The organism is Actinophytocola sp. NPDC049390 (assembly GCF_044466355.1).
Classification (GTDB): domain Bacteria; phylum Actinomycetota; class Actinomycetes; order Mycobacteriales; family Pseudonocardiaceae; genus Actinophytocola.
This window is the reverse complement of the sequence record NZ_JBITMQ010000002.1, coordinates 860,540-916,442: the sequence shown is the minus strand read 5'-3', so window position 1 is coordinate 916,442 and position 55,903 is coordinate 860,540. Positions and strand designations below refer to the sequence as shown.

Genomic DNA, 55,903 nt, shown 5'->3' with positions numbered 1-55,903 from the left:
CCAGCGGGCGAGGAAGGGTCCTTGTGTCTGGCCGGTCGCGGCGAGATAGGTGCCTTCGCCCTGGCGGATGATGCCGGGCAGGAACAGGAGCAGCAGCAGTTCTGACGCAAGGGCCGGGACCCTGACGTGGTTCACCAGTGGTACCTGCGTGCGCCGGGTGGCGCGTTGGAGGGCGTGGTCTGCGGCGCTGTAGAGCGGGAACAGCACCAGGTCGTGGCCGATGACAGCGGCAGCGAACCACACGGCCATCGTGATCAGTGCGGGTAACTCTATCGACGTATGTCGACCGCCCACCGAGGAGAACCTTGATCGCGAACTAACAAGACCTCATAGAGCGGTGCGGAGACGGAGTGCACGCGGCGAGCAGCCGTACCACCGGTGTACGGCGTGGGTGAGGGTCGACTGCTCGCCGAAGCCGACGACGAACGCGACCTGGCCTACGGGGAGGTCCGTGGTGGTCAGGTAGCGGTGCACCGCCTCCCGGCGGACTTCGTCCAGGAGGGCGGTGAAGGAAGTGCCCGCTGCCGCCAGCCGGCGCTGCAGCGTCCGCGGGTGCAGGGAGACGAGCCGGGCGATGCCGGAGATCGTAGGCGTCGATGCGGGCAGCGTCTCCGCGATACTGAGCCGGACCTGGGTTGCGAGGTCCAGCCCGGGGTCGGGGAACTGGCTCGCGAGGTGTTCGACGGCGACAGCCCGGATGGCGTCGTCGCGGCTGGCGAAACTCTCGTCCAGGATCTGCCGCTGCACACACAGGGCGGCGACGGCACCGCCGAATCGGACTTCGGCTCCGAAGTAGTCGAGGTAGCGACGGACCGGTGAGACCGGCTGGTGTGGCAGGTGTACAGACCACAGGAAGCGCGCGCCTCCGATGAGCGAGGCCGCCATCCGGTGGAAGACCCCGAGCCCGAGTTCTGTCCCCTGCGGGGAGTAGGTCGACTCCCGAAGGTCCTTGCCGTAGGTCAGCGCCACCACTCCTCGCCTGCCCAGCGGATCCTCCTCTATTCGCACCCACAGTGCCGGGCTGTGCACGAAAAGGAACCGGGATGCGCAGTTCACTGCCTCCGCGACGGTCGACGACGCCTCGATCGCCACCGCCAGTGGCCCCAGGATCGAGAGGTCCTGGGCGGTGGCGAGTCGCAGACCAAAGTCGGGGCAGCGTAGGTCGCGCGCGGCCGCGTCCAGCATCAGGTCGTGCGTGGTGATCGGGATGAGCCCCTCGTCGTCATTCAGCACCGCCGGGTCGATCCCGAAGCTGCTGAGCAGGTCGGCCGGGTCGCCGCCAAGGTCCGCCACGAGTGCTGTGAAACCGCGCAGGCTCGCGGCACGAATCATCGGGCCCATGGACCCGATTGTCGCCCAGAAACAAGTTCTGCGGTCGCGCCGCGCCCAGAATCGAGGGGACTGCGACAGGAGGCGAGGTCCGATGTCGAAAACCACCGCGAACGCCCTGACCGGCATCGGGGCGCGTGCGATCCCTGAGTTCGACGGCGTGCACGACGTATGGCCCAGAGGCGAGAGGCTGCGCGCGGTCCGCGCGGCAGCCGCGGCGTACAAGGCGCGTTTCACAGAGCAGGGCCGGGTGCGGGCGGTGAAGTCCGTCGACATCGCGGCGGCGCCGTACCCGGTCAAGTACGCGTTCCACGACGCGGTCTCCGTGCGAGCCCTGCCGTTGATCTCGATGATCAACCGGATGATTGTCGTGCAGTACGACGACTGGGCCGGCATCCCGCGAACTTTGGTGTTCGAGCCGACCGTGCCTGATGGGTCGGCCGAAGCTCCGTTCTACCGCAACCTGCGGAAGCTGATCGACAAGGTACCGGGCGGTCACCTGGTCGAGAAGCTCGTGCTGAAGTACTTCAACGAGCCAGGCGACGTCCTGACCCAGCTCGGCCTGGCTCCCGAGGACATCGACTTCTGCACCTTTGACCACCTGCATGTGCAGGACCCGCGCATGATCCTGGGCTCCGCCGAGGTCATCGACGGTGAGTTCGCGCCCCGGCAGCCGCTGTTCGGCCACGCGAGGATGCTCGTGCACAGCCGCGAGTTGGCCACCCTGCAATCCCTGCATCCCATGCAGTGGGCCTGGTACGTCGATGGTGGGCTCGGCGGCGTGGACCCGGCGAAGTTCGTCACCTTCGACGGTGACATCGAGCTCGGTCCCGGCATCGCACTGCTGTGGACGCCGGGGCACACCGACGGCAATCACTCGCTGGTCATCAACACCTCCGACGGGGTGTGGGTATCGTCGGAGAATGGCATCTGCCTGGACAACTGGCAGCCCGAACTGTCGAAGATCCCAGGCGTGCGCAGGTATCACGAGGTCTTCGGCCGGGAGATCTGCCCGAACGCGAACACTCTCGAGGACTCTCTCGACCAGTACGACTCGATGGTCAAAGAGAAGACCCTCGCCGACCCGTGCCAGGCCGACCCACGGTGGCTGCAGATCCTGCCCTCGACCGAACTCGCCCCATGGAAGCGGTTCTGGCCCGTGGTGCCCACCTACGTCCACGGCGGTATCGAATATGGCGAGATCAAGGCAGTTGCCCGATGACCGGCACCCACGCCGGTGCCGTGGTGACCGGAGCGGGGCGCGGGCTCGGCAAGGAGATCGCCCGGCTGCTCGCCGGCCGCGGCTACCAGGTCCTCCTGACCGACCTCGACATCACCACGGCTTCGAACGCCGCCGCCGAGATCGGTGGCGATGCCACCGCGATGGCTGTCGACGTCCGTGACGCGACCCAGGTCGAGGCAGCCCGGGACGCCATCGTACGCACGGCGGGCCGGCTCGACGTCTGGGTCAACAACGCGGGTGTCCTGCTCACCGGACCAGCGTGGACGCAGAGCGCCGCCCAGCACAAGTTGATGCTGGATGTCAATGCTCTCGGCACCATCCACGGCACTGTGGCCGCCATCGAGGCCATGCGCGGTCACCGGGGGCACATCGTGAACGTGGTCTCACTGGCCGGCCTGACCGCCGTCCCCGGCGAAGCCGTGTACGCCGCTTCCAAACACGCCGCGATCGGTTTCAGCCTCAGCGCCCTCGCCGACCTCCGCCTCGCCGGCATCACCGACATCGCCATCTCCTGCCTCTGCCCGGACGGCATCTGGACACCGATGCTCCACGACAAGCTTGACGACCCCGGCTCCGCGCTCTCCTTCTCCGGCAAACTGCTGGAGCCCGGCGAGGTTGTCGCCGCCGTCGGCAAGGTGCTCGACAAACCGCGGCCCGTCACCACCATCCCGCTCTGGCGGGGCCTGCTAGCCAGGCTCGCCGACGGGATCCCCGCACTCGGCCTGCGCGCCGCGCCGCTCACCGTGGCGCACGGACGCCGGATACAGCGCAAACTCAAACGGAACGCGGCCCGACGCACCCCGCCGGACTGACGCCGTGCCGCTGTTGCCCGACGGCGCGACAGGCGCCAGCACGTTGCGTCAGCAGCACCCCAGCGAACCCGGCCGTCGCGTTGCTGACATCGCTTGCCGTCTATGGTTCGTGGTGCTGTCCCTGCGGGACACCGGTGTTCGGCATCGTTCTCCTCCTCGGTTTCGGTGCCGTGTACCGAGTAGACGATCGACGTCGCCAGAATGAAAACGCCAAGGTCAACAAAGCTGTGGTAGGCGAGCGATGGCTACCGCAGGCGCAGCTCGACTAGGCCGTGTTTAAGAAGTGGGTTGGGCGAGTGCGCGGAGCCAGATGTTGATCGTGGCGATGTGGAGGGTGGCTTCGTAGCGCAGGGCGAGTTTGTCGTAGCGGGTGGCGACTGCTCGTTGTTGTTTGAGCAGGTTGATGCCGCATTCGACGGCGTGACGCAGCTTGTAGGCCTCTGGGTCGAACGCGGGAGCCCGGCCGCCGTGTGAACCTTTCGCGCGGCGGTGAGCTACTTGGTCGCGGGGCTGGGCGATAGTCGCTTTGATCCTTCTGCGACGCAGATGGGCGCGGTTGGCGCGGGAGCTGTAGGCCTTGTCCGCCAGTACCCGGTCTGGTGTGGTGCGAGGTCGTCCCGGCCCGAGCCGGTCGACCCGGATGCTCTCCAGGACCGGGATGAACTGCGGGCTGTCTCCACGCTGGCCCGCGGTGACCAGGACCGACAGCGGCTTGCGGCCTTGTTCACATGCCAGGTGGATCTTGGTGGTCCAGCCGCCGCGGGACCGGCCCAAGGCGTGATCCGCCGGTTCCGGACCAGGCGGCTCGACCTGGCCTTCCGGGGCACGCCGGGCGCCCGCCGCGTGCTGATGGGCCCGGTTGATGGTCGAGTCCACCGACACCGTCCACACGATCAACCCCGCGACGCTGGCGAACGCCAGCAGCTTCGACCAGATCAACGGCCACACCCGAGCACGTTGCCACCGCCGGAACAACCCATAGACCGACTGCCAATGCCCGTACTGCTCCGGCACGTCCCGCCACGGACAACCAACCCGCACCCGCCACCGAATCCCGTCCATCAACTGCCGACGAGACCACTTCGGCGGCCGCCCCACCCGCTTGGCCCGCGGCAGCAACGGCTCCAGAACCCGCCACTGCGCATCGGTCAGATCATGTCGTGCACAACTCGATAAGCTCGCCACCGAGGTCTCCGGTACTGATGATCTTCTTGGTCGACGACCATCTACCGGAGACCTCACCCATCACACCAGTACCGACACACCCCACCCAGCCACCAAGCCTTCTTAAACACGGCCTAGCTTGAGTTTTAACGTGCTGGGCCTGATGACTGACCCCTGTTGATCATGAACGAAGCCCTTGGTTGATCATTCCTCTTGCGACAGAAGGACGACTACAACCAAGGGCTTCAGTTGATCAGTGTGCACGATACCGGCTCTGCCGGTGTGTCCGGGGACCTCACCCGCTTCCGCCAAGAGCTCTACCAGTCCCTGTCGAAGCGGCCAGACGCGTTGTTCGAGCTGGTCGAAGCGGTGTTATGCGCGGATGGGCCGGTGCGGTCGCTGCCAGAGTTATCCCTGGTGGGTGAGCACCGCCGTGGCCATGGCGGGCTGTATGCCGGTCTGGCGCATGGTCGGCTGGATACTGACCGACTGCGACGCGCTCTGGTCACGGGACCGTTGCCGCGGGCAGCTGATGGCCGTCTGGTGTTGGCGGTGGACATCACCTGCTGGCTGCGTCCGGAAGCGCATACCTCGCCGCAGCGGATCCTGTGTCACACCTACGGACGCGGCAAGGACACCCACGTCATGGTGCCCGGCTGGCCCTACTCGGTGATCGTCGCACTGGAGACCGGCCGCAGTTCGTGGACCGCACCCCTGGACGCGGTGCGGCTGGCACCAGGCGACGATGCCGCGACCGTGACCGCGCAGCAAGTGCGCCAGGTCGTGACTCTTCTGCTTGAGGCCGGACACTGGCAGCCCGGCGATCCAGAGATCCTGCTCGTGGCCGACGCCGGCTACGACGGCCCTCGACTCGCGTTCTTGCTGGCGGATATGCCGGTGGTCGTGCTGGTTCGGATGCGCTCGGACCGAGTGCTCCGTCGCCCGGCTCCAGTGCACCTGCCAGGCACCATGGGGCGGCCTCGCCGCCACGGCGACGAGTTCGTCTTCGGTGACCCCGCCACCTGGGGCGAACCTGACATCACCACCCGCACCGATACCCGTCTCTACGGCCCAGCCCTGGCTCGCGCCTGGAACCGGCTGCATCCACGCCTGACCCGCCGCACAGCCTGGGCAACCCACATCGAGAAACTGCCGATCATCGAAGGAACCGTGATCCGGCTGGAAGTCACACGCCTTCCGTCTGGAGCGATCCCGAAACCAGTCTGGCTCTGGCACTCCGACATCGATCTCGACCCAGCCATGATCGACCTGCTCTGGCAAGCGTTCCTACGTCGGTTCGACATCGAGCACACCTTCCGCATGCTCAAACAAACCCTGGGCTGGACATGCCCAAAACTACGCACCCCCGAGCAGGGCGACCGCTGGACCTGGCTTGTCCTCGCCGCCTACACCCAACTCCGCCTCACCCGCAGTCTCGCCGCTGATCTGCGTCGTCCGTGGGAGAAGCCCACCCGCCCCGACCGGCTGACCCCCGCTCGGGTCCGTCGCGGGTTTCGGCACATCCGCACCACAATCGGCTCACCAGCCAGCGCACCGAAACCCAACCGGCCAGGCCCAGGACGCCCTACCGGTCACCCCAACCAACGACCAGCACCACGCCACGACGTCCACATCGTCACCAGCACAGACCAACGAAAACCACGCAATGGCAACGCTGCCAAGACCAGCACCCCACGACCCCGCCGAACAGGTTAAAACTCAAGCTAGTCCCGGCAGCGGACTGAGCCAGCACAGCTGCTGGCCTCACGCACGAGCCGGTGGGTAGTCGCGTGTGGTTGTCCCCAGTCCTAGGGGGTTGGCTCAGAGCCTCAGTTCCGAAGCGTGCATCTGGGCAAGCAGGTTGGGGTTGGCATCGTCGCGGTTGTTGATCTTGATCTCCGCCCAGTCCCCGCCGCCGAGCACCCATGGAGCACCCATCAGGCGACGGTGGACGGTCGGAGCCAGCGAGGAAGCGACCCATAAACGACAAAACCGCAGGTCAGCGGTGATGCTGACCTGCGGTCCCGTGGTACGCCGCCAGGGACTCGAACCCCGAACCCGCTGGTTAAGAGCCAGCGAGACATCCGAGCATCATGACCTGCGTCGCGACGGCTGGTGAGTGATTAACGGTGGGCGATATCCGGCGCCTCGCCAACCGAACGGGGGCGTTCAGGGCATCTGGTCTGGGAAATCTCGGCTGGTTGTGTCCCCGGAGGACCCGTTTTTCGGAGTTAAGGGGTGTCCGGTTGGAGGGCGTTGGGAGGAGTTGTGGTGGGTGAGGTGTTGTTGTTGACGCCGGCGCAGGCGGCTGAGGTGTTGCAGGTGCGGGAGTCGTGGTTGCGGCGTCGGGCTGCGGAGCGTCGGGTGCCGTGTTGTTTTGTGGGTAAGCATTTGCGGTTTTCGCGGGCGGATCTTGAGGCGATCGTGGCTGACGGCGCTCGCCCGGCCGGGGAAGCGGTGACGCGGCGTGGCCGCGGATCTTGGGATGGCGGCTGATCGGGTGGTTCACCCGATGGGCGGGTGACTACATACGGGCTTGCTCTCTGGGGTGTACGGAGCGTCCATGGTGCCGTGCCCCGTGATTGGTCCGGGGCAGTCATTGTCGAAGGGAAGAGTGGTGCTGGATGGCGTGGGTGGAGAAGCACGGGTCGGGGTTTCGGGTTCGGTATCGGTTGCCTGATGGGAGTGTGCCGTCTGAGACCGGGTTTACCTCGTATCGTGCGGCGTCGGATCGGGCGGCTGATGTGGAGTCTGAGCAGCGGACCGGGGTGTTTGTGGATCCGCGGTTGGCGCAGACGTGTGTGGGGGAGTGGGTTCGGCGGTGGTCGGACGCGCACGATGTCGGTATGGGGACGTGGGCGAAGTACGACTCGCATCTGCGGAACCACATCCTGCCCCGCTTCGGCGAGACCGAGCTGGGCGAGATCGGGCGGATGACGGTGAAGGCGTGGGTCAAGTCGCTGCGCCGGTCGCTGGCGGAACCGACCGTGCAGGACGTGGTGTCGCTGTTCTCGACGATCATGAACGAAGCCGTCGACGAGGGGCTGATCGCGGCGAATCCGTGCCGTCGGTTGCGGATCAACACCGGCGCAGGGGATGAGCGACCTGTCGCGACACCTGCCCAGGTGGCATTGATCGCGGGGCGGGCGCGGTTGATGGATCGTGTGATGATGATCATGGCCGCGTACGGTGGGATGCGGTGGGGCGAACTCGCTGGCTTGCAGTGGCGTCGGGTTGACCTGGACCGCGGGCAGCTGAGCATCGACGCGAAGGATGGGGCTCTGCACGAGGTCGGCGCGACGTTGGCGTTGGGGCCGCCGAAGACCAAGGCCAGCGTCCGCACCGTGCACCTGCCACCGTTCCTGGTCGACCTGCTCGCTGAACTGCGAGCGATACATCCCGGGGCGCGGTATGTGTTCACGGCTGTGGAGGGTGGGTGGCATCGGCGGGCGAACTTCCGGAGGCGGGTCTGGCTGCCCGCTGTCGCCGGAGACACCCAGCGCGGCTGGGACCCGATCGCCTCCGACGTGCACTTTCATGACCTGCGTCACACGCATAACACGTGGTTGATCGAGGACCACGTGCCGGACGTGCTGCGCCATCGCCGGATGGGGCACCGGCAGAAGGGTGTGTCCGGGATCTACTCCCACGTCACCCCGCCCATGATCGCCGCGATGCTCGACGGGCTGCAGCGGCGGTGGGAGCAATATGGGAGCACGGATGTGGGTGACCACTACCTGGGCGCAAGTGTGGTCAAGATCAGTTGCTCCCAATCTGCTCCCACAACGCAGAAACGGCCTGTCGGTGATGATCACCAACAGGCCGTCTGACCAGCGTGTATAACTGGTGGGCGATACTGGGATTGAACCAGTGACCCCTACCGTGTCAAGGTAGTGCTCTCCCACTGAGCTAATCGCCCGAGGCGGCGGCGGGAATCGAACCCGCGTACAGGGCTTTGCAGGCCCTTGCCTAAGCCACTCGGCCACGCCGCCGTGGCTACCGCGTGGAGTTGGGGTAATGGGATGCCCCTTCTCGAGCGGACGACGGGATTCGAACCCGCGACCCTCACCTTGGCAAGGTGATGCGCTACCAGCTGCGCTACGTCCGCGAAACCTGGGGCTGTGGAACGGATTCCGTGTTCCCCGTGGTGTGAGCGGAACTCTATCCGATGCCCAAATCGACGATCACAGGGGGGTCCCTGTCACGTCAGATCTGTGGAAATGAGGTGCGTGAGGGCCTCGTCGACGTCCACCCAGAGGTGCTCGTTGCCGGGTACGACGACGTCGTACGTGCGGTCCAGGAAGTCCGCCAGCTCCTGCGCGGACGCCTCGAACACGGCGTGGCCGGACGGCGAGCTGAGCTCGATGACGACGACCTCGGGATCGTCGACCGCGGGGCGGATCCGGACGTCGCCGTTGCCGGCCTCTGCGATGAGCCCGTCGGCGAGCAGGTCGCGGGCGAACACCCACTCGACCCACCCGGCCCGGCCGGTACGGAAGGCCGCGACAACGGCATAGGGATCACGCGTGTCGTAGCGCAGCTCGACCTTCACGGGGACCGCCGGGGTCCTCGGTGCCAGTAGGTCGAACACCGCTGTTGAGCGGAGCGTCACGTGGTCGTTGCGCATCGTCGCTACCCCTTCTCTCCCTTCCCAGCCTGCAAACGACTGAGTCCCTTCCCCTGTGACGGCTGGGGGAGCCCTTTCGATCGCACATCCCCTGCAGTTCACTCGTCCGGGCCAAGCAGTTTGGCGGAGCGCACTCGGTTCGCGACGCTCCGTGACGTGGTCCGTTCCGTCATTCGCCGTGGTGGCGAGGAACGGCCGTGATCCGGTCGCGCCGTGGCCCGAATGTCGCTCGTGCCATCCGGCAACTTACCTCAGGGTAGGGCCATACAACCCGCAGCGAAGCAGAATTTCCCCTAACAGGACACCAACTTGAGTCGGGAAAGAACCTGCCCCGTCACCAGGGTGAACAACCGGGTGAGGGCGGCTGATCCATCCGGGTGATCGATAGTCCAAGAAGGACGATATGCGTCCAGTTGATGATCAACCTCGACCTGGCGTGACGGGTCTGGAAGTTGGCTGTGACCACTCAATTAGGGACTAAAGCCGCGCCGAATGGGTGAATTTCGGCCTGGGTTGGCAACGGTAAGTGTCGCTCTGACTACTCGCTTCAGGCGCTGTGCTCGCCTGATGTGCCGCTGACCAGGCAAGAAACGCTCGTTCTGTGCTAGGTCGCTGCCGGTCAAGCGGCGGCCATTGCCGCTCGAACCGCTGGACACGGCACATGAGTGACGTGTGTCACATCAAGCCCTGGGCAAATGTCGAGCCGGCCGGACGCTGTCATGACCTGGAGCAGGACCTTGTATACGGAGCGTGTCCAAGATGTGGGCCCGGTCTCTGCTGGAAACGTACGCGAGACCTTCGTCACTGCGAGCCCGCAACCAGGCGCCGAGCTGACCCGGGAAACAGAACGGCCGACCCAAGCGCGCGGAACACGCGATCATGGGTCGGCCGTCTGGTGTGGGCGATACTGGGATCGAACCAGTGACCTTTCCGGTGTGAGCGGAACGCTCTCCCGCTGAGCTAATCGCCCTCGGTGATGTCGGAAGACTACCCGATGCCTCCCAGCGGGGTTCGCGGAGGGTCGCCATATGATCAGCTTGTGCGTCTACCTGCGGTTCTTGCCGCTGTCTTCGGGGCTGTCGTCGGGGTTGCCGTTGCCGGGTGCGGCGCGGAGGAGCCGTCGTCTCCAACGCCTGTGAACGGGTTGATGGGGGCGTTGGGACAGGTCCGGGCGACCGCCGACACCCGGATCGCCGTCGAGTACGGGGCGCCGGCCACCGTCCGGGGGCTTGGCGAGCGGTTCCGGACCGTCGAGGGGTACGGGTTCGGCATGATCGCGAACACCGCGAAGCTCGTCGACGAGGCGATCGGGGTGGATCCCCGTGCCTTCGACGACGCGATCGTGGCTGGGCAGTCGCCTCGGTGGGGAGGTGTGCTCCTGGGGGACTACGACGTGGACACCGCGAACGACCGCCTTGCCGACAGGGGGATCGAGCGGGCCGAGGCGGAGGACGGGAGCACCCGCTGGACGAGCGGGGCGGACTTCGAGGTCGACCTCGAGGGCCCGTTCGTCGGGGTGGTGCAGATCAACCAGTTCAACTCCATCCGGACGGCTGACGGGTCCTTCGCCTACGCGCCGTCGGCCGCGGGGGTGGACTGGGTCACCGACCCCGGCGCGGAGACGCTTGCCGGCGACGACCGCATCGGTGGGCTCGCCCGGTGCCTCGGGGACGTCGTGGCCGCCCGGATCGAGAAGGTGGCGGCCGGGGTGCTCGAGGACGGGACCGAGGTCGTCTGCCTGGACGGGGAGAAGGCCGCGGTCGAGGAGGCGCTCGGCGGGGACGTGACCTCCGCGCGGCGCCCGTGGGACGAAATCCTTCCGGGGTGGCGGGTCGAGCAGGCCGGGGACCTCGTGCGGGTGACCGCGCCGGCCGACCAGGACCTGCCCGTCGGGCGGGGGCTGCAGGCCATGGCGGCAGGGGACCTGCGGGAACTGACATGAGAAAGGCCCCGCCGGTGCGCGACCGGCGGGGCCCCTCCTGTGTGTCACACCGCTCAGCGGCCGTAGCTGCTCTGGGTCTGCACGTTCAGCTCGTGCATCCGCACGTACTTCGCCGGGTCCGTGCGCGGGTCGCTGATGCTGATCACATCAAAGCCCTTGCCCAGGTCCGACGAGAAGATGTAGCCGTTGTAGTAGTACGCCGACCAGCTGCCGCCGCCGGTGTCCGGGTCCGCCGCCGGGCCGCGCTCGATGAAGCCGATCTTCTTCGGCTTCGACGAGTCGGTGAAGTCCCACACCTGGATGCCGCCCATGTACCAGGCCTGGACCATGATGTCCTTGCCCTTGATCGGAAGCAGCGAACCGTTGTGCGCGACGCAGTTCTCGTCGTCGGTCTGGTGGCGATCGATCTTGAAGTAGCTTTTGAACACCAACCTGCGGTCGTCACCACGGCCGACGATGTCGTAGATGCCGTCCGCGCCGCGCTCCGGGCCGATCTCGGCGTTGCACGTCGCCGCGCCGCCGCCACCCAGCTCGTCGGTGAAGACGACCTTGGTGCCCGCGTTGTTGAACGTGGCCGAGTGCCAGAACGCGAAGTGCTCGTCGTCCTGGACGCGGTGGATCTCGCGCGGGTTGAGGCGGTCGGAGATGTCGAACAGGACGCCGTCACCCATGCAGGCGCCCGCCGCGAGGTCCTTCTCCGGGTACGCGGTGATGTCGTGGCAGCCCGTGGTGGCCGACACGTAACCGTCCTCGACGTTGCCGGGGATGCCGGGGTTGCCGCCGTCCGGGAACAGCACCGGGGTGGCCGCGACGTGCGCCGCGGTCGGCCGGCGCATCGGCACCTCGACGATCGAGATCAGGTCGTGCGGCGGCTGGCACTTCGACAGCGACGCCGACGGGCTGTACGACGAGACGTACAGGTACGCCGTCCTCCGGTCCTTCGACGGCACCAGCGTGTGCGTGTGCGAGCCACACGCGGTCTCCACGGACTTGATGTACCGCGGCGCCCGCTTGTCGCTCACGTCGAAGATCTTGATGCCCTCCCAGTACGCCTTCGTCCCGTCGTTCTGGCTCGTGGAGGCGCACGAGTCGTCGCTGCGGCGGGAGTCGGTGGACAGGAACACCAGGTTGCCGTAGATCGAGATGTCGTTCTGCGAGCCTGGGCAGAGCACCTGGCTCACGATCCTGGTCTTCTTCGGGTTCTTGATGTCGTAGATGGTGAAGCCCAGGTAGTTGCCGACGAACGCGTAACGCCCCTGGAACGCGATGTCGGTACCTGTCGAGCCTTGGCCGGCGAGCGGCGCTGTCTGCGGGATGTTCAGCTCGTGCTTCATGTTCGGACTGCTGACGATCTCGTCCGGTGCCGGGAAGTCCTGTGCGGACGCCCCGGGAGCGGAGAGCACGCTGATCGCCAGGGTTGCCGCGCCGATCGCGGCGACTGACACTCTTCGATGCCAGCCGCGCAGGGTGGAGCTCACGACGGTCCCCTCTCGTGCCGTTGGGATGACACATTATGAACAGTTGGGTCGGTAATAAACTAGATCCAATCTTCGGTGTTCGGCAGATGGGAAACCGTTTTCCTGTGAACGCGACTAACTGGACGAACCGCCTGGTCAAGATCGGTGTCGGCGGGCTGGTCGCTCTCGGCGCGCTGGCCGGCTGCACCAGTGAGCCACCGCCGCCGCCGACCAATTCGGCGCCCGTGATCGTGCCCGGCAAGCCGGGGGAGGAGGCCAGCACGATCGCGCCAGGAGAGGCCAGCGTCGCCGAGCAACCCGGCCCCAACGACGCGGACAAGCAGTTCGTGCGGGACATGATCGTGCACCACCAGCAGGCGGTCCACATGTCTGGACTGGCCCCCCAGCGGGCCGCATCGTCCGACGTCAAGGGCCTGGCGGACCGCATCCACGACGTCCAGGGGCCCGAGATCGACATGATGAACCGCTGGCTGTCGCAGCACGCGGTGCCGACGGTGAGCCCGAACGCGCCGCACGGTCACGGCGGCGGCGCGATGCCGGGGATGGCCACGGCCGAGCAGTTGGACGCGCTGAAGAACGCGAAGGGGGAGAGCTTCGACCGGCTCTTCCTGCAACTGATGATCACCCACCACGAGGGCGCGCTCGCGATGGCCGACGAGGTGCGGAAGAACGGCGTCGACGTCCGGGTCCAGGAGATCGCCGACGACGTCACCGCGGAGCAGGCCGACGAGATCCGGCGCATGCGGAAGTGGCTGAACGGCTGAGGTGGAAACCCGCAGGCCAACACGCGGGGCGGCTCGATAGCATCGTCAGGGTATGTAGAGGCGCCTCTCGATGCGCCCATTCAAGTCGAGCTACCAGGAGTAACCGTGTCCGAACCGCGTCCGCCAGCCGCTGAACCCACCCCGCACGTGGTGGTGCCGGCGGGTACTACGGCGGGCGCAGCGGTCCGCGAGGCAGGTCTGCCCGGCAAGGGCCCCGACGCGATCGTCGTGGTCCGCGACGTCGACGGCCGCCTGCGTGACCTGTCCTGGACCCCGGAGGCCGACGCCCAGGTCGAGCCGGTCGCCGCGAACACCGACGACGGCCGCTCGGTCATCCGGCACTCGGCCGCGCACGTGCTCGCGCAGGCCGTGCAGCAGCAGTTCCCCGAGGCCAAGCTCGGCATCGGCCCGCCGGTCCGCGACGGCTTCTACTACGACTTCGCGGTCGACAGGCCGTTCACCCCGGAGGACCTGCAGGCGCTCGAGAAGCGCATGAAGCAGATCGTCAAGGGTTCCCAGCGCTTCTCCCGCCGCAAGCTGGACTCGGTCGAGGCGGCCAGGGAGGAGCTGGCGAACGAGCCGTTCAAGCTGGAGCTGGTCGACCTCAAGAGCGACGTCGACACCGACGAGGTCATGGAGGTCGGCGGCGGCGAGCTGACCATCTACGACAACCTCGACCCGCGGTCGGGCGAGCAGGTGTGGGGTGACCTGTGCCGCGGCCCGCACGTGCCGACCACCAAGCACATCCCGGCGTTCAAGCTGACCCGCGTCGCCGCCGCGTACTGGCGGGGCGACGAGAAGAACCCGCAGCTCCAGCGCATCTACGGCACCGCGTGGGAGTCGCAGGAGGCGCAGGACACCTACCTGGAGCGGCTCGCCGAGGCCGAGCGGCGCGACCACCGCAAGCTGGGTGCCGAGCTGGACCTGTTCTCCTTCCCGGAGGAGATCGGGTCTGGCCTGCCGGTGTTCCACCCCAAGGGCGGCATCATCCGCCGCGAGCTGGAGAACTACTCGCGCCGGCGCCACGAGGAGTCGGGGTACGAGTTCGTCAACACCCCGCACATCACCAAGGAACAGCTGTTCCTGACCTCGGGCCACCTGCCCTACTACGCGGACACCATGTTCCCCCCGTTGAAGTTCGACGAGGAGAACTACTACCTCAAGGCCATGAACTGCCCGATGCACCACCTGATCTTCCGGTCGCGCGGGCGGTCGTACCGGGAGCTGCCGCTGCGGCTGTTCGAGTTCGGCACGGTCTACCGGTACGAGAAGTCCGGCGTGGTCCACGGCCTGACCCGCGTCCGCGGCCTGACCATGGACGACTCGCACATCTACTGCACCAAGGAGCAGATGCCGGGCGAGCTGCGGTCACTGCTGCGGTTCGTGCTGGACCTGCTGGCCGACTACGGGCTGTCGGACTTCTACCTGGAGCTGTCCACCAAGGGTGACACCGGCAAGTTCATCGGCTCGGACGAGGAGTGGGCGGAGGCCACCGAGACGCTGCGGCAGGCCGCCGTCGACTCCGGTCTCGAGCTGGTGCCGGACCCGGGCGGCGCCGCCTACTACGGGCCGAAGATCTCCGTGCAGGCGAAGGACGCGATCGGCCGCTCGTGGCAGATGTCCACCATCCAGGTCGACTTCAACCACCCGAAGCGGTTCGAGCTGGCCTACACCGCGCCGGACGGGTCCCGCCAGATGCCGGTGGTGCTGCACCGCGCCCTGTTCGGGTCGATCGAGCGGTTCTTCGGCGTGCTGACCGAGCACTACGCGGGCGCGTTCCCCGCCTGGCTCGCGCCGGTGCAGGTGGTGGGCATCCCGATCGCGGACGAGCACGCGCCGCACCTGGCGACGGTGGCGGAGAAGCTGCGGGCCGCGGGCATCCGCGTGGACGTGGACACCTCCGACGACCGCATGCAGAAGAAGATCCGCAACCACACCACTCAGAAGGTGCCGTTCATGCTGCTCGCCGGCGGCAAGGACGTGGAGGCGGGCGCGGTGTCGTTCCGGTTCCGCGACGGCAGCCAGATCAACGGCGTGCCCGTCGACGAGGCCGTCCGGACCGTGGTCGAGTGGGTCGAGCGCCGCGAGAACGCGTCGCCGTCCGCCGAGACGGTGAAGGTCGAACACTAGGATCACTGCATGAACGGTGCGGAGTTCGTCGAGCAGGAGGGCGTCGGGATTCCCGACGCGTTGCAGCGCCTCTGGACTCCGCACCGCATGGCCTACATCAAGGGCGAGGGCAAGCCCGTCGGTGCGGAGGCCGACGGGTGCCCGTTCTGCCGCCTGCCCGCGCTCGAGGACGCCGACGCGCTGATCATCGCGCGCGGCGAGCTGGTGTACGGGGTGCTGAACCTGTACCCGTACAACCCCGGGCACCTGATGGTGGTGCCGTACCGGCACGTCGCCGACTACACGGACCTGACGCCGGAGGAGACCACCGAGCTGGCGCGGTTCACGCAGAAGGCGATGACCGTCACCCGTGCGGTGTCGGCGCCGCACGGGTTCAACGTGGGGATGAACCAGGGCGTGATCGCGGGCGCCGGGATCGCCGCGCACCTGCACCAGCACGTGGTGCCCAGGTGGGGCGGGGACGCGAACTTCATGCCGGTGATCGGGCACACGAAGGTGCTGCCGCAGCTGCTCGGCGAGACCCGCTCGATGCTGGCGAAGGCCTGGGCCGAGATGCGGTGAAGGCCCCGTCGCGCACGCGCGAGGGGGCCTTCACGGGACACCGGGTGGGGCTCAGGCCTCCGGCTGGCGGAGGTTGGCCTCGGCCTCGATGTGGATCTCGATCTTGTCGCTGACGATGGCGATGCCGTTCTGCACGCCCTCGAAGTTGACGTTGAAGTCCTTGCGGTTGATCGTCGCGGTGGCCGAGAACCCGGCGACGGTGCCGCCCGCGAGGGGGTTCTCGCCGATGCCGTTCAGCTCGAAGGTCAGCGGCACGACCTTGGTCACGCCCTTGAGGGTCAGTTCGCCGTCGAGGACGAACTTGTCGCCGTCCTGACGGGCGCCGGACGCCTTGTAGGTCATCGTCGGGTAGGTCTCGACCTCGAAGAAGTCGGCCGAGCGCAGGTGACCGTCGCGCTGCTCCTGGTTCGTGGTGATCGAGTTCAGGTCGATCTCGACGTCGACGCTCGACTCGAGCGGGTTCTCGGCGGTCACGATCGTGCCACTGAAGTTGGCGAAGCGGCCGCGGACCTTCGTGACCACCAGGTGGCGGACGACGAAGCCCACTTCGGAGTGCGCCTGGTCGATGTCCCAGGTACCGGCAACGTAGCCCGGGATGTCGATGCTGGTGGCACTGCTCATCGGGAAGGTCCTCCTGTGAAAAATGGTTGAGCGATCAATCGGAACTGTACACCTACATGATTGAGAGTTCAACAAGTACACTGGTGTCATGTCCGAGATCCGATGGTTGTCCGAACGCGAGCAGGACATCTGGCGTTCGTTTCTGTCGGCGACCCTTGGGCTGACCGACGCTCTCGCCCGGCAGCTCCAGCGGGACGCCGGGATGCCGCACGCGTACTACGAGATCCTCGTCGCGCTGTCCGAAGCCCCCGACCGCACGATGCGCATGAGCGAGCTGGCGGGTGTCCGCAACTCCTCCCGTAGCCGGCTGTCGCACGCCGTCGCCCGCCTCGAGGAGGCAGGCTGGGTACGCCGTCGCGACTGCCCGACCGACAAGCGCGGCTCGTTCGCGATGTTGACGGACCGGGGCTACGCGGCACTGGAGGCCGCGGCGCCCGGGCACGTGACCGAGGTCCGGGCGCGGTTGTTCGACCAGCTCACGCCGGAGCAGGTGGAGCAGCTCGGGGAGATCAGCAGGGCCATTCAGCGAGGCCTCGGCACGCCGCCCGAGGTGACGTGCCCGAGCCTGACGGCGGAGGGCCGCGCGTCCTGACGACCTGATTCAACCCAGTAGGCTGCCAGGGCCACCCGTTACCGCCATCCGTGAGGCCAGCCGCGCCCATGCTGAACATCTTCGCCAGAGCCTCGGTCTCGCGCGTCACCGATCCGATCGGTGCGGCCCTCGTGCGGGTGGGGCTCACGCCGAACGGGATGACGCTCATCGGCACCGCGGGCGCGGTCGGGTTCGCGCTGTGGCTCTTCCCGACGGGACAGCTGCTGGCGGGCACGTTCGTCGTGTGGGGCTTCGTCATGCTCGACCTGCTCGACGGCGCGATGGCACGCGCACAGGGTGGCGGCACGAAGTTCGGCGGCGTGCTCGACTCGGTGTGCGACCGGATCGCGGACGGTGCGTTGATGGCGGGCATCGCGTGGTACTCCTTCGAGGTGGCGGACAGCAGGCCGCTCGGTGCGGCCGCGTTGACCTGCCTGGTGCTCGGTCAGGTCATCTCCTACGTCAAGGCGCGGGCCGAGGCCGCCGGGCTGTCGGCGAACGTCGGCTTGGTCGAGCGGGCCGAGCGGCTCATCATCGCGCTGGTCGGCACCGGCCTGACGGGGCTCGGGGTGCCCTACGCGGTCGACGTGGCACTGTGGCTGCTCGTCGTCGGCTCGGTGATCACGGTGGGACAGCGGCTGGTCGCGGTGCGGCAGTCGGCGGCGGCAGCGGAGGCTACATGAGTGTCACGCAACGGTTGTCCGATCTCGCCTACGCCACCGGCTGGGCCGTGGTGCGCGGCATGCCGGAGCCGATGGCGAACGGGGTGTTCCGGGCGGCTGCCGACCTCGGCGCGCGCCGCAACGGGCCGGGCACCCGGCAGATGCGCCGCAACTACGCGCGCGTGGTGCCCCAGGCCGGGCCCGCCGAGCTGGACGAACTGGTCCGCGCGGGTCTGCGGTCGTACGCCAGGTACTGGAAGGAGACCTTCCGCCTGCCCGGCATGGACCACAAGGCGATTTACCGCCAGGTCGACGACCTCGTGGTCGGCAAGCCGCTGGTCGACGCGGCCCTGGAACGCGGCAAGGGCGTGATCCTCGCGCTGCCGCACACCGGCAACTTCGACGTGTCCGGCATCTGGCTGGTCGGCCACTGCGGCCCCTTCACCACGGTCAACGAACGGCTCAAGCCCGAGTCGCTCTACCAGCGGTTCGTGTCCTACCGCGAGTCGCTCGGGTTCGAGATCCTGCCCAGCGAGGGCGGCGCGTACCGGGTGCTGATGGAACGCCTGCGCGCCAACAAGGTCGTGTGCCTGGTCGCCGACCGGGACCTGTCGAAGCGCGGCGTCCCGGTCACCTTCTTCGGCGAGGAGACCAGGATGCCCGTCGGTCCCGCGCGGCTCGCCGCGTCCACCGGTGCGGAGCTGCTGATCGTGGACAACACGTTCACCGAGGACGGCTGGAGCCTGCGGATCCACACACCGGTCCACGTGCACGGCCGCGAGGACGTGGCCCCGGCGACACAGCGGATGGCCGACGCGTTCGCCGCCGACATCGCCACCAGCCCGGCCGACTGGCACATGATGCAGAAGCTCTGGCTCGCCGACCTCGACGACGACCGACGGAAGGCACTGCAGGGATCGCGATGAAGATCGGCATCGTGTGCCCGTACTCCTTCGAGGTACCCGGAGGGGTGCAGTCCCACGTGCTCGACCTCGCGAAGGCGCTGCGCAAGCGGGGCCACGAGGTCGACGTGCTCGCCCCGGCCGACGAGGACACGCCGCTGCCCGACTTCGTGCGTCCCGCCGGCCGCTCCGTCGGCATCCCCTACAACGGTTCGGTGGCGCGGCTGTCGTTCGGGCCGGTGTCCTACCGGCGGGTGCGCCGCTGGATCCGTGAACACGACTTCGACGTGCTGCACCTGCACGAGCCGACGACGCCGAGCCTGTCGCTGCTGGCGTTGATGATCGCCGACGGCCCGATCGTCGCCACCTTCCACACGTCCACCTCGCGGTCGCGCACGCTGGCGGCGTTCCAGCCGGTGCTGCGGCCGTTCCTGGAGAAGATCACCGCGCGGATCGCCGTGTCCGCGCTCGCCCGCCGCGTGCAGGTCGAACACCTCGGCGGCGACGCGGTGGAGATCCCCAACGGGGTGGACGTCTCGTTCTTCTCCGCCGCCGAACCGCTGCCCGGCTACCCGCGCGAGGGCGGCACGATCGGCTTCGTCGGCCGGTTCACCGAGCCGCGCAAGGGCATGCCGGTCCTGTTGGCCGCCATGAGGATCCTGGCCCCGGAGCTCCCCGGGCTGCGGTTGCTGGTCGTGGGCGGTGGCGACCAGGACGAACTGCGCCGCCAGGCCGGGCCGGAGCTGGCGGACCGGCTCGTGCTGCTCGGGCAGGCCGACGACGTGGTGAAGGCGCGGGCGCTGCGCAGTGTCGACGTCTACTGCGCGCCCAACACCGGCGGCGAGAGCTTCGGCATGATCCTCACCGAGGCCATGTCGGCCGGTGCGGCGGTGGTCGGCAGCGACCTCGACGCGTTCCGGCGCGTCCTCGGCGCCAATGACGCGGCCGGGTCCGCGGGCGTCCTCTTCCCGGTCGGCGACCCGGTCGGGCTCGCCGACGCGCTGCGCGGGATGCTTGTCTCCCCGCAGCGGCGTGCGTCGCTCGTGGCGACCGCACGCAGGCGCGTGACGGCGTTCGACTGGACGGTGCTGTCCGGCCAGGTGCTGCGGGTCTACGAGCAGGCGATCGCCGCCGACCCACGGCGGATCGTCGAGTCAGGTGCCGGTCTCGAGTCTGGTGAGGTGTCGTGACAGCGTTGGTCGTCACGCTTGTCGTCGTTGTTCTCGTCGTCGCTCTGCTCCTGGGGTTGTGGCTCGCCGCGACCGCGAACCGGCTCGACCGGTTGCACGTGCGCACCGACGCGGCATGGGCGGCGCTCGACGCGGCGCTGGCACGGCGAGCGGTCGTGGCGCGTGCGGTGGCGGCGGCGATCCGGCTCGACGACGTGGGCGCGGACCGGCTGCGTGCCGAGGCCGAACGCGCCGAGGGCACCCCGCGCGACGAGCGCGAGGAGGCCGAGAACCGGCTGTCGCTCCAGCTCGCGGCCGTGGACCGGGCGAAGCTGCCGCTCGCGCTGGCCGCCGAGCTGCTGGACGCGGAACACCGTGTGGTGATCGCGCGGCGGGTGCACAACGACGCCGTCCGCGACACGCTCACGCAACGGCGCCGCAGGCCGGTGCGGTGGCTGAAGCTCGCGGGCACGGCGCCGCGGCCCGAGTACTTCGAGATCGTCGAGCCGACCCTGTCCGGAGAGTCGGACGCCGGGCCGCTGCCGCGCCCGTCCGCGCGCGTGCTGCTGATCGACGCCGAGCGCAGGGTGCTGCTGTTCAACGGCCACGACCCGATCCGCCCGGACACGCGGTTCTGGTTCACCGTCGGCGGTGGCGTCGAGCCGGGGGAGGACCTGCGCACGGCCGCGTTGCGTGAGCTGGCCGAGGAGACCGGCGTGAAGCTCTCCGACGACGCGCTCGTCGGCCCGGTGTGGCGGCGGCGCGTCGCGTTCAGCTTCGACGGCCGCACCTACGACGGCGAGGAGTGGTTCTTCGTCGCCGACCTCGCGCAGGAGGTGCACGTCGACACGTCCGGGTTCACCGAGCTGGAGAACGACACGGTCGACGGACACAAGTGGTGGACGGCCGAGGAACTGCGCGCCACCGAGGCGACCGTGTACCCGGTGCAGCTGTCGACCCTGCTGCCCGAGGTCCTGTCGAACCCGTGGAACGGCACGGTCCGCACGGTCCGCTGACTGCCCTGAAAAACGCTTCCGGGACGTTGAGTGTCCCGAAGCGTCTGTCAGGGCAGTCTTTCAGAGCAGTGGCCTTACGTGATCTGGGCGGCCAGTGACTCCGGTAGCGGGTCGTACCGCGCGAACGTGCGGGTGAACGTCGCAGAGCCGGACGTCATGGCACGCAGGTCGATCGCGTACCGCAGCAGCGCCGTCGCCGGGACCTCGGCGCGGACCACGCTGTAGCCCGGTGACGCGTCGGCCTCCGTGCCGAGCACGCGGCCGCGCCGGGACGACAGGTCGCCCAGCACCGTGCCGAGGTGGTCGTCCGGCAGCCGCACGGCCACCTCGTCGACCGGTTCCAACAGCGAGATCCGGCCGTTCGCGGCGGCGTCCTTCAACGCGAGCGAACCCGCCATCTGGAACGCCGCGTCGGAGGAGTCGACGCTGTGGGCCTTGCCGTCGAACAGGGTCACGCGCAGGTCGACCACCGGGTGGCCCGCATGCAGTCCCTTCTCCAGCTGCGCGCGGACGCCCTTCTCGACCGAGCCGATGAACTGTGACGGCACGGCCCCGCCGACGACCTTGTCCGCGAACTCGAACCCGGAACCCACCGGCAGCGGCTCCACCTCGATGTCGCACACGGCGTACTGGCCGTGCCCGCCGGACTGCTTGACGTGCCTGCCGTGCCCGCGTGCCTTGCCCGCGAACGTCTCCCGCAGCGCGACCTTCACCGGTTCGGTGTCGACGTCCGCGCCACCGGCACGCAGCCGCGCCAGCACGACGTCGGCGTGCGCCTCACCCATGCACCACAGCACGAGCTGGTGGGTCTCGGCGTTGCGTTCCAGTCGCAGCGTCGGGTCGCCCGCGACGAGCCGGGACAGGTTGCGGGACAGGCTGTCCTCGTCGCTGCGGGTCTTCGCGACGATCGCCACCGGCAGCAGCGGTTCCGGCATCGTCCACGGCCGCATCAACAGCGGCTTGTCCGGGCTGGACACGGTGTCGCCGGTCTCCGCGGAACCGAGCTTGGTCAGCGCGCAGATGTCGCCGGCGACGCAGTGGGAGACCTCGCGCAGGTTCGACCCGAGCGGCGAGTAGATGTGCGCCACGCGTTCGTCGACGTCGTGGTCCTCGTGGCCGCGGTCGGCCATGCCGTGCCCGGAGATGTGCACCGGCCGCTCCGGCCGCAACGTCCCGGAGAACACCCGGACGAGTGACACGCGGCCGACGTAGGAGTCGATGGCCGTGCGCACGACCTCGGCCACGAGCGGGCCGTTCGGGTCCGCGGAGATCCGGTTGCCGTTCCTGCCGTGGACGTCGGTCACGTCCGGCACGGTGTGTTCGAGGGGTGACGGGAACGCGCCGGTCAACGCTTCGAGCAGCTCGGCGAGACCGACACCGCTGGTCGCGCACACCGGGATGACGGGGTGGAAGGAACCGCGCGCGACGGCGGTCTCGAGGTCCGAGATCAGGGTCTCGGTCTCGATGTCCTCGCCCTCGAGGTAGCGGTCCATGAGGGTCTCGTCCTCGCTCTCGGCGATGATCCCCTCGATCAGCTCGTTGCGTGCCTCGTCGATCCGCGCGAGGTCGGCCTCGTCCGGTTCGCTCACCGTGGGCGGGTAGCCGTTCGAGTAGTCGAAGAACCGGCGCGTGATCAGCCCCAGCAGGCCCGGCTTGCCCGTCGACGGGAGGTAGAGCGGCAGCACGCCCGCGCCGAAGGCCTCCTGACAGGCCCGGATCTCGGCGTCGGCGTCCGCGCGCTGGTGGTCCAGCCGCGCGACCACCACGGCGCGCGGCATGTGCACCGCGGCGCACTCCTCCCAGAGCGCGATGGTCGCCGGGTCGACGCCCTCGGCCGCGCACACGACGAACAGCGCGGCGTCCGCGGCGCGCAGGCCGGCGCGCACCTCGCCGACGAAGTCGGCGTAGCCCGGGGTGTCGATCAGGTTGATCTTGACGTCGTTGTGCACCAGCGGCGCGACGGACAACCCGACCGACCGCTGCTGCCGCTGCGCCGCCGGGTCGTGGTCGCAGACCGTGGTGCCGTCGGTGACCGTGCCCGCCCTGCTGATCACGCCTGCGGCGGTGAGCAGGGCTTCCGTGAGGGTGGTCTTCCCGGAACCGGAAGGCCCGACGAGAACGATGTTCCGCACTTTGGCCGGGTCGTCTACAGCGACCGCGGCTCCGCCACCACCGCCGTTGTCGGAATTCTTGGCCATGCATCTCACCCTTTCCAACTGACTGCGTTGTCAGCCCGGATGCTTGGTGTCCGCTATGTGCTCGATCTCACACCTGTTTACCAGGTAGGACAACCCCAAGCAGAAAAGTGGCCTGGCGAGATACCTCGGAATTGGCACGCTGGCGGGGGCCACATCACACCTACACTGGCCAGGGAATCCATATAGGAAGGACAGTCAGGTGACCGAGGTTTCGACCACTCCGGAGACGGGCACGGCGCGTGTCAAGCGGGGCATGGCGGAGATGCTCAAGGGCGGCGTGATCATGGACGTGGTCACCGCCGAGCAGGCGAAGATCGCCGAGGACGCCGGCGCGGTCGCCGTGATGGCGCTCGAGCGGGTGCCCGCGGACATCCGCGCGCAGGGCGGTGTGGCCCGCATGAGCGACCCGGACCTGATCGACGGGATCATCAACGCGGTCTCCATCCCGGTGATGGCCAAGGCCCGCATCGGCCACTTCGTCGAGGCGCGGGTCCTGCAGGCGCTGGGCGTGGACTACGTCGACGAGTCCGAGGTGCTGACCCCGGCCGACTACGCCAACCACATCGACAAGTGGCAGTTCACCGTGCCGTTCGTGTGCGGTGCGACGAACCTGGGCGAGGCGCTGCGCCGGATCACCGAGGGCGCGGCCATGATCCGCTCGAAGGGCGAGGCGGGCACGGGTGACGTGTCCAACGCGACCACGCACATGCGGAAGATCCGTGCCGAGATCAAGCGGCTGACCTCGCTGCCCGAGGACGAGCTGTTCGTCGCCGCCAAGGAGCTGCAGGCGCCGTACGAGCTGGTCAAGGAGGTGGCGCAGCTCGGCAAGCTGCCGGTGGTGCTGTTCACCGCGGGCGGCATCGCGACCCCGGCCGACGCGGCGATGATGATGCAGCTCGGCGCCGAGGGCGTGTTCGTCGGCTCCGGCATCTTCAAGTCGGGTGACCCGGCCAAGCGCGCCGACGCGATCGTGAAGGCGACCGCGTTCCACGACGACCCCGACGTGCTCGCGAAGGTATCGCGCGGCCTCGGCGAGGCCATGGTCGGCATCAACGTCGCGGACGTGCCCGAGCCGCACCGGCTCGCCGAGCGCGGCTGGTAGTCACACGTGCTCGGACACCATCACCGAGAAGGTGCCGGGTTCGAGCGCTTCGAAGACGTGGGGGAGGTCGCCCGGGTAGGCCACGTAGTCGCCCGGGCCGACCTCCACCGGTTCGTCGGTGAGACCGAGCCGTGCCCGGCCGGCGCACAGCACGACGTGTTCGACCACGCCGGGCATGTGCGGTTCGGACTCGCGGGCGGAACCCGGCTCGGCGGTGATCAGGTAGATGTCGCGGCGGGCGTTGGGCGGACAGGACGCCAGCAGCGTGGCCACGTAGTCGGCGCGCTCGGAGTAGACCGCGGGGCCCTCGCCGGCGCGGATGATCTGCACCTTCGGGCGCGCGGGTTCGACGAGCCTGCTGAACGGCACGTCCAGCGCGACGCCGAGTGCCCACAGCGTCTCGACGCTCGGGTTGCCCGCGGCGGACTCCAGCTGTGACAGCGTCGACTTGGCGATGCCCGCCTTCTTGGCCAGTTCGGACAGCGACAGGCCGGCGCGTTCCCGCTCGCGGCGCAGCGAGAAGGCGATGACGTCGAGCGGCGCCTGCGCCATGCGCGACCTCCCATGTTCGGTGTGTGAGACCGATCGTTCGCCTTGACGAACGGCTTGGCTGGTGTTCATTGTAGGAGACATGCGTTCGATCTGGCGAACACTCACCCCTTCCCTGCAACGTGACACCCTGGCCATGGCAGGCGCGATCGCGGTCGTCGGCGTGTCGTTCGGCGCGATCGCCGTGGCGAGCGGGCTCGACTGGTGGATGCCGTCGGCCCTGTCGGTGCTGGTCTTCGCGGGCGGGTCGCAGTTCATGGTGGTCGGCGTCGTCGCCGCGGGCGGCGGGCTGGTCGCGGCGGTGGCCGGTGCGCTGCTGCTCAACGCGCGGCACCTGCCGTTCGGGCTGGCGCTCGGCGACATCATGGGCCGCCGCCCGCTCGCGCGGATCGTCGGCTCGCACCTGCTCATCGACGAGTCGGTCGCGTTCGCGCTGGCGCAGCGGAACGACCCCGCCCGCGCACGGGCGGTGTTCTGGTTCCTCGGCACGACGGCGTTCGTGGTGTGGAACCTCGGCACGATCGTCGGCGCGGCGGCCGGTCAGGTCATCGGCGACACCGACGCGTTCGGCCTCGACGCCGCGTTCCCGGCCGCGCTGCTCGCGCTGGTGCTGCCCGCGCTGAAGAACGCGCGGACCCGCAACGCCGCGCTGCTCGGCGCCGCGGTCGCGCTGGTCACCACGCCGTTCCTGCCCGCCGGGGTGCCGGTGCTGCTGTCGCTCGCCGGGCTGGTCGTGCTCATCCCCGCGCCGAGGAAGGAGGAGGTGGCGGCATGACGATCACCGCGATCCTCGTCCTCGCGGCCGGTACGTACGCGTTCCGGCTGGCCGGTCCGTTGCTGCGGGCCCGGCTGGCCAGAGCGCACGGTGGCGCGGCCGAACTGCCGCCCCGGCTCGCCGAACTCCTGTCGGTCGCGGCCACGGTCCTGCTGGTCGCGCTCATCGCCACCGCGGCGCTCACCGACGGTGGCTCCTTCGCCGGGTTCGCGCTCCCCGCGGGGGTGCTCGCGGGCGGGGTGCTGGCGTGGCGCAAAGCGCCGTTCGTCGTCGTGGTGGTCGTGGCCGCCGTGGTCGCGGCCGGTCTGCGGGCGCTCGGCGTGCCCTAAGTAAGCTGAACGAATCACAGGAGGTCAACAGGTGTCCGCTGGTCCGCTGATCGGTGTGCTCGCGCTGCAGGGTGACGTGCGCGAGCACCTCGCCGCGCTCGAGAGCAGTGGCGCGCGCGCCACCGCCGTCCGCAGGCTGACCGAGCTGTCCGAAGTGGACGGTCTGGTGCTGCCGGGTGGCGAGTCGACGACCATGTCGCGGCTGCTCGACATCTTCGAACTCCTGGTCCCGCTGCGTGAGCGCATCGCGGACGGCCTGCCGGTCTACGGCTCCTGCGCCGGGATGATCCTGCTCGCCACCAAGGTGCTCGACGGTCGATCCGACCAGCACCAGCTCGGCGGGCTGGACATGATCGTCCGCCGGAACGCGTTCGGGCGGCAGGTCGACTCGTTCGAGGAGGACCTCGAGTTCGCCGGTGTCAGCGACGTCGGAGGCGGCGGCCCGGTGCACGCGGTGTTCATCCGCGCACCCTGGGTAGAGTCGGCGTCGCCGCGGGTCGAGGTGCTGGCACGGGTGAGTGATGACCCGGACGTCCCGGGCGGTGAGGCGGCCGCCGGTAGGATCGTCGCGGTCCGGCAGGGATCCGTGCTGGCCACGGCGTTCCACCCGGAGCTCACTGGGGACACGCGCGTACACAGACTGTTTGTCGAAATGGTGGAGGGTAGATCGTGAGCGGCCACTCAAAATGGGCCACAACCAAGCACAAGAAGGCCGCACTCGATGCCAAGCGGGGCAAGCTCTTCGCCAAGCTGATCAAGAACATCGAGGTCGCGGCCCGTACCGGTGGCGGTGACCCGGACGGCAACCCGACGCTGTTCGACGCCATCCAGAAGGCGAAGAAGAACTCGGTCCCGCAGGACAACATCGAGCGCGCCCGCAAGCGCGGTGGTGGCGAGGAGGCGGGCGGCGCCGACTGGCAGACGATCATGTATGAGGGCTACGGCCCCAACGGCGTCGCCGTGCTGATCGAGTGCCTCACCGACAACCGCAACCGCGCCGCGAGCGAGGTCCGCACCGCCATGACCCGCAACGGCGGCTCCATGGCCGACCCGGGTTCGGTGTCGTACCTGTTCAACCGCAAGGGCGTCGTGCTCCTGCCGAAGAACGGGCTGTCCGAGGACGACGTGCTGATGGCCGTCCTCGAAGCCGGTGCCGAGGAGGTCAACGACCTCGGCGAGAGCTTCGAGGTGGTCTCCGAGGCCACCGACCTGGTCGCGGTGCGCACGGCGCTGCAGGACGCCGGCTACGACTACGAGTCGGCCGAGGCGAGCTTCCTGCCGTCGGTCAGCGTCCCCCTCGACGCCGACGCCGCCCGCAAGGTGTTCCGGCTGATCGACGCGCTCGAGGACAGCGACGACGTGCAGAACGTGTACGCCAACTTCGACGTGTCCGACGACGTCATGGCCGAGGTTGATGCATAACCCGCACTTACCGCCGCCACCACGCCTGCCCGTCGGTGTGCTCACCGGCGTCGTCGCGTGGCGGCTGGTGGTGGCGGCGTGCGCGTTCACGGGGTTCTTCGCCGCGGTCGCGTTCATGTCCGACCCGTGGCCCGCCCTGTCCCAGCAGGCGAGCCTGCTCACCGGTGTGGTGTACCTCGGGCTGGCGGCCTACCCGCTGTTCACCGGCGGCCGCGCGCACGAGCCCGCGTCACCGTGGCTGCGTGGCGCCGTGTGCGTCGTGCTGCTGCTCGTCGCCGGGACGTACCAGGCGCTGATGAGCGGGGACGTCGACGACACGTACTCGCTGTTCGAGCACGTGATCACGCCGGTGGTCGTGCTCGCCGACTGGGTGCTGGTCGGCCGCGGCCAGGCACGGGTGCGCTGGTGGCACCCGTTCTCGTGGCTGCTGTTCCCGCTCGCCTACCTCGTGTACTTCATGATGGCCAGGCCGTCGCTGTACGGCGGTTTCCTCGACCCCGACAGCAGCACGTTCGCCGGTGCGGTCCTGTCCTTCATGCTGGCCGTGCTCGTCGCGGGGTACGTGCTGTACGCCATCGGCAAGGTGAAGGCCATGTCGTGGCAGGTCGCCCAGGTCGCACCGGAGGTGTCGCGATGACTACCGGACTCGGTGAGGAGGAGCGGCGCCTGCGGGACCAGTTCATCGCCGAGTCCAACGCGCACGGCGCCGCTGTCGTCGAGGTCGTCGGCGACGAGCAGCACCCGCCGTACACGTTCACGGTCGGCGCGTGGCGGCGGTTCGGGGTGCCCGAGGCCGTGACGATCGGCCTGCCGCGCGGCGCGGGCGAGTTCCTCGTGCGCAACTACGTGCGGCGGGCGGGCGAGGGCGAGGAGTTCCCGCCCGGTTCGGTGTGGGACGACCTCATCGAGGGTGTGCTGGTCACGGTCGAGTACGTCAGCAAGGGGCACTACTTCACGTACTTCGGCAGCGTCTTCCTCCTCCACCCCGACGGCGACTTCGACGCGGTGCAGCTGATCACCGCCACCCCGGACGACATGTGGCCGTGGGAGCCGGAGGCCCCGGCCGGGTTCGACCGGTGGCAGCCGATCCTGACCGCCACACACGCACCGGAGAGCTGGACCCCCGGCGTCGACGGACCCTGAGCAAGCGCGAGCAAAGCGGCAGGAAAGTGGGACCGGACAAGCTCCGGCCATGAAGATCTTCTTCCTGGTCATGGGGTTCGTCTTCCTCGGCGCCTCGTTCGCGTGGACGATGGGCACCGAGGACGAGCTGCGGGTCGCGGGCAGCGTGACCTGGGTGTGCGAACCGCCGACGGCCGCCGACCAGAACACCGAGTGCTACACCAGGCAGCCGAGCGACACGTTCATGCGGCTCGACATCGGCGAGCTGCCGATCACGGTGTGCCTCGGCCTCACCGGCATCGGGTTCATGACGGCCGCGGCGGCGGTCGGCAACCGTGCGCCGCGGCCGGTCCAGCAGCAGCACCCGAGCCCGATGCAGTACCAGCAGCGCTGACTGTGGTGCACTAGCCCCGTGACCATCCACATCGGACCACTCACGGTGGCGCACGCGGGGGAGGCGCTGACCGTGCAGCGCGCCGCGTACGTGACCGAGGCACAGCACTACGACGCGCCCCGCATCCCGCCGCTGGTCGAGACACTCGACGAACTGCGCGCGGACCTGGCGTCCGGGGTGCTGGCGTTCGGCGCGTGGGACGGCTCGCGACTGGCCGGGTCGGTCCGCGGCCGGGTCGACGGCGACCGGATGGAGGTCGCGCGGTTCTCGGTGGCACCGGACCTGCAGGGCCGGGGGATCGGGCGCGCGCTGCTGGCCGCGGTCGAGGCGGCGGCCCCGGTCGAGGTCGGCACGTTCTGGCTGATCACCGGTGTCGACAGTGCGGGCAGTCTTCGCCTCTACCGCACCGCGGGTTACGAGGTCGTCGGCGAGACCACCGACACCGCCGGAGTCGCGTTGGTGGTGTTGGAGAAACCCAGACGAACCACGGCGAAGTCCCGTTAGGGAGTCGCGTAGTCTCGGCCCCTCGCTGCCCTTCGACGAAGGCGACCCGGATGATCATCTATGGCTGGAAGACGTACGTCCAGGTGCTGGCCGTGCTGCACCTGGTGTGCTCCCAGTGCGGCAACAACGCGGAACACGTGCTGCGCAAGCTGACGACGAAGTTCACGTTGTTCTGGATCCCGCTCTTCCCGATCAACAAGAAGCACACGCTGTTCTGCACCGCGTGCGAGAGCGAGCAGCGGGTGCCGGGTGAGCAGGCGCGGCACATGGCCGCGACCGGTGGCATGGGCGACCCGGGAACGGCCGGGATGCCGGGACCGGCACCTGCCATGGCGGGACCCGGGCCGATGGGTGCACCGGGAATGCCGGGTTCTGGGATGCCAGGGCCGGGCATGCAGCAGCCGGGGATGCCGCCGGGAGTGCCGCAGCCGGGGATGCCGCCGGGAGTGCCGCAGCCGGGGATGCCGCAGTCGGGTGTGCCGCAGTCGGGAGTGCCGCAGTCGGGAGTGTCGCAACCGGCGATGGCCGCGCCTTCGATGGCCGCACCGGGGATGTCGCAGTCGGGTGTGCCGCAGCCTGTGTTGGCCGCGCCTTCGATGGCCGCGCCGGGGATGCCGCAGCCGGGGGTGCCGCAGCCGGGGATGCCGCAACCGGGGATGCCGCAGTCGGGAGTGTCGCAACCGGCGATGGCCGCGCCTTCGATGGCCGCACCGGGGATGTCGCAGTCGGGAGTGCCGCAGCCTGTGTTGGCCGCGCCTCCGATGGCCGCGCCAGGAATGCCGCAGCCAGGAATGCCGCAGCCGGGGATGCCGCAACCGGCGATGGCCGCGCCGGGAATGCCTGGCCCGGCAACGGGTCCGGGGACGCCGCCGCCCGGCATGCCCGGTCCCGGGCCGGGGATGTTCGGGCCGGGAACGCCCGGTCCCGCGATGGGTCCGGGGACACCGCCGCCCGGCCAGTGGATGGGCCCCGGCATGCCCGGTCCCACGGGACATGGCACCCCGCAGGGAATGCCCGGCCCGGCGATGGGCCCCGGTGGGCCGTACCCGCCGCAGGGTTACCCGCCGCCCGGCCACGGCCCGCGCTGACCGTCGGTCAGCGTCGCTCCACCTTGGTGATCTGGGCGTTGAACTCCTCCGGGTCGAGTCCCGGGTTGCAGGTGTGGACCATGTCCCGGACGCTCGCCCCGGGCATCAGGTCCTCCGCGTACGCCTGGGCCTCGCACGCGCCTTCGTCGTCGTTGACGTCGAACGTCACCACGTAGGAGGCGAAGTCGGACCCCTTGTTGTAGATCGTGACCGACATGGACACGATGCCGGTCGCGGGGTTCTGCTGCAGTTCGCCGAGGTGCACGTCGATCTCGTCGCGCAGCAGCTCCTCGGTGTCGTCGCCGGGGGCGCCCGGGTTGCCCCAGAACTTGGTGAGCGCGACCGTCGACAGCCCGATCGCGATCGTGCACAGGATCGCGCCGACGATCGCCAGCATGTTGCCGCGGTTGCGGCTGGTGCACCCGTAGAGCCCGAAGACGATGCCGGGCACCGCGAACACCAACGGGATCCAGTCCCGCGCGTCGCTGAACGCGAACGGTGTCAGCGGCAGCAGGCAACCGAGGCCACCGAGGACGACGGCGACGGCGCCGAGTCCCGTGCCCGGAGCCGCCCGTGGCGGAACCGGCGCGGGCGCCGCGACCGGGGTGGACTCGTTCTCGTCAGGTGGTTGCGGCGTGCCGCTCGTCATGGAGGTCCCCAACTTTCCGGACTGCAGTGTCGGCACGGGAAAGTAGCAGTGCCGTGGCCGGGACCGTGGACATACGGACGATCTTGCACCACCCTGAACGAATGGCACGACCGCGCCCACTCGACATGTCCGAGGAGCAGCTCGGTTTCCGGCCCCGCGAGGCGGTGCGCTGGCTCGCGCCGAAAGTCCTGATCAGCACCGGTCTGCAGTCGATGCTCGCCGGGATCTTCGGTTCCTACGCGGACAAACGCGAGCTGCAGGGCAGCCTGCCCGCGCAGGTGTACGACCACGGCGGCGACGACGAGCTGTGGTTCGACTTCGTCGCCGACCTCGGGGACGGCTTCGACGCCACCTACTCGATCGCGTCGCTGCTCGCCGCGCCGCAGCTGGAGCTCGACGGCCCGACACCACGCGGCCGCCTCCTCGTCATGGGCGGCGACCAGGTCTACCCGGCGGCGTCCACCAACGCCTACGAGGACCGCAGCAAAGGCGTCTACCGCGCCGCGTTACCCGAGTCGCCGGAGGACGCGCCGACGCTGTTCGCCTTGCCCGGCAACCACGACTGGTACGACGGGCTCACGTCGTTCCTCCGCGTCTTCGCGCAGCGGCGGCCCTTCGGCGGCTGGCAGACCGAGCAGACCCGCAGCTACTTCGCGATCCGGTTGCCGCACGGCTGGTGGCTCTACGCCATCGACACCCAGTTCGACGACTACGTGGACGCACCGCAGCTCGAGTACTTCCGCGGCGCCTCCGCCGAGCTGCGGGAGGGCGACTCGATCATCCTGTGCACGTCGACGCCCGCGTGGGTGGAGGCCGGGTGCGGTGGCCGTGCGAAGGGGTACGACACCATCGAGTTCTTCCAGCGCGAGGTGGTCCGCCCGCGCGGCGCGAAGGTCCGCGTCATGCTGACCGGCGACAAGCACCACTATGTGCGCTACGCCGAGGAAGGCGGCACCGGCCAGAAGATCACGGCCGGGCTCGGCGGCGCGTACCTCGCGTCGACCGACCGGATGCCGCCCACGCTCGACCTGCCCGGCGCGAAGTCGCGGGTGCGGGAACCGTCGCCGCCGTCCCGTTACCAGCTGACGGCCCGCTACCCGAGCCGCACCGGCCGGCTCGCGGCGGGGATCTTCCGGTTGCCGTGGCGCAACCCCAGTTTCTGGGGACTGACCGGCGTCGTCCAGCTCCTCGCGACGATGGCGATGCTGTACGGCCTCGGCGAGTCCGCGACGCGGTCCGGTGTGTTCGGTCTGCTCGCCGCGTGGTCGCCCGCGGTGTTCGCGACGGTCGTGCTCGTGTTGGCCGGGGTGGCGTTCGCGCGGATCGACCTACCCGAGACGAACCGGGTCAACGTCCTCGCCGGGGTGCTGCACGCCGTGGCACACCTGTCGTTGAGCGTCGGCTGGGCGGTGGTGATCCGCTGGCTCTACCACGACGTCCTGCCCGGCGGCACGACCGCGGACTGGGTGATCTTCGGCATCGGCACGGCCGGCACGCTGGTGGTGATCGGCTTCGTCGACGCGGAGGTGGTCGCGCTGTACCTGCTGATCGCGAGCCGGTTCGGCATCAACCTCAACGAGGTGATGGCGGGCCAGAGCATCGAGGACCACAAAGGCTTCCTGCGTCTGCACATCGGTCGCGACGGCGTGTTGACGATCCACCCGGTGAAGGTGGACCGCGTGTGCCGTGAGTGGCGGCCCAACCCGGACGGCGCGCCGACCGACCCGTGGCTGCTGCCGCTGCAGCCGCTCACCCCGGCTCTCATCGAGCCACCGATCAAGGTGCCGCCGTCCGACTCGCGAGGAGTGGGGACGCCGGGGCGGACGGGTGAGGGGGTTGCCCCATCCGCCCCGGCCCCCCGACGGGTCACTGGCGGCGGGGGAGGTTGAACTCCTCCATCGCCATGACCGGGCGCAGGTGTTCCTCCGCGCCACCCTTGGTGAACGCGTCCCGCAGGATGTCGTCGCCGAGCAGGTTGCCCAGCGCACCCATGATCATGCCCTGGTCCAACGCGAGGTACCGCCTGGCGACCGTGCCGCTGCGGACGGCGATCGAGTCGTAGTAGCCGCCCGGGCCGTAGGCGTCGAAGTCGCGGCGCAGCTTGGCCAGTTCGGTGAGCGCGGCGCGCGGCTGGTACGGCAGCGCGAGCACCACCGCGTGCGGGGTCACGACCCCGTCGCCGTACGAGGAGGGCAGTGGTTGTGCTTCACGGCAGCCCTCGAAGCCCACGTCCACCGCGGTCTTCTCCTGGTCGCTCGTGTAGCCGGGGCCGTCGAGGCCCATCGCGTCCACGCCGTACTCGCGGTACCCGCCCGCCGGGTTGGACGCGGGCGAGAAGCCCCAGTGGCCGTACTTCGCGTCGTTCAGGCCGTGTTCGATCTGGCCGCGCACGTACACCGAGTGCTGCCGCGCCCACGAGTTGGTGCCCCAGCGGACCTCGGGCACGAACATGTCCGGCATCAGCGCCTCGAACATGTCGCCGCCCCACGTCGGCACGAACTTCAGGCCGCGGTAGGTGTAGTGGCCCTCGAACACCGGCACACCGAGGTAGTCCACGAACTCACCGGAGGGCTTCTGCTCCTGCCAGGCCCAGTCACACGTGTCGGGGAACGTCCGCCACGGCGCGAAGTAGTGCGCGGGCGGCACCTGGCCGAGCGCGATCGCGACGTAGCTGATCATGCGGGTCTCGGACGCGAACGAGCCGTAGGTGTGGCACGTGTAGTACACCTCCGGGCCGACACCCGTGTAGTTGCCGGGCAGCGAGCACTGCGGGGGAGGAGAGTCCCAGAAACCGCCGCGCATCAACCCGGCGGGCACGTCCGGGCCGCGGCCCCGCGGGTCGTAGTAGAACGCGAAGTCCATGGGGTCGAGGAGTTCCTGCGCCTGCGTCCGCGCCTCGGGCACCGCGTTGCGGACCACCATCAGCGCGGCCGCGAGCCACGCGTTGTCCACACTGGACGCGAACGGGTGCACCACCGACCCGTCCTCCGGCCACGTGGTGAGGCGTTCGAGTGTCGCCGGGTCGTACCAGTTGTAGAACTGGCCGGACGCCGGGTGCCGTTGCAGCCGGGCGACCGACGACAGCGTCTTCTTCGTGCGGGACACCAGTTCCCGCCGGGAGATCACGCCGAGGTCCTCGGCGACGATCGCCGACCACAGGTACGAGCCGATGTTCGTCGGCGACGTGTACTCCGACCGGGTCGCCGGGTCGAGGTCGCCGCCGATGTTGTCGGCGGGCATCCCCGTCTCCGGCACGGTCATCGCGTCGAACGAGCGCCACGTGTCGCGCACCAGCGACAGGTGGGGTGCCGCGGCCGACGCCGTGGCAGGCGCCAGCGGGGACAGCAATGCCGCGGCCAGCACCGCGACACCAGCCAGTCGTAACCGGGACATGCGTGGCTCCTCTTACTTCAGTCCGGTCGTCGCGATTCCGCGGACGAAATGACGTTGCAGCAGGATGAACACGACGAGCACCGGCAGCACGACCACGACCGCGCCCGCGAGCAACAGGTCGTACTCGGTCCGGTTCTGGCCGATCGCGTACAGCGCGAGCGCGACCGGCAGGGTGTAGGTCTCCTCCTCGGTGGCCGCCACCAGCGGCCAGAGGAAGTTGTTCCAGGAGGCCAGGAACGTGAGGATGCCGAGCGTCGCGAGCGCGGGACGGCACAGCGGCAGCACGATCTGCCAGTAGATCCGCAGCTCGCTCGCCGCGTCGATCCGCGCGGCCTCCAGCAGGTCGTCCGGGATGGACAGGATGAACTGCCGCATCAGGAACACGCCGAACGCCTGCGCCAGGTACGGGAGGATCAGCCCGGCGAGCGTGTTGACCAGCCCCAGGTTGGACGACAGCACGAACAGCGGCACCATTGTGACAATGCTCGGCACCATCAACGTGCCGAGCACGATCCCGAACAGCACTTTCCTGCCCGCGAACGGGAGCTTCGCGAGCGCGTAGCCCGCGGCCGAGCAGAACAGCAGGTTGCCGACGGTCGTGACGACCGCGACGACGGCCGAGTTCGTGAAGTACGTGGGGAAGTCCAGCCGGTCGAACAGGTTCCCGTAGTTCGCGAGCGTCGGGTCGTTCGGCCACCACGTGGGTGGGTCGGCGCGGATCTCGCCCTCGGGTTTGAACGAGGACAGCAGCATCCAGACGAACGGCCCGACGACGAGCAGCAGCCCGCCGAACAGCAGCACGTACAGCACCGCCTTGGCGACGCGGTCCCGGGAACGCAGGCGCTCATTCATCGACGTTGTTCCTCAGCAGCTTGAACCAGGCGATGGACAGCAGCACCACGACGACGAACAGCACGTAGCCCATGGCCGACGCGTAGCCGTAGTTGCCGAACCCGAACTGGTTGTAGGTCGCGTACGCCATCGACAGCGTCGAGTCGAGCGGGCCGCCCTGCGTCATCACGAACGGCTCCTCGAAGAACTGCACGTAGCCGATCGTGGTGATCACGGCGACGAACAGCATGGTGGGCCGCAGCATCGGCAACGTCAGGTACCGGAACTGCGCGAACCGCTTCGCGCCGTCGATCGTGGCCGCCTCGTACAGGTCCTTCGGGATGGCCTGCAGTCCGGCGAGGAAGATCACCATGCCGAACCCGAGGTTGCGCCACGCACCCATCACGATCAGCGTCGGCAGCGCGAACGCCTCGTTGTTGAGCCAGTTCGGGCCCTGGATCCCGACGAAACCGAGGACCTCGTTGAGCAGCCCGGTGTCGGGTTGCAGCACGAACCGCCACACCACGGAGATCGCCACGATGCTGGTGACGACCGGCAGGTAGTAGCCGACCCGGAACAGCGTCCGGAACCGCACCAGCCCCGAGTTGAGCCCCAGCGCGACGAGCAGCGACAGCGCCATGGTGAGCGGCACGCCGAACACCACGAACACGGCCGTGTTGCCCGCCGCGGTCAGGAACTTCTCGTCGGAGAACAGCCGGACGTAGTTCTCCAGCCCGACCACGTCGACGTTGAACGGGTCGAGCAGGTCCGCGCTGCGCAGGTCGGTCACGCTCAGCACGAGCGACGCGACCACCGGCCCCGCGGTGAACACGAGGAACAGGACCGCGAACGGCAGCGCGAAACCCCAGCCGGTCAGCGTCCGGTTGGTTCGCCGGGCCCGCGCGGGCGGGCGCGGGCCCGGCACGACCGCGGAGTCCGCGGCCGGGTCTCGCGGGACGGTGCGGTCCCGTACGTCCGGCACGTCAGCCACCCGTGCCGATCGACGTGGCCTGGGACTGCATGGCCTTCGCCGCGTCGGCGGCCGACTCGGTGCCCTTCGCGACCTTCTCCAGCTCGCTGTCGATGCCCGCGGCGATCTGCTCCCACGTCGGGATCGACGGCGGTGCCTTGGCCTTGTCGAGCTGGTCGCCGAACACCTTCAGCTGCGGGTCGCCGGCGAGCGTCTCGTCGTCCCACGCGGCCTGCACCGACGGCAGGTCCGACACCGTCTGGTACCACTTGACCTGCACCTCGGGCCGCATCAGGTACGACACGAACTTCCAGGCGGCGTCGCGGTTCTCGGTGTTCTTGAACACGGACATGTTGGAGCCGCCGATGAACGAGGTGTAGTCGCCGTCGCCGGATGGCATCGGCCACAGGTCGTACTTGCCCTCACCGCCCAGCTCGTCCAGCAGCCCGATGTGCCACGGCCCGGAAACGAACGACGCGATCTCGCCGGAGAGGAGCTTCGGCTCGGGCTCGCCCTCACGCAGCCGGTCCTTCGTGGACAGACCCTCGTCGTAGAAGGACCGGTAGTACTCCAGCGCCTCGACGGCCTGCGGGGAGTCCAACGTGAACTTCGACCCGTCGTGGATGTCGCCGCCGTTCTGCCACACGAACGGCATCACGGTCTGCCAGGCGCCCATCTGGCCGGGCTGCAGGTAGGTGCCCCACTTGGCGCCGCCCTTGGACTGCATGGCCTTCATGGCCTGCTTCAGGTCGTCCCACGTGGTGGGCGCCTCGGTGATCCCGGCCTTCTCGGCGACGGCCTTGTTCACGTACAGCAGCCGGGTCTCGACGTACCACGGGACGCTGTAGGAGGTGCCGTCGACGACGCCCGTCTCCCACGCGCCGGGGAAGAAGTCGTCCTCGGACACGAAGTCCGGCGGCACCACGTCCAGCGCGCCGGTCTTCGCGAACTCGCCGATCCACGTGGTGCCGAGCATGGTCACGTCCGGCGTCTCCTGGCCCGCGATCGCGGCGGCGAGCTTGTTGTGCGCGCCGTCCCACGGCACCGGCGTGACGGTGACCTTGGCGTCGGGGTTCTCCTTCATGAAGTCGTCGGCGAGCACCGACAGCTTCTCGCCCTCGGTGCCCATGGCCCACACGGTGATGTCGCCGGACGCCTTGCCCGCGGCGACCTCCTCGCCCTGCTGGGCGCCCGCGTCCTCGCTGTCGCGCCCGCACGCCGACGCGGCGAGCGCGGCGGCGGTAACCGCCGCGAGTAAGACTGTTCGCCTGCTGGGTCGGGTCATGGTGTACCTCCGGGTTCGTGACTCCTGGGTTGAACTGGCCGCACCGCTTCTCCGCTCATCCGTCGCTGTGCGGCCCGCAGCTGGCGCGGATCACCAGCCGGGTCGGCAGCACCTCGCGGCGTGCCAGGGTCTGTCGGTCCGTCGTCGAGCCGCCGATGCGCTCGTCGAGCCAGCGCGCGGCGGTCGCGCCCAGTTCGCGCATCGACTGGTGCACGGTGGTCAGCCGGGCGTAGCCGGCGGCCATGATGTCGTCCCAGCCGGTCAGTGCGACGTCGCCGGGCACGTCGAGCCCCAGGTCCTCGGCGGCGCGCAGCGCCCCGAGCGCCACCTCGTCGTTGGCGCACACCACCGCGTCGGGGCGGGTGCGGAGCAGGTCCTTCGCCGCCGCGTAGCCGGACCGGACGTCGAACGCGCACGGGGTCGCGGCCGGGACCGTGAACCCGCCGTCGGTGAGCGCGCGGCGGAAGCCCGTGTAGCGCCCGGCGACGTCCGGTGACTCGGCCGGGTCGCCGAGGAACGCGATGCGGCGGTGGCCGTGACCGAGCAGGTGCGCGGTCAGGTCGCGGGCACTCGACTCGTTGTCGGCGGTCACGGTGTCGACGAGCCCGACCGGCGGGCGTGCGAGCAGCACGAGCGGCAGCCCGGTGTCGGCGATGCGGGCCACCACGTGGTCGCCGACCGTGCGGCCCATGATCACCATGCCGTCGACGCGGCCGGCCAGTTCGAGCACCGCCTCCTCGGCCTTCGCGCGGCCGTTGGTGGCGAGGATCAGGACGCTGCGGCCCAGTTCGGCGACGACCTCCTCGTACCCGAGCACCACCTCGGCGTAGTACGGGCCGGACAGGTCGGGGAACACGATGCCGTTCGCGGCGTGCTGGCCCTCGGCGAGCGCGCGGCCGGCGCGGCTGGGGCGGAAGCGCAGTTCCTCGGCGACCTGCTGGACGCGCCGTCGCGTGGCGGGCGCGACCAGGTCGGAGTCGCGCAGCGCGCGGGACACGGTGGCGATCGACACCCCGGCCCGTTCGGCCACCTCGTAGATGGTGACCGGCCGTCGTTCCCGACCCGACATAGCGGCCTTCCGTCGTTGGAAGCGCTTACATTTCTGCTGTGTGCAGTTCTAACACGCATGTCAAGTGAAGGCGCTTTCATTGCCGCTGACCAGGGGTTGTGAATCGAACATTCCAAAACTTTGGTACGGTTGGCGGCATGCCGAGGCCCAGGGAGTTCGACGAGGACCGCGCACTGGACGCCGCCATGCGGGCGTTCTGGTCCGAGGGCTACGAGGCCACCTCGACACAGGACCTGTGCGAGGCGACCGGGCTCGGCCGGTCCAGCATCTACAACACGTTCCGCAGCAAGCGGGACCTGTTCGAGCAGGCGCTGACCAGGTACATGACCGAGCGGACGGCCACCACGCTCGCGTTGCTCGCCGATGCCCGCCCGGTGCGGGAGAAGGTCCGCACGCTGCTGTGGCAGTCGGTGGACCCGCCCGAGGACGACCCGCTCGGCTGCCTCGTCGTCAACTCGCTGGTCGAACTGGGTCCGCGTGACGAACACGTCGCCGCCCTGCTCCGGACCGACCAGGACCGTCGCTTCGCCGCGCTGCGGGACGCGTTCACCGCCGGGCGCGCGGCGGGGGAGGTCGCGGCCGACAAGGACCCGGCCGCGCTCGCCCACTTCGTGGTGTCGTCGATCAACGGCATGCGGGTCATGGCCAGGGCGGGTGCCGACCGCGCCACGATCGAGTCGGTCGCGCGTACGGCGCTGTCCGCCATCTGAGTTTCGGCGCGGAACGACGGCGTTTCGCCTGCCCTTGTTTTGAACCAATCAATCCAAAACTGGAGGACACCTTGCCGGTCGCCGTCTACGTCCTGGGGCTCGCGATCTTCGCCCAGGGCACCTCGGAGATGATGCTCGCCGGGCTGCTGCCCGAACTGTCCGGCGACCTCGGCGTCGGCATCCCGCAGGCCGGTCTGCTGATCTCGGCGTTCGCGGTCGGCATGCTGGTCGGCGCGCCCGTGCTCGCCGTGCTCACGCTGCGGTGGCGCAGGCGCGTGACGCTCGTCGGCTTTCTCGTGCTGTTCGCCGCACTGCACGCCGTCGGAGCACTCACGGACAGTTATGACGTCCTGATGGTCACCCGGGCGCTGAGCGCGTTCGTCTACGGCGGGTTCTGGTCCGTCGCCGCGGTCACGGTGCTGTCGATCGTGCCCGCCGACCGCCGGGGCCGGGCCATCGGCGTGGTCGCGGGTGGGCTGACCATCGCGACCGTCGTCGGGCTCCCGCTCGGCACGCTCGTGGGCCAGAACCTCGGCTGGCGCGCTGCGTTCTGGGTGGTGGCGGCGCTGTCGCTGGCCGCGGCGGCGGCCGCCGCGCTAACCATCCACAATGGACCTGGCGGCGCGGTGAGGCCGAGCGTCGGCGCCGAGTTGCGCGCTATGGCCAACCCGCGGCTGTGGCTCGCCTACGCGACGACCGCACTGCTCATGACCGCGCTGATCGTCACGTTCGGTTACCTCGCTCCGCTGCTGACCGAGACCACCGGCCTGCCGGACGGCGCGGTGCCGGTCGTGCTCGGGGTCTACGGCATCGGCTCGCTCATCGGCATCACCGTGGGTGGCCGCACCGCCGACGCGTACCCGTTCCGCACGCTCGCGTACGGCATCGGCGGTCTCGTCGCCGCGAGCGTCCTGCTTGCCACGGCGGCCACCCGGCCGGTGCCCGCGGTCGCGGCGGTCTTCCTCGTCGGCGTGTTCGGGTTCGCGGTCAACCCCGCCCTCACCACCCGCGTGTTCAGCGAGTCGGAACAGGCCCCGACCCTGGCCTCCGCGCTGAACGTGTCCGCGTTCAACGTCGGCATCACCGCGGGCCCGTGGCTCGGCGGCATCGCGCTGGAGGCGGGCGCGGGCTACCCGGTCGTCGCGTGGCTCGGAGCCGGGGCGGGCGTGTTCGCACTCGGTGCGGTGGTGCTCGGGGCCGTGTCGGTGCGGAGGGCGGCGGCTCTGGTCCCCTAGGCTTCGAACTGATGTTCTCGACAGGCAAGACCATGCGCGTGCTGGGCGTCGACCCCGGCCTGACCAGGTGCGGCATCGCCGTCGTCGACGGGGCCGTCGGCCGGAAGGTGACGTGCGTCCAGGTCGACGTGGTGCGCACCCCGGTCGACGCCGACCTCGCCGTGCGCCTGCTCGCCGTGTCCGACGCCGTCGAGGAGTGGCTCGACCGGCACCGGCCCGACGCGGTCGCCGTCGAGCGGGTCTTCAGCCAGTACAACGTCCGCACCGCCATGGGCACCGCCCAGGCGGGCGGCGTTGTGGCACTGGCCGCCGCCAAACGCGGACTGCCGGTCGTGTTCCACACGCCCTCGGAGGTCAAGGCCGCGGTCACCGGCTCCGGCCGCGCCGACAAGGCCCAGGTCACGGCCATGGTCACGAAGCTGCTGGGACTCACGACCGCGCCCAAGCCCGCGGACGCTGCGGACGCCATCGCCATCGCCGTCTGCCACATCTGGCGGGCTCCGATGCGCAACCGGCTCGCCGAGGCCGAGGCGAAGGCCGCCGAACTCGCCCGCAAGCACAAAGCCCGGCTCGCCGAAGCCGCAAGCAAGAGGAAGACGACCACATGATCTCGCGCGTACGGGGAACGGTGCTCTCGATCGGCCTGGACCACGTGGTGGTCGAGGTCGGCGGGGTCGGCCTGATGATCACCGCCACCCCGGCCACCCTCGCCACGCTGCGCACCGGCGAGGAGGCGATCCTCGAGACCACGCTCGTCGTCCGCGAGGACTCGTTGACGCTGTTCGGGTTCGCCGACTCGCAGGCCCGCGAGCTGTTCGGCCTGCTGCAGACCGTGTCCGGTATCGGCCCGCGCATCGCCATGGCCACGCTCGCCGTCCTCGACCCGAACCAGCTGCGTGCCGCGCTCGGCGAGGGCAGCGTCTCCGTGCTCACGCAGGTGCCGGGCATCGGCCGCAAGGGTGCGGAACGCCTCATCGTCGAGCTGCGCGACAAGGTCGGCGCCCTGGCCACCGTCACCGCCGAGTCCGTCGCCACCGGCAACGGCGCGGTGCGGGGGAGCGTCGTCGAGGCGCTCACCGGGCTCGGGTTCGCCGCCAAACAGGCCGAACAGGCCGTCGACGGGGTGCTCGCCGAGAACGGTCACGCCGACACGTCGACCGTCCTGCGCAGGGCGCTCGCCACCCTGGGCAGGAAGCGGTAGCGGGTCGTGCACGATGAAGCCGTGACCGACCCGGACGAGATCGCCGAGATCGCGTCGCCCGAGGTGCTCCCCGGGGACGACGAGGCGACGCTGCGCCCCAAGCGGCTCGCCGAGTTCGTCGGCCAGCACCGCGTACGCGAGCAGCTCGAACTGGTCCTGCAGGGCGCCACCCAGCGCGGCGTGCCGCCCGACCACGTACTGCTCTCCGGCCCGCCCGGCCTCGGCAAGACCAGCCTCGCCATGATCATCGCGGCCGAGCTGGGCAGCTCGCTGCGCCTCACCTCCGGTCCCGCGCTGGAACGCGCGGGCGACCTCGCCGCCATGCTGTCCAACCTCGTCGAGGGCGACGTGCTGTTCATCGACGAGATCCACCGGATGGCGCGGCCCGCCGAGGAGATGCTCTACCTCGCGATGGAGGACTTCCGCGTCGACGTCGTCGTCGGCAAGGGCCCCGGCGCGACCAGCATCCCCCTGGAGATCGCGCCGTTCACGCTCGTCGGCGCCACCACCCGGTCCGGTTCGCTGACCGGACCGCTGCGCGACCGGTTCGGCTTCACCGCGCACATGGAGTTCTACTCACCCGAGGACCTCGACCAGGTGCTGCGCCGGTCGGCCGGGATCCTCGGCGTCGACCTGCGCGCCGACGGCTCGACCGAGATCGCGGGCCGCTCCCGTGGCACCCCCCGCATCGCGAACCGCCTGCTGCGGCGCGTCCGCGACTTCGCCGAGGTCCGCGCCGACGGCGTCGTGACCAGGGCGATCGCCCGCTCGGCGCTCGAGGTCTACGACGTCGACGAGCTGGGGCTCGACCGACTCGACCGGGCCGTGCTCGGCGCGCTCGTCCGGTCGTTCGGCGGCGGTCCGGTCGGTGTGTCGACGCTGGCTGTCGCGGTCGGGGAGGAGGCAAGTACGGTGGAGGAGGTGTGCGAGCCGTACCTGGTGCGGGCGGGCATGCTCGCCAGGACTCCGCGGGGTCGTGTCGCCACAGCGGCGGCGTGGTCCCATTTGGGGCTTTTGCCCCCGGTTAACGCTCCTGGCCCGATGCCGCCTACGCTGTTCGACAGTGACCTGAACAACACTGCGCACACCGCAGAGTAGGCAACTCACGGATGGACAACCATGGAACTCCTCCCTCTGCTCCTGATGTTCGGCCTGCTGGGCGTCATGATGTACTTCATGAGCCGGCGTCAGCGCCGCGCACAGGAGCAGCAGCAGGCGCTGCAGAACTCGCTCACCGTCGGTGACCGCGTCATGACCACCTCGGGTCTCTACGGCACGGTGACCGACACGGACAACGAGCAGACCGTCTCCATCGAGATCGCCCCCGGCGTCGAGACGGAGTGGCTGCGTGCCGCGGTGCGCGAGAAGGTCGGCCCCGTCGAGGAGACCGACGACGCCGAGGACCTCGAGGACGCAGACGAGGTCGAGACCGTCGACTCCGTCGACCCCGAGACGAACGAGCCCGCCGTCAAGGACGCCGAGCTCGAGTCCGGCAAGCAGAAGTAGCGGGATGCGTGAGCGTGACGTGACCGTGTGACAACGGCCTCACGTCACGGGAGGTACGCTGCGCCCTCACCCACACGTGTAATGGGTGCGGGCGCAGTCTTGTGCCAAGACACGGACCAAGACACGCCTGACGACCCTTGTAGTTCGAGGAGACCGACCGACCGTGGCCTCACCCTCCGGGCAGATCCGCCCAGGACGCTATCTGGCGTTCTTTCTGTTCATCGTGGTTCTGCTGTACGGCTTGGTCTTCGCCACGCCGGATCACAAGCTGGAGCCCAAGCTCGGTATCGACCTGCAGGGCGGTACGCGGGTCACGCTGACCGCCCGCACCGAGACCGGTGAGGCGCCGAGCCGGGAGTCGCTCGACCAGGCCAGGCAGATCATCGAGACCCGTGTGAACGGCATCGGTGTCAGCGGCACCGAGGTCGTGCTCGACGGCAACAACATCATCATCACGGTGCCGGGCGAGGAGGGCGAGCAGGCCAAGGACCTCGGCCAGACCGCCCAGCTGCGCTTCCGCGCGGTGATCGGGCAGCCGCAGGCCGCCACACCGCCCGCGCAGGAGGAGCAGCAGCCACCCGCGTCGACCGAGCCGTCGACGCCGCCCTCGAGCGGTGCGGCCACGCCACCGTCCGAGTCGACCCAGCCGTCGGCGGGCGACGGGACGCCGCAGGGCCGCCCCGCTCCGGCCGCGGCGGGCCAGCCGGGCACGACCGAGCCGTCGGCCCCGCCGTCGGGTGACGCGTCCACGCCGCCGTCCGCCGAGCAGCCGGCCGACGACGCCGCGCTCGCCGACCCGCTGAGCGCCTGTGCCAAGTACTCGGCGGACGTCCAGACCTACAACAAGGACGTCGCGGCGGGCAAGGAAAGCGCGGTCACCACGGCCAGCCTGATCCAGTCGGGCCGGGCGTGCCGCCAGGCGCCGCAGCTCGCGCCGAGCACCGACGGGACCGTCCAGCCGGACCCGACCGTGCAGCAGGCCGCCATGGCCGCGCTCGACTGCAGCAAGCCGGACCCGCTGGTCGGCAACGACATCTCGGACCGGCCGCTGGTCGCCTGCGACCAGGAGGCCACCGCCAAGTACATCCTGGGCCCGACCTTCCTGCAGGGCACCGAGATCGCCGACGCGGGCTCCGCGCCCAACCCGGAGGGCGTCGGCTACGTCGTGACGCTGGACTTCGAGAGCGAAGGCGGCCGGATCTGGGCCGACTACACCGAGGCCCACGTCGGCGAGATGGCCGCGTTCGTGCTCGACACCCAGGTCGTGTCCGCCCCGGAGATCCAGGGCGCCATCACCGGCCAGACGCAGATCACCGGCGGCGGCCAGGGCGGCTTCAGCTCCTCGGAGGCCAAGAGCCTCGCGGACGTGCTGAAGTACGGTTCGCTGCCGCTGTCGTTCGACTCGTCCGAGGCCGAGACCGTGTCCGCGACGCTGGGGCTCGCGTCGCTCCAGGCCGGTCTGATCGCGGGCGCGATCGGCCTCGCACTGGTGTTCCTGTACTGCCTCTTCTACTACCGCATGCTCGGTCTGCTCACGGTCCTGTCGCTGGCGCTGTCCGGTGTGATCGTGTTCGCCGTGCTGGTGCTGCTCGGCCGGTGGATCGGGTTCACCCTCGACCTCGCCGGTGTCGCGGGCTTCATCGTGTCGATCGGTATCACCGCGGACTCGTTCGTGGTGTTCTTCGAACGACTGAAAGACGAGATACGCGAAGGCAGGACGTTCCGTTCGGCGGTGCCGAGGGCGTGGGTGCGTGCCCGGCGCACGATCCTGTCCGCCGACGCGGTCATGTTCCTCGCGGCCGCCGTCCTGTACGTGCTGGCCGTCGGACAGGTCCGCGGCTTCGCGTTCACCCTGGGCATGTCGACCGTGCTGGACCTGATCGTGGTGTTCCTGGTGACCCATCCGCTGGTCGTGCTGGCGTCGCGGTCGAAGTTCCTGTCCAGCCCGAAGATGTCCGGTCTCGGCGCGGTGCAGCGCCAGGCGAGCGAGCGGCGGGCCGCCGGCCGTACCGTCGCGAAGGAGGTGTGACGTGGCTGCCAACGAAGCACAGACGCCCGCCAAGAAGGAGGGCCTGTTCCACCGCCTCTACGTGGGCACGGGCGCGTTCGACGTGGTCGGCAAGCGCAAGCGGTGGTACGTCTTCTTCGCGGCCCTGATCCTCGTGTGCCTGGTGTCGATCGTCTTCCGGGGCTTCAACCTCGGCATCGACTTCACCGGTGGCACCCGGATCTCGCTGCCCGCGCAGGGTGCGAACGGGAACATCTCGATCTCCGCCGTCGAGAACACGTTCAACGAGACGCTCGACATGGAGCCCGCGGCCGTGCAGACCGTCGGCACGGGTGACGCGTCGACCATCCAGATCCGGTCGGAGACGCTGAACAACGAGCAGGTTGACGAGCTGAAGACGGCGCTGTTCGACACGTTCCAGCCGGTGAACGCGCAGGGCGAGCCGAGTGAGCGGTCCATCAGCGACAGCGCGGTGAGCGCGTCGTGGGGCGGCGAGATCTCGCAGCAGGCGCTGATCGCGCTCGCCGTGTTCCTCGTGCTGGTGACGATCTTCCTCGCGCTGTACTTCGAGAAGTGGATGGCGGTCGCCGCGCTCGCCGCGTTGGTGCACGACGTCGTGGTCACCGCGGGCGTGTACTCGATCATCGGCTTCGAGGTGACCCCGGCGACCGTGATCGGTCTGCTGACGATCCTCGGCTTCTCGCTGTACGACACGGTGGTGGTGTTCGACAAGGTCAAGGAGAACACCCGCGGCCTGCTCGGCCTGACCCGCCGCACGTACGGGGAGGCGGCGAACCTGGCGCTGAACCAGACGCTGATGCGGTCGATCAACACCTCGCTGATCGCGGTGCTGCCCGTGATCGGTCTGCTGGTCGTCGGTGTGGGCCTGCTGGGTGTCGGCACCCTGCAGGACCTGGCGCTGGTCCAGCTGACCGGCATCATCGCCGGTGCGCTGTCGTCCATCGCGCTGGCCACGCCGATCCTCGTCGACCTGAAGATGCGGGAGCCGAAGTTCCAGCAGCAGGCGGCGCGGGTGAAGGCGCGGCGGGAGAACCTGGCCCGCAAGGCCGCCGAGCGCGAGGAGTCCGGTGCCCCGGTGGACGCGGCGGTCATCGACGCCGACGACGCCCCGGCCACCGACGACGAGACGCTGGACGCGGAGCTGCGGCAGGAGCGGGCGATGGCGGCGGCGACCAGCGTGCCGGCCCGCAACCCGAAGGCCGCCGAGACGCAACGCAAGGGCAGGCCCAGCGGCAAGCACCCCGGCCGCCCGTCAGGAAAGCGCCGCCGTTGACCGACATCGCGGCGGCTCTGGAGCTGGTTCGCACGGTCCCGGACTTCCCCGAGCCAGGGGTGCTGTTCCGGGACCTGAACCCGCTGTTCGCGTCGGCACCGGCGTTCCGGGCGGTCATCGACGAGATGGCCGCCCGGCTACCGGACGACGTCGACGCCGTGGCGGCGATCGAGGCACGTGGCTTCCTGCTGGGCGCCCCGATCGCCGTGGCCCGGGACGTGGCGCTGGTGCCGATCCGCAAGCCGGGCAAGCTCCCCGTCGTCGCGGACCGCGTCGACTACGCCCTCGAGTACGGCACGGCGGCACTGGAGCTGCCCGCCGGCGTGCTGCCCGCAGGTGCACGGGTCGCGGTCATCGACGACGTGCTGGCGACCGGCGGCACGGTCGCGGGCGTGCGGGAACTGGTCGAACGCGCGGGCGCGACGGTGTCGGTGGTGTCCGTGGTGCTGGAACTGGCCGCGCTCTCCGGTCGCGACCGCCTGCCCGGCTGCGACATCCAGGCACTGCAGGTGCTCTGAGCTCAGCCGCGTTCCTGCCACGTGCACAGGCAGACGCGGTTGCCCTCCGGGTCCGCGAGAACCCAGTAGCTCGGCGCGGCCTCGTCGCTGACCAGCGTCCCGCCCGCGGCGAGCGCGGCGTCGATGCGCGGCTGGACCTGGGCGGGTTCCACCCACACGTCCGGGTGCCAGCGCTGGCGGGGCTCCTCGCTGCCGGAGGTCTGGAACCACACGACCGGCAGGCCGTCGGCGGGGTCACGGATCTCCCCGTCACCCGTCTCCATCGCGAGGACGGCGGCCCAGAACGGCAGCACCGCGGCGTGGTCCGGGGTGTCGAGCGCGAGTTCGAGCCGTGACACGGACGCGGACTCGGTCGTTAGCCCGGCCTCCTCGGCGATCGAGGTGATGGCCCGCGCCAGTCGGATCTCGTGTTCGGTCACCCCGCCCTCGCCGGCGAGCCGGATGTCCACGTGATCGCCGCGGAGGTGGATGTCCGGGCTGTGCCCCGCCACCGCCGCGCCGATCGCGGTGACGACCCAGACGCCGGTCGCGAAGTCCCCGGTGCGGATGCGGGTCTGCAGGCCACCCAGCAGGTAGGTCCACCCGCGCAGGCCCTCGTCCGCGATCTGCTGCCCGGTCAGCGTGGTCACCCGCCCACGCTAGTCGAACTGCACCGATCGCTTCGCCAGGCCGTACCAGTAGCCGTCGATGACCTGCTGCGGTGCATCCGTCGTACCGATCGCGGCGCCCATGGACACGAACAGCGGCGCGAAGTGCTCGGTACGCGGGTGCGCCAGCCGCGCCGAGGGCGACCGGTGCTGGAAGTCGAGCAGGGCGTCGAAGTCACGGGCCGCCAACGCCTCCCCACCCCAGTGGTCGAACTCCGCCGACCACGACGGCGCCGTCCCGTCGGGGGAGGCCTGCATGCCCGACAGGTTGTGCGTGAAGAAGCCGCTGCCGACGATCAGCACACCCTCGTCCCGCAGGGGCGCCAGCCGTCGCCCCAGCTCGAACAACTCCGACGGATCCAGCGACGGCATCGACATCTGCAGCACGGGCACGTCCGCGTCCGGGTACATCTCCTTCAACGGCACGTACGCACCGTGGTCGAGCCCGCGCTCGGAGTCGGAGTGCACGGAGCCGAGCAGCTTGCCCACTGAGGCGGCGAGCTCCGGCGCGCCGGGCGCCGCGTACGTCACGTCGTAGTAGTGCCGGGGGAAGCCCCAGAAGTCGTACACCAGCGGCACGGTCGTCGTGGCGCCCACCGTGAGCGGGGCGTTCTCCCAGTGCGCCGACACCATCAGGATCGACGTGGGCTTCGGCAGGCCCGCTGACCAGTCGGCGAGCTGGCGTGTCCACACGGCGTCGTCGGCCAGTGGCGGGGCGCCGTGGGACAGGTACAGCACCGGCATGGACATGATCGACTCCTGAAGTTGAAGTTTCAACCAAGTCTACATCAACCCACCGGCGGATCTTCAGCGTGAACGCGGTTATTCTCATTGCCAGAGGAGTCGCGATTGAGCCAGAACGTTGAGACCGGAGCGGCGTCCGACAGCGCGCCGCCACCGCCGGCCACGCGGGCGCCGTCCGCCACGCGGCGAGTACGCGCGCGTCTCGCGCGCCGTATCACCGCGCAGCGGTCCGCGCCGGTCAAACAGGTGCTGGAGCCGCTGGCCGCGGTCCACCGCGAACTGCACCCCAAGGCCGACCTGGCCCTCCTGCAGCGCGCCTACGACGTCGCCGAGGAGGCGCACCGCGGGCAGCGGCGCAAGTCCGGCGACCCGTACATCACCCATCCGCTCGCCGTCGCCACGATCCTCGGCGAGCTGGGTATGGACACCATCACGCTCGTCGCCGCGCTCCTGCACGACACCGTCGAGGACACCTCCTACGGCCTGAAGGACCTGCACGACGACTTCGGCGAGGAGGTCGCCCGGCTCGTCGACGGCGTCACCAAGCTGGACAAGGTGCAGCTCGGCAGCGCCGCGGAGGCCGAGACCATCCGCAAGATGGTCATCGCCATGGCCCGCGACCCGCGCGTGCTGGTGATCAAGCTGGCCGACCGGCTGCACAACATGCGCACCATGCGCTTCCTGCCGCCGGAGAAGCAGGCGAAGAAGGCCCGCGAGACCCTCGAGGTCCTCGCGCCGCTCGCGCACCGCCTTGGCATGGCGACCGTCAAGTGGGAGCTTGAGGACCTCGCGTTCGCGATCCTGCAGCCCAAGAAGTACGACGAGATCGTGCGCCTGGTCGCCACCCGCGCCCCCTCCCGCGACACCTACCTGCAGAAGGTCACCGGCGAGCTGACCACACACCTCGACCAGTCGCGCATCAACGCCAAGGTCGAGGGCCGCCCCAAGCACTACTACTCGATCAACCAGAAGATGATCGTCCGCGGCCGCGACTTCGACGACATCCACGACCTGGTCGGCGTGCGCATCCTCGTCGACGACGTCCGCGACTGCTACGCCGCGATGGGTGTCGTGCACGCGCTGTGGCAGCCCATGCCCGGCCGGTTCAAGGACTACGTGGCCCAGCCGCGGTTCGGTGTGTACCAGTCGCTGCACACGACGGTCATCGGGCCGGACGGCAAGCCACTGGAAGTCCAGATCCGCACGCACGAGATGCACCGCACCGCCGAGTACGGCATCGCGGCGCACTGGCGGTACAAGGAGACCCGAGGCACCCACGACGGGCAGGCCGTCGAGGTCGACGAGATGGCGTGGATGCGCCAGCTGCTCGACTGGCAGCGGGAGGCCGCCGACCCCGGCGAGTTCCTCGAAGCACTCCGCTACGACCTCGCCGCACGCGAGATCTTCGTGTTCACGCCCAAGGGCGACGTGATCACGCTGCCCGCCGGCTCGACACCGGTCGACTTCGCCTACGCCGTGCACACCGAGGTCGGCCACCGCTGCATCGGCGCCCGGCTCAACGGCAGGCTCGTCGCGCTGGAGCGCAAGCTCGAGAACGGCGACGTCGTCGAGATCTTCACGTCCAAGGCCGAGGGCGCGGGCCCGTCCCGCGACTGGCTCGCGTTCGCCGCGTCCCCGCGCGCCCGCGCCAAGATCAAGCAGTGGTTCGCCAAGGAGCGCAAGGAAGAGGCGATCGAGGCGGGCAAGGACGCGATCGCCAAGGAGGTGCGCCGGGTCGGGCTGCCCATGCAGCGGCTCGTGTCGGCCGACTCCATGGCCGCGCTGGCCCGTGAGCTGCGGTACGCCGAGGTCAGCCAGCTGTACGCGGCCGTCGGCGAGGGCCACACCTCGTCCCGGCACGTGGTGCAGCGGCTCGTCGCGCTCCTCGGCGGTGTCGAGCACGCCGAGGAGGAGCTGGCCGAGCGCTCCACCCCGTCCACGGTCACCCGCCGCCGGGCCTCCGGCGACGCGGGCGTGATCGTCAAGGGCGCGTCCGACGTGTGGGTGAAGCTCGCGCGGTGCTGCACGCCGGTGCCCGGCGACGACATCCTCGGCTTCGTGACCCGCGGCGGTGGCGTCAGCGTGCACCGCACCGACTGCACCAACGCCGGTGAGCTGCTGCAGGCACCGGAGCGCCTCGTGGACGTCGAGTGGGCGCCGTCGGAGTCGTCGGTGTTCCTCGTGGCCATCCAGGTCGAGGCGCTCGACCGGCACCGGCTGCTGTCGGACGTGACGAAGGTGCTGGCCGACGAGAAGGTCAACATCCTGTCCGCCTCGGTGACCACCTCCCGCGACCGGGTCGCGGTGAGCCGGTTCAGCTTCGAGATGGGCGACCCGAAGCACCTCGGTCACGTGCTCAAGGTCGTGCGGAGCGTCGAAGGGGTGTACGACGTCTACCGCGTGACGTCCGCTTCCTGAAACACGGGACCCGTCCCGTCCGATGCGCGGTGCAATGGCATCACCACGCCCGTGACGATGGGGGAGAACCCGTGACCGTGCCCGAGCCGCCGCCCGAGTGGCAGCAGAAGCCCGCCGAGCCACCCGTGGCCGGCATGCCGTACCTCGCCCAGCCGCCCTACCAGCAGTACCCGCCGCCCCAGCAGCCGCCGTACCCGTACCCCCAGTACCACCCGTACCCGCCCGCCCGGCCGACCAACGGCATGGCGATCGCGTCGATGGTGCTGGGCATCGTGTGGGTGTACTGGGTCGGCAGCATCCTGGCGCTGATCTTCGGCTACGTGGCCCTCAACGAGATCCGGCGCAGCGGGCAGAGCGGCGAGGGCATGGCCATCGCGGGCATCGTCCTGGGCTGGATCGGCGTCGGCATCCTCATCATCGGCCTGCTGTTCATGGTGACCAGAGGGTTCAGCTGAGCAGCGCGGTCATCGGGCGGCCCGCGAGGGCGTTGACGTCGCGGGCCAGGTGCGCCTGGTCCGCGTACCCGGTCGCGTAGGCCACCGAGGCGAGGTCCGTGCCGTCGCGGGCCAGGCGTAACGCGTGGTCGAAGCGCAGCACCTGCTGCAGGGTCTTCGGCCCGTACCCGAACGCGGCCAGCGACCGCCGGTGCAGCTGCCGCTCCGTCCACCCGAGCGCGTCCGCCACGGCACGCATCCGGTCACCGCGCCGGATCAACGCCACGAGCCGCGGCACGGCCGGGTCCCAGCCGGCGCCCAGCCCCGCGACGGCGTCCGCCAGCACGCGTTCCGCCGCCACGACCGTGCGTGTGGCGGCCAGGGCGTCCGTGAGGCGCCGGACACGGTCGGCCGGCCACACGAGGTCCAGCCCGACCCGCTCGTCCCGCACCTCGGACGTGGGGACACCGAGCCCGGCGGGGGCGCGGCCCGGCAGGAACCGGACCGCCACCAGCAGACCGGCCGACAGCGACGTCCGGTGCGCCCGCGTGTCCGGCCCGGCGACGAACAGGCGCCCGTTCTCCCGGTGCCACAGCACGTCCGCACACCCGTCGGGCACCACGTGCGTCGGCGGCGAGCCGGACGGCAGCGACCGCGACCACGTGCACGCGAGGATGTCGTGCGCACTGGGCCGTTCGGCGTAGTCGGTCACGTGGCCCAGTGTGCCACCGGCCACCGACAGTCTCAGGCGACCTCGGCGGACTCGATCTCGACCGGCGTGACCGGAGTACCGTCCTGCGGACCGTTGGGGCCCGGTGTGAGACCACCCGCGGCGATCGCGTCGAGCGTCGCGAGGCTCGACGCGTCCATCGTGCCGAAGACCGTGTAGTCCGGCGGCAGCGTGGAGTCGCCGTACACCAGGAAGAACTGGCTGCCGGTGGTGCCGGGGCCCGCGTTGGCCATCGCGACCAGACCACGCGCGTACTTCACGGCGGAGCCGAACTCGGTCTCCACCGGCTCCAGGTCGGTGGGGAACTCGTCCGGCACGACGTAGCCGGGGCCGCCGGTGCCGTCGCCCTTCGGGTCACCGCACTGCAGGACCTTCAGGCCCTCCGAGGTGGTGAGGCGGTGGCAGGTCGTGCCGTCGAAGTAGCCCTCGCCGGCCAGGAACGCCATGCTCTGCACCGTGCACGGCGCGCGGTCGGCGTCGAACTCGATGGTGACCGGGCCGGCCGACGTGGACAGCGACAGCGTCGTGGCGTCCACCGGGCCCTCGTCCGGCGGCATGCCGACCACGGGCTCCGCACCGGACTCGTCCGGGGCGAACGCGCAGTCGCCCCCGGTGGGGGCGCCACCCGCGTCCGTCGCCGTGTCCTCGGCGACAGGGGTGTCCTGGCTGCCGGTCCGGGTCGACGGGTTCTCCCGCGCCACACAGCCGGCCAGGGTCAGTGCGGCGGCCGCGACCACGGCCGCCGTGCGGAGCGCGCTCACTGGACCGCCGCCGTCTCGATCTCGACGGGCAGCTTCGGCGTGCCGTCCTGCGGACCGTTCGGGCCGGGCGTGAGGCCGCCCTTGGCGATCTTGTCGATCGTGGCCAGGCCGGGCGCGCCGACCGAGCCGAAGACCGTGTAGTTCGGTGGGAGCGTGGAGTCGCCGTAGACCAGGAAGAACTGGCTGCCGCCGGTGCTCGGGCCCGCGTTGGCCATCGCGAGCGTGCCGCGCGGGTAGGTCACCGCGCCCTGACCCACGGCCGCCGGCTTGAGATCGGTGGGCAGCTCGTCGGGGATCGTGTAGCCGGGGCCGCCGGTGCCGTCGCCCTTCGGGTCACCGCACTGCAGGACCTTCAGGCCCTCCGAGGTGGTGAGGCGGTGGCAGGTGGTGCCGTCGAAGAACTTCGACGTCACCAGGTGCTCGATGCTCTGCACGGTGCAGGGGGCCTTCGCGCGGTCCAGCGTGATCGGGATGTCGCCCTGGCTGGTCTTGAGCGTGACCGCCACCGTGCCCGTGTTCGGCGTCTCGGCCGGGTCCTCGGGCATGCCGGGGCTCTTGTCGGACTGCTCTGCGGGGTTCTCCTTGAACGCGCAGGCGCCGTCCGTGGTGTTCTCCGCCGGGGTGTCCGTCGGGGTGGTGTTGTTGGTGGCCGCCTCGCTGTCCCCGGGACCGAGGTTCACGAGCCAATACACGAGGCCGACCGCGGCGACCACCGCCACGACGGTGATGCTCACACCCCAGATACGGCGCCGCTTGGCGCGTTCCGCGCGGCGAGCCAGCTGGCGTTCCAGCTTGCGCTTGGCCGCCTGCCGACGCTGCTCGTTGCTCGGCACCGGGCACCCTCCCTGACCAGATACGTCAACCAGGCGCGCAGTCTATGGGTACCCCCGGTAAGAACCGTGTGGGAGGTCCACGAAAGCCGGGAATCCCGTGGGGAGCGACCCCCGGACCCCCGGCGATCCCGTCAGAAAACCCGGCGTAGGGATGTGACCCGGAGGGGGTGGAGGTGAGAAGCTGGATACTGGGGGTGGCCGTACGGTGACGGTGACTGACAAGGTGGGCTCTATGCACGACAGGCGAGACGACGGGACTTCGCCGTTCGCCGAGGAACTGGAGCGTCTCCTTCGCAAACGCGGACTGTCCTGGCGCCGGCTCTCCGACCTGATCGGCTACACCCCGAGCTGGCTGTCGAAGATCAAGCACGGCGCCCCGCCGTCCGCCGAGCTGGCCCGCAAGTGCGACCAGGTCCTCGAGGCGGACGGCCAGCTGATCGCGCTGGCCGCGTCGACGAGCGGCCCGGTGCGCCTCGCGCAGCTGCCCGCGGCCGCGGCCACGTTCGTCGGCAGGGACGCCGAGTTGCACGAGCTGACGGAGATCCTCGCGTGGCAGGGCGACCCCGGCACGCCGCAGACCATCGCGATCGACGGCCCGCCCGGCGCGGGCAAGACGGCGCTGGCGCTGCGGGTCGCGCACGCCGTCGTCGAGCACTACTCCGACGGCCAGCTGTACGTGGACCTGCGGGGCTACTCACCGGACGGGCACCCGAGGATCGTCGACGAGGTCCTCGAGGAGTTCCTGACGGCGCTGGGCGTGCAGATCGACGTCATCCCGGCCGGGATGGAGGCGCGCGCGAAGCTGTACCGGTCCGTGCTCGCCGACCGGCGCGTGCTCGTGGTGCTGGACAACGCGGCCGACGCCCAGCAGCTCCAGCCGCTGATGCCGGCGTCGTCGGGCTGTGGCGTGGTCGTGACCAGCCGCAAGCGCATCACCGGCATCGAGATGCGCGGCGACTGCCGGGTCACCCTCGGCCCGATGGCCGAGGAGGAGTCGATCACGTTGCTCCGCAAGGTGATCGGCGCCGACCGCGCCGCCGCCGAGCCGGACGCCGTCCGTGCGCTCGCCGACCGCTGCGGTCACCTGCCGCTGGCATTGCGGATCGCGGCCGAGCGCGTGGCGACCCATCCCCACCACTCGGTGAGCCTGCTGGTGGAGGAGCTGGCCACGGAGGAGCAGCGCCTGGACGGGTTGTCCACCGACGACTCGGTGGCGGTCAAGACGGTGTTCTCGTGGTCCTACCGGGACCTGTCCGCCGACGCCGCGCGGATGTTCCGGCTGATCGGCCTGCACTCCGGTTCGCACCTGAGCACCGGCGCGGCGGCCGCCCTGGCCGACCAGCCACTCGCCAGGGCCCGCAGGCTGATGGACCGGTTGACGGCCGTGCACCTGCTGGAGGGCATGGGCAACGACCGGTACCGCATGCACGACCTGTTACGCGTGTACGCGGCGGAACGGGCGGCCGACGAGGAGCCGGAGGCGGAGCGGACGCTCGCGCTGCGGCGGATGGTCGACTGGTACCTGCACAACGTCTACGCCGCCAACCACGCGCTCGCGCCGCAACGCCACGACCCGGTGCTGGAGTCGTCCGAGTTCAACGTCGACGTCGCCGACTTCGACTACGACTCCGCGCTCGAGTGGTGCGAGATCGAGATGTCGAACATCGTGATGGCGACCCGCATCGCGTTCGCGGTGGGGGAGCACGTCGCGTGCTGGAAGCTGCCCGCGGGCTCGTTCAACTACCTGCACCTGCGCAAGCGCTGGAGCCTCTGGGTGGCCGCGCACGAGGTCGGCGTGCAGGGGGCGAAGGAGGCGAAGGACCGCTACGGCGAGTCGTGGGTGCTGAACAACCTCGCGATCGCCTACCGCGAGCTGCGCAGGGTCGAGGAGGCCAAGCGGACCTTCGAGGAGGCCCTGGCCATCCGCGTGGACATCGGTGACCGGGTCGGCCAGGCGTGGACGCTGACCGGTGTCGGCTTCATCGGGTTCGACCAGTCGAAGTTCGACGTGGCGGCCGAGCACTTCGGGCACGCGCTGGACATCTTCCGCGAGGTCGGCGACCGCCACGGCGAAGGCATCGCGCTGGCCAACATCGGCGACGCGCGCCGCGCACTGCACGACTACGAGCGCGCGGTCAGCGCACTGCAGGAAGCGCTGGACCTGTTCGGGGA

Annotated in this window: 56 protein-coding genes and 5 tRNA genes (2 of these 61 cut by a window edge); 36 read left to right on the top strand and 25 right to left on the bottom strand. The window is 69.7% G+C overall.

What is annotated here, in order from left to right:
• Positions 1-249, bottom strand: the 5' portion of a protein-coding gene (locus ACIBVP_RS10570) for a hypothetical protein (protein WP_396105780.1). It extends 210 nt beyond the left edge of the window; only the first 249 of its 459 coding nucleotides appear in the window; the start codon lies at positions 247-249; its stop codon lies beyond the left edge, outside the window.
• Between the two features lie 78 nt (positions 250-327).
• Complete coding sequence (locus ACIBVP_RS10565; RefSeq protein ID WP_396105779.1) at positions 328-1,686, bottom strand: AraC family transcriptional regulator; 1,359 nt, start codon at positions 1,684-1,686, stop codon at positions 328-330.
• Between ACIBVP_RS10565 and ACIBVP_RS10560 the strand changes: the two genes are divergently transcribed.
• Both ACIBVP_RS10560 and ACIBVP_RS10555 read left to right on the top strand, forming a co-directional pair.
• Complete coding sequence (locus ACIBVP_RS10560; RefSeq protein WP_396105778.1) at positions 1,679-2,551, top strand: hypothetical protein; 873 nt, start codon at positions 1,679-1,681, stop codon at positions 2,549-2,551. The two genes, ACIBVP_RS10565 and ACIBVP_RS10560, sit on opposite strands and share 8 nt — an antisense overlap.
• Positions 2,548-3,384 (top strand): SDR family oxidoreductase, encoded by an 837-nt coding sequence (locus ACIBVP_RS10555; RefSeq protein ID WP_396105777.1) that lies wholly within the window; start codon positions 2,548-2,550, stop codon positions 3,382-3,384. The genes ACIBVP_RS10560 and ACIBVP_RS10555 overlap by 4 nt, the downstream gene beginning before the upstream one ends.
• A gap of 276 nt (positions 3,385-3,660) precedes the next feature.
• Here ACIBVP_RS10555 and ACIBVP_RS10550 read toward each other — a convergent pair whose 3' ends face one another.
• A complete protein-coding gene (locus ACIBVP_RS10550) occupies positions 3,661-4,569 on the bottom strand; it encodes an IS5 family transposase (RefSeq protein ID WP_396105776.1) in 909 nt (302 codons plus the stop codon).
• Between the two features lie 192 nt (positions 4,570-4,761).
• Here ACIBVP_RS10550 and ACIBVP_RS10545 point away from each other — a divergent pair, with 192 nt between their 5' ends.
• Positions 4,762-6,264, top strand: coding sequence for an NF041680 family putative transposase (locus tag ACIBVP_RS10545; protein ID WP_396105775.1), 1,503 nt, complete (start codon positions 4,762-4,764; stop codon positions 6,262-6,264).
• Positions 6,265-6,575: 311 nt separating this feature from the next.
• On the opposite strand, the gene ACIBVP_RS10540 is transcribed toward ACIBVP_RS10545, so the two are convergent.
• Positions 6,576-6,660: transfer RNA gene (locus ACIBVP_RS10540), tRNA-OTHER, on the bottom strand.
• 126 nt (positions 6,661-6,786) lie between these two features.
• Between ACIBVP_RS10540 and ACIBVP_RS10535 the strand changes: the two genes are divergently transcribed.
• Complete coding sequence (locus ACIBVP_RS10535) at positions 6,787-7,044, top strand: helix-turn-helix domain-containing protein (protein ID WP_396105774.1); 258 nt, start codon at positions 6,787-6,789, stop codon at positions 7,042-7,044.
• A gap of 191 nt (positions 7,045-7,235) precedes the next feature.
• On the top strand, positions 7,236-8,378 hold the full coding sequence (locus ACIBVP_RS10530; RefSeq protein WP_396105773.1) for a tyrosine-type recombinase/integrase: 1,143 nt from the start codon (positions 7,236-7,238) through the stop codon (positions 8,376-8,378).
• A gap of 14 nt (positions 8,379-8,392) precedes the next feature.
• Here the strand turns inward: ACIBVP_RS10530 and ACIBVP_RS10525 are convergent.
• From ACIBVP_RS10525 to ACIBVP_RS10505, 5 genes are all read right to left on the bottom strand, one after another.
• Positions 8,393-8,467, bottom strand: a tRNA-Val gene (locus ACIBVP_RS10525).
• Position 8,468: 1 nt separating this feature from the next.
• A tRNA-Cys gene (locus tag ACIBVP_RS10520) sits at positions 8,469-8,540 on the bottom strand.
• Positions 8,541-8,583: 43 nt separating this feature from the next.
• Positions 8,584-8,656, bottom strand: a tRNA-Gly gene (locus tag ACIBVP_RS10515).
• 93 nt (positions 8,657-8,749) lie between these two features.
• Positions 8,750-9,175 carry an SsgA family sporulation/cell division regulator gene (locus ACIBVP_RS10510; protein ID WP_075123646.1) on the bottom strand — a complete coding sequence of 142 codons (426 nt, stop codon included), beginning with the start codon at positions 9,173-9,175 and terminating at the stop codon, positions 8,750-8,752.
• An 898-nt stretch (positions 9,176-10,073) separates the two neighbouring features.
• Positions 10,074-10,145: transfer RNA gene (locus ACIBVP_RS10505), tRNA-Val, on the bottom strand.
• A gap of 177 nt (positions 10,146-10,322) precedes the next feature.
• Here ACIBVP_RS10505 and ACIBVP_RS10500 point away from each other — a divergent pair.
• A complete protein-coding gene (locus tag ACIBVP_RS10500; RefSeq protein ID WP_396105772.1) occupies positions 10,323-11,117 on the top strand; it encodes a hypothetical protein in 795 nt (264 codons plus the stop codon).
• A gap of 53 nt (positions 11,118-11,170) precedes the next feature.
• On the opposite strand, the gene ACIBVP_RS10495 is transcribed toward ACIBVP_RS10500, so the two are convergent.
• Complete coding sequence (locus ACIBVP_RS10495) at positions 11,171-12,595, bottom strand: LVIVD repeat-containing protein (RefSeq protein ID WP_396105771.1); 1,425 nt, start codon at positions 12,593-12,595, stop codon at positions 11,171-11,173.
• Between the two features lie 104 nt (positions 12,596-12,699).
• Here ACIBVP_RS10495 and ACIBVP_RS10490 point away from each other — a divergent pair, with 104 nt between their 5' ends.
• The 3 genes from ACIBVP_RS10490 to ACIBVP_RS10480 all read left to right on the top strand — a co-directional run bounded on the left by ACIBVP_RS10490 (position 12,700) and on the right by ACIBVP_RS10480 (position 16,050).
• Positions 12,700-13,359, top strand: coding sequence for a DUF305 domain-containing protein (locus ACIBVP_RS10490; protein WP_396105770.1), 660 nt, complete (start codon positions 12,700-12,702; stop codon positions 13,357-13,359).
• A 105-nt stretch (positions 13,360-13,464) separates the two neighbouring features.
• On the top strand, positions 13,465-15,489 hold the full coding sequence (gene thrS, locus ACIBVP_RS10485; RefSeq protein WP_396105769.1) for a threonine--tRNA ligase: 2,025 nt from the start codon (positions 13,465-13,467) through the stop codon (positions 15,487-15,489).
• Between the two features lie 9 nt (positions 15,490-15,498).
• On the top strand, positions 15,499-16,050 hold the full coding sequence (locus ACIBVP_RS10480; protein WP_396105768.1) for an HIT family protein: 552 nt from the start codon (positions 15,499-15,501) through the stop codon (positions 16,048-16,050).
• A 51-nt stretch (positions 16,051-16,101) separates the two neighbouring features.
• On the opposite strand, the gene ACIBVP_RS10475 is transcribed toward ACIBVP_RS10480, so the two are convergent.
• A complete protein-coding gene (locus ACIBVP_RS10475) occupies positions 16,102-16,671 on the bottom strand; it encodes a YceI family protein (protein WP_396105767.1) in 570 nt (189 codons plus the stop codon).
• An 88-nt stretch (positions 16,672-16,759) separates the two neighbouring features.
• On the opposite strand from ACIBVP_RS10475, the gene ACIBVP_RS10470 reads away from it, so the two are divergent.
• From ACIBVP_RS10470 to ACIBVP_RS10450, 5 genes are all read left to right on the top strand, one after another.
• Positions 16,760-17,263 (top strand): MarR family winged helix-turn-helix transcriptional regulator, encoded by a 504-nt coding sequence (locus ACIBVP_RS10470; protein WP_396105766.1) that lies wholly within the window; start codon positions 16,760-16,762, stop codon positions 17,261-17,263.
• A gap of 68 nt (positions 17,264-17,331) precedes the next feature.
• Positions 17,332-17,946 (top strand): phosphatidylinositol phosphate synthase, encoded by a 615-nt coding sequence (pgsA, locus tag ACIBVP_RS10465; protein ID WP_396105765.1) that lies wholly within the window; start codon positions 17,332-17,334, stop codon positions 17,944-17,946.
• Entirely contained in the window at positions 17,943-18,851 is a 909-nt protein-coding gene (locus ACIBVP_RS10460) for a phosphatidylinositol mannoside acyltransferase (protein WP_396105764.1), read from the top strand. The genes pgsA and ACIBVP_RS10460 overlap by 4 nt, the downstream gene beginning before the upstream one ends.
• A complete protein-coding gene (locus ACIBVP_RS10455; RefSeq protein WP_396105763.1) occupies positions 18,848-20,017 on the top strand; it encodes a glycosyltransferase family 4 protein in 1,170 nt (389 codons plus the stop codon). The genes ACIBVP_RS10460 and ACIBVP_RS10455 overlap by 4 nt, the downstream gene beginning before the upstream one ends.
• Positions 20,014-21,012 carry an NUDIX hydrolase gene (locus ACIBVP_RS10450; RefSeq protein WP_396105762.1) on the top strand — a complete coding sequence of 333 codons (999 nt, stop codon included), beginning with the start codon at positions 20,014-20,016 and terminating at the stop codon, positions 21,010-21,012. Before ACIBVP_RS10455 ends, ACIBVP_RS10450 begins: the two co-directional genes overlap by 4 nt.
• A 74-nt stretch (positions 21,013-21,086) precedes the next feature.
• Here the strand turns inward: ACIBVP_RS10450 and ACIBVP_RS10445 are convergent, their stop codons facing one another.
• Entirely contained in the window at positions 21,087-23,210 is a 2,124-nt protein-coding gene (locus ACIBVP_RS10445; RefSeq protein ID WP_396105761.1) for an elongation factor G-like protein EF-G2, read from the bottom strand.
• Positions 23,211-23,409: 199 nt separating this feature from the next.
• On the opposite strand from ACIBVP_RS10445, the gene pdxS reads away from it, so the two are divergent.
• On the top strand, positions 23,410-24,312 hold the full coding sequence (pdxS, locus tag ACIBVP_RS10440) for a pyridoxal 5'-phosphate synthase lyase subunit PdxS (protein ID WP_396105760.1): 903 nt from the start codon (positions 23,410-23,412) through the stop codon (positions 24,310-24,312).
• On the opposite strand, the gene ACIBVP_RS10435 is transcribed toward pdxS, so the two are convergent.
• Positions 24,313-24,864 carry a helix-turn-helix domain-containing protein gene (locus ACIBVP_RS10435; RefSeq protein ID WP_396105759.1) on the bottom strand — a complete coding sequence of 184 codons (552 nt, stop codon included), beginning with the start codon at positions 24,862-24,864 and terminating at the stop codon, positions 24,313-24,315.
• Positions 24,865-24,943: 79 nt separating this feature from the next.
• Between ACIBVP_RS10435 and ACIBVP_RS10430 the strand changes: the two genes are divergently transcribed.
• From ACIBVP_RS10430 to ACIBVP_RS10395, 8 genes are read left to right on the top strand one after another with little or no spacing between them, the layout of a single operon-like run.
• Positions 24,944-25,636, top strand: a complete 693-nt coding sequence (locus ACIBVP_RS10430; protein WP_396105758.1) for an AzlC family ABC transporter permease — start codon at positions 24,944-24,946, stop codon at positions 25,634-25,636.
• Positions 25,633-25,965, top strand: coding sequence for an AzlD domain-containing protein (locus tag ACIBVP_RS10425; RefSeq protein ID WP_396105757.1), 333 nt, complete (start codon positions 25,633-25,635; stop codon positions 25,963-25,965). Before ACIBVP_RS10430 ends, ACIBVP_RS10425 begins: the two co-directional genes overlap by 4 nt.
• A gap of 31 nt (positions 25,966-25,996) precedes the next feature.
• Positions 25,997-26,638 (top strand): pyridoxal 5'-phosphate synthase glutaminase subunit PdxT, encoded by a 642-nt coding sequence (gene pdxT / locus ACIBVP_RS10420; protein ID WP_396105756.1) that lies wholly within the window; start codon positions 25,997-25,999, stop codon positions 26,636-26,638.
• Entirely contained in the window at positions 26,635-27,387 is a 753-nt protein-coding gene (locus ACIBVP_RS10415) for a YebC/PmpR family DNA-binding transcriptional regulator (RefSeq protein WP_396105755.1), read from the top strand. Before pdxT ends, ACIBVP_RS10415 begins: the two co-directional genes overlap by 4 nt.
• Positions 27,380-28,024 (top strand): hypothetical protein, encoded by a 645-nt coding sequence (locus tag ACIBVP_RS10410; protein ID WP_396105754.1) that lies wholly within the window; start codon positions 27,380-27,382, stop codon positions 28,022-28,024. The genes ACIBVP_RS10415 and ACIBVP_RS10410 overlap by 8 nt, the downstream gene beginning before the upstream one ends.
• Positions 28,021-28,530, top strand: coding sequence for a DUF4262 domain-containing protein (locus ACIBVP_RS10405; protein WP_396105753.1), 510 nt, complete (start codon positions 28,021-28,023; stop codon positions 28,528-28,530). The genes ACIBVP_RS10410 and ACIBVP_RS10405 overlap by 4 nt, the downstream gene beginning before the upstream one ends.
• 49 nt (positions 28,531-28,579) lie before the next feature.
• The gene (locus ACIBVP_RS10400) at positions 28,580-28,903 is read left to right on the top strand and encodes a hypothetical protein (RefSeq protein WP_396105752.1); all 324 of its coding nucleotides are present in this window, start codon (positions 28,580-28,582) and stop codon (positions 28,901-28,903) included.
• An 18-nt stretch (positions 28,904-28,921) separates the two neighbouring features.
• The gene (locus ACIBVP_RS10395) at positions 28,922-29,407 is read left to right on the top strand and encodes a GNAT family N-acetyltransferase (protein ID WP_396105751.1); all 486 of its coding nucleotides are present in this window, start codon (positions 28,922-28,924) and stop codon (positions 29,405-29,407) included.
• 58 nt (positions 29,408-29,465) lie between these two features.
• On the opposite strand, the gene ACIBVP_RS10390 is transcribed toward ACIBVP_RS10395, so the two are convergent.
• Positions 29,466-30,383, bottom strand: coding sequence for a hypothetical protein (locus ACIBVP_RS10390; RefSeq protein ID WP_396105750.1), 918 nt, complete (start codon positions 30,381-30,383; stop codon positions 29,466-29,468).
• Positions 30,384-30,502: 119 nt separating this feature from the next.
• Positions 30,503-31,144: a hypothetical protein gene (locus ACIBVP_RS10385; RefSeq protein ID WP_396105748.1), complete on the bottom strand. Its 642-nt coding sequence runs from the start codon at positions 31,142-31,144 to the stop codon at positions 30,503-30,505.
• A gap of 101 nt (positions 31,145-31,245) precedes the next feature.
• Here ACIBVP_RS10385 and ACIBVP_RS10380 point away from each other — a divergent pair, with 101 nt between their 5' ends.
• A complete protein-coding gene (locus tag ACIBVP_RS10380) occupies positions 31,246-33,033 on the top strand; it encodes a metallophosphoesterase (protein ID WP_396105747.1) in 1,788 nt (595 codons plus the stop codon).
• Here the strand turns inward: ACIBVP_RS10380 and ACIBVP_RS10375 are convergent.
• The 5 genes from ACIBVP_RS10375 to ACIBVP_RS10355 are packed head-to-tail and all read right to left on the bottom strand — an operon-like array spanning position 33,011 to position 38,692.
• A complete protein-coding gene (locus tag ACIBVP_RS10375) occupies positions 33,011-34,537 on the bottom strand; it encodes a glucoamylase family protein (protein ID WP_396105746.1) in 1,527 nt (508 codons plus the stop codon). The two genes, ACIBVP_RS10380 and ACIBVP_RS10375, sit on opposite strands and share 23 nt — an antisense overlap.
• A gap of 12 nt (positions 34,538-34,549) precedes the next feature.
• Positions 34,550-35,389, bottom strand: a complete 840-nt coding sequence (locus ACIBVP_RS10370; protein ID WP_396105745.1) for a carbohydrate ABC transporter permease — start codon at positions 35,387-35,389, stop codon at positions 34,550-34,552.
• On the bottom strand, positions 35,382-36,350 hold the full coding sequence (locus ACIBVP_RS10365; protein WP_396105744.1) for a carbohydrate ABC transporter permease: 969 nt from the start codon (positions 36,348-36,350) through the stop codon (positions 35,382-35,384). The genes ACIBVP_RS10370 and ACIBVP_RS10365 overlap by 8 nt, the downstream gene beginning before the upstream one ends.
• A gap of 1 nt (position 36,351) precedes the next feature.
• Positions 36,352-37,623, bottom strand: coding sequence for a sugar ABC transporter substrate-binding protein (locus ACIBVP_RS10360; protein WP_396105743.1), 1,272 nt, complete (start codon positions 37,621-37,623; stop codon positions 36,352-36,354).
• A gap of 55 nt (positions 37,624-37,678) precedes the next feature.
• Positions 37,679-38,692, bottom strand: a complete 1,014-nt coding sequence (locus ACIBVP_RS10355; RefSeq protein ID WP_396105742.1) for a LacI family DNA-binding transcriptional regulator — start codon at positions 38,690-38,692, stop codon at positions 37,679-37,681.
• A gap of 137 nt (positions 38,693-38,829) precedes the next feature.
• Between ACIBVP_RS10355 and ACIBVP_RS10350 the strand changes: the two genes are divergently transcribed.
• From ACIBVP_RS10350 to ACIBVP_RS10310, 9 genes are all read left to right on the top strand, one after another.
• On the top strand, positions 38,830-39,402 hold the full coding sequence (locus tag ACIBVP_RS10350) for a TetR/AcrR family transcriptional regulator (protein WP_396105741.1): 573 nt from the start codon (positions 38,830-38,832) through the stop codon (positions 39,400-39,402).
• A gap of 71 nt (positions 39,403-39,473) precedes the next feature.
• A complete protein-coding gene (locus ACIBVP_RS10345) occupies positions 39,474-40,637 on the top strand; it encodes a Cmx/CmrA family chloramphenicol efflux MFS transporter (protein ID WP_396105740.1) in 1,164 nt (387 codons plus the stop codon).
• 32 nt (positions 40,638-40,669) lie between these two features.
• On the top strand, positions 40,670-41,245 hold the full coding sequence (ruvC, locus tag ACIBVP_RS10340; RefSeq protein ID WP_396105865.1) for a crossover junction endodeoxyribonuclease RuvC: 576 nt from the start codon (positions 40,670-40,672) through the stop codon (positions 41,243-41,245).
• On the top strand, positions 41,242-41,838 hold the full coding sequence (gene ruvA / locus ACIBVP_RS10335) for a Holliday junction branch migration protein RuvA (protein ID WP_396105739.1): 597 nt from the start codon (positions 41,242-41,244) through the stop codon (positions 41,836-41,838). The genes ruvC and ruvA overlap by 4 nt, the downstream gene beginning before the upstream one ends.
• A gap of 21 nt (positions 41,839-41,859) precedes the next feature.
• A complete protein-coding gene (gene ruvB / locus ACIBVP_RS10330; RefSeq protein ID WP_396105738.1) occupies positions 41,860-42,936 on the top strand; it encodes a Holliday junction branch migration DNA helicase RuvB in 1,077 nt (358 codons plus the stop codon).
• 21 nt (positions 42,937-42,957) lie between these two features.
• Positions 42,958-43,344, top strand: coding sequence for a preprotein translocase subunit YajC (gene yajC, locus ACIBVP_RS10325; RefSeq protein ID WP_396105737.1), 387 nt, complete (start codon positions 42,958-42,960; stop codon positions 43,342-43,344).
• A 163-nt stretch (positions 43,345-43,507) separates the two neighbouring features.
• Positions 43,508-45,373, top strand: a complete 1,866-nt coding sequence (secD, locus tag ACIBVP_RS10320; RefSeq protein ID WP_396105736.1) for a protein translocase subunit SecD — start codon at positions 43,508-43,510, stop codon at positions 45,371-45,373.
• Position 45,374: 1 nt separating this feature from the next.
• Positions 45,375-46,646 carry a protein translocase subunit SecF gene (secF, locus tag ACIBVP_RS10315; RefSeq protein ID WP_396105735.1) on the top strand — a complete coding sequence of 424 codons (1,272 nt, stop codon included), beginning with the start codon at positions 45,375-45,377 and terminating at the stop codon, positions 46,644-46,646.
• Positions 46,643-47,164 (top strand): adenine phosphoribosyltransferase, encoded by a 522-nt coding sequence (locus ACIBVP_RS10310; RefSeq protein ID WP_396105734.1) that lies wholly within the window; start codon positions 46,643-46,645, stop codon positions 47,162-47,164. The genes secF and ACIBVP_RS10310 overlap by 4 nt, the downstream gene beginning before the upstream one ends.
• A gap of 2 nt (positions 47,165-47,166) precedes the next feature.
• Here ACIBVP_RS10310 and ACIBVP_RS10305 read toward each other — a convergent pair whose 3' ends face one another.
• Together ACIBVP_RS10305 and ACIBVP_RS10300 are read right to left on the bottom strand one after the other, a co-directional pair.
• Positions 47,167-47,793, bottom strand: a complete 627-nt coding sequence (locus ACIBVP_RS10305; protein ID WP_396105733.1) for a VOC family protein — start codon at positions 47,791-47,793, stop codon at positions 47,167-47,169.
• 9 nt (positions 47,794-47,802) lie between these two features.
• A complete protein-coding gene (locus tag ACIBVP_RS10300; RefSeq protein ID WP_396105732.1) occupies positions 47,803-48,561 on the bottom strand; it encodes a dioxygenase in 759 nt (252 codons plus the stop codon).
• A 99-nt stretch (positions 48,562-48,660) separates the two neighbouring features.
• On the opposite strand from ACIBVP_RS10300, the gene ACIBVP_RS10295 reads away from it, so the two are divergent.
• Entirely contained in the window at positions 48,661-50,973 is a 2,313-nt protein-coding gene (locus ACIBVP_RS10295) for a RelA/SpoT family protein (RefSeq protein WP_396105731.1), read from the top strand.
• Between the two features lie 71 nt (positions 50,974-51,044).
• On the top strand, positions 51,045-51,428 hold the full coding sequence (locus ACIBVP_RS10290) for a DUF4190 domain-containing protein (protein ID WP_396105730.1): 384 nt from the start codon (positions 51,045-51,047) through the stop codon (positions 51,426-51,428).
• Here ACIBVP_RS10290 and ACIBVP_RS10285 read toward each other — a convergent pair.
• From ACIBVP_RS10285 to ACIBVP_RS10275, 3 genes are read right to left on the bottom strand one after another with little or no spacing between them, the layout of a single operon-like run.
• Entirely contained in the window at positions 51,421-52,119 is a 699-nt protein-coding gene (locus tag ACIBVP_RS10285) for a helix-turn-helix domain-containing protein (RefSeq protein ID WP_396105729.1), read from the bottom strand. The two genes, ACIBVP_RS10290 and ACIBVP_RS10285, sit on opposite strands and share 8 nt — an antisense overlap.
• 32 nt (positions 52,120-52,151) lie before the next feature.
• Positions 52,152-52,898 (bottom strand): peptidylprolyl isomerase, encoded by a 747-nt coding sequence (locus tag ACIBVP_RS10280; protein WP_396105728.1) that lies wholly within the window; start codon positions 52,896-52,898, stop codon positions 52,152-52,154.
• Positions 52,895-53,731 carry a peptidylprolyl isomerase gene (locus ACIBVP_RS10275; protein WP_396105727.1) on the bottom strand — a complete coding sequence of 279 codons (837 nt, stop codon included), beginning with the start codon at positions 53,729-53,731 and terminating at the stop codon, positions 52,895-52,897. The genes ACIBVP_RS10280 and ACIBVP_RS10275 overlap by 4 nt, the downstream gene beginning before the upstream one ends.
• 232 nt (positions 53,732-53,963) lie before the next feature.
• Between ACIBVP_RS10275 and ACIBVP_RS10270 the strand changes: the two genes are divergently transcribed.
• Positions 53,964-55,903: the 5' portion of a tetratricopeptide repeat protein gene (locus ACIBVP_RS10270; RefSeq protein WP_396105726.1), read on the top strand. 295 nt of this gene lie beyond the right edge of the window; 1,940 of the gene's 2,235 nt are visible here — the first part of the coding sequence; the start codon lies at positions 53,964-53,966; its stop codon lies beyond the right edge, outside the window.

Coding starts and splice junctions, on each gene's coding strand:
- ACIBVP_RS10560 (WP_396105778.1), top strand. CDS start 1,679: ATGATCAACCGGATGATTGTCGTGCAGTACGACGACTGGGCCGGCATC.
- ACIBVP_RS10555 (WP_396105777.1), top strand. CDS start 2,548: ATGACCGGCACCCACGCCGGTGCCGTGGTGACCGGAGCGGGGCGCGGG.
- ACIBVP_RS10510 (WP_075123646.1), bottom strand. CDS start 9,175: ATGCGCAACGACCACGTGACGCTCCGCTCAACAGCGGTGTTCGACCTA.
- ACIBVP_RS10500 (WP_396105772.1), top strand. CDS start 10,323: ATGGGGGCGTTGGGACAGGTCCGGGCGACCGCCGACACCCGGATCGCC.
- ACIBVP_RS10480 (WP_396105768.1), top strand. CDS start 15,499: ATGAACGGTGCGGAGTTCGTCGAGCAGGAGGGCGTCGGGATTCCCGAC.
- ACIBVP_RS10475 (WP_396105767.1), bottom strand. CDS start 16,671: ATGAGCAGTGCCACCAGCATCGACATCCCGGGCTACGTTGCCGGTACC.
- ACIBVP_RS10470 (WP_396105766.1), top strand. CDS start 16,760: ATGTCCGAGATCCGATGGTTGTCCGAACGCGAGCAGGACATCTGGCGT.
- pgsA (WP_396105765.1), top strand. CDS start 17,332: ATGCTGAACATCTTCGCCAGAGCCTCGGTCTCGCGCGTCACCGATCCG.
- ACIBVP_RS10460 (WP_396105764.1), top strand. CDS start 17,943: ATGAGTGTCACGCAACGGTTGTCCGATCTCGCCTACGCCACCGGCTGG.
- ACIBVP_RS10455 (WP_396105763.1), top strand. CDS start 18,848: ATGAAGATCGGCATCGTGTGCCCGTACTCCTTCGAGGTACCCGGAGGG.
- ACIBVP_RS10445 (WP_396105761.1), bottom strand. CDS start 23,210: ATGGCCAAGAATTCCGACAACGGCGGTGGTGGCGGAGCCGCGGTCGCT.
- ACIBVP_RS10435 (WP_396105759.1), bottom strand. CDS start 24,864: ATGGCGCAGGCGCCGCTCGACGTCATCGCCTTCTCGCTGCGCCGCGAG.
- ACIBVP_RS10430 (WP_396105758.1), top strand. CDS start 24,944: ATGCGTTCGATCTGGCGAACACTCACCCCTTCCCTGCAACGTGACACC.
- ACIBVP_RS10425 (WP_396105757.1), top strand. CDS start 25,633: ATGACGATCACCGCGATCCTCGTCCTCGCGGCCGGTACGTACGCGTTC.
- ACIBVP_RS10410 (WP_396105754.1), top strand. CDS start 27,380: ATGCATAACCCGCACTTACCGCCGCCACCACGCCTGCCCGTCGGTGTG.
- ACIBVP_RS10405 (WP_396105753.1), top strand. CDS start 28,021: ATGACTACCGGACTCGGTGAGGAGGAGCGGCGCCTGCGGGACCAGTTC.
- ACIBVP_RS10400 (WP_396105752.1), top strand. CDS start 28,580: ATGAAGATCTTCTTCCTGGTCATGGGGTTCGTCTTCCTCGGCGCCTCG.
- ACIBVP_RS10390 (WP_396105750.1), bottom strand. CDS start 30,383: ATGCCGGGGCCCATCCACTGGCCGGGCGGCGGTGTCCCCGGACCCATC.
- ACIBVP_RS10385 (WP_396105748.1), bottom strand. CDS start 31,144: ATGACGAGCGGCACGCCGCAACCACCTGACGAGAACGAGTCCACCCCG.
- ACIBVP_RS10380 (WP_396105747.1), top strand. CDS start 31,246: ATGGCACGACCGCGCCCACTCGACATGTCCGAGGAGCAGCTCGGTTTC.
- ACIBVP_RS10375 (WP_396105746.1), bottom strand. CDS start 34,537: ATGTCCCGGTTACGACTGGCTGGTGTCGCGGTGCTGGCCGCGGCATTG.
- ACIBVP_RS10370 (WP_396105745.1), bottom strand. CDS start 35,389: ATGAATGAGCGCCTGCGTTCCCGGGACCGCGTCGCCAAGGCGGTGCTG.
- ACIBVP_RS10360 (WP_396105743.1), bottom strand. CDS start 37,623: ATGACCCGACCCAGCAGGCGAACAGTCTTACTCGCGGCGGTTACCGCC.
- ACIBVP_RS10355 (WP_396105742.1), bottom strand. CDS start 38,692: ATGTCGGGTCGGGAACGACGGCCGGTCACCATCTACGAGGTGGCCGAA.
- ACIBVP_RS10350 (WP_396105741.1), top strand. CDS start 38,830: ATGCCGAGGCCCAGGGAGTTCGACGAGGACCGCGCACTGGACGCCGCC.
- ruvC (WP_396105865.1), top strand. CDS start 40,670: ATGCGCGTGCTGGGCGTCGACCCCGGCCTGACCAGGTGCGGCATCGCC.
- ruvA (WP_396105739.1), top strand. CDS start 41,242: ATGATCTCGCGCGTACGGGGAACGGTGCTCTCGATCGGCCTGGACCAC.
- yajC (WP_396105737.1), top strand. CDS start 42,958: ATGGAACTCCTCCCTCTGCTCCTGATGTTCGGCCTGCTGGGCGTCATG.
- ACIBVP_RS10300 (WP_396105732.1), bottom strand. CDS start 48,561: ATGTCCATGCCGGTGCTGTACCTGTCCCACGGCGCCCCGCCACTGGCC.